The sequence below is a fragment of the Frigoribacterium sp. VKM Ac-2530 genome (assembly GCF_015350835.1).
GTDB lineage: Bacteria > Actinomycetota > Actinomycetes > Actinomycetales > Microbacteriaceae > Frigoribacterium.
Window position 1 is genome coordinate 797,057 of sequence record NZ_JADKSE010000002.1, and the last position, 53,969, is coordinate 851,025.

Sequence of the window (53,969 nt, forward strand, 5' to 3'; positions counted from 1 at the left end):
GCGCCGAGGGCGCTGCACCAGGCGCCACGAACGGGTGGTGCGAGGGCTGGGGCGCGGGGGGCTGCGAGGCAGCGCCGGGGAAGGCGGTGGGCGGCAGCGGCGGCGACGAGGCGGGTCGGTCGTGGTCACCGGACGAAGCAGGCGTGTTCTCGCCCGACGGGGCGGGCACGGGAGCCGAGCCGGGGGCCGGCTGCTCGGTGTTCGGGTCGTCGGTGGCCATGAGGAGCCTTTCGCGTGCGGGGCTGCTGCGGACGAGTCGTGCGGTCGGCACGCTCAGGATGCGGGAACGGGGCCCGCGCCGGTGAGCGCGGACCCCGTCATGCTATCCACCGAGTCGATGAGGGGACTCAGGACCCCGGTCGCGGACCCAGAGGCCCGCGGACGTGTCAGTACGTCTCGTAGTCGCCGAGACCTGCCGAGGCGGCGGCCGCGAAGAAGACGACGAAGATGATCACGAGGATGATGCCCAGCGCGATCGCGGCGTAGCCGAGGATGGTGCCCCACAGCGCCATGCTGCGGCCCTCTTCGCCGGTCTTCTTGATCTGGCTCAGCGAGATGTGGCCGACGACGATGGCGCCGATGCTCGCGATGCCCGTGAAGAAGCCGGCGATGCCGAGGATCAGGGCGACGAGGGCGAGCGAGTTGCGCTGGGCCGGGGCGCCGTAGCCGCCGTTCGGCGCCGGGGGCGCCTGGTACGGGTTCTGCTGGTAGGCGTCCTGCTGGTACGGCTGGCCCTGGGGGGCCGGGTTCTGGTCGGTCATGTCCGGGGTCTCCTTGGTCGTGAGGCCCCCACCCTAGCGCGAGGGGCCGAGGACGTCACTGCAGCGCAGGGCGCCTGTGGACGACGGAGGCGCGGTGCGCGTCAGACCTGGACGACCGTCACCGGCAGCGTGGAGTCCGCCCCGAAGTCGAGCGGCGACGGCGCCCGCCCCCGGGAGACGAGCTGTGCGCCGAGGGCCGCGATCATGGCGCCGTTGTCGGTGCAGAGCGACAGGGGCGGCACGCGCAGCTCGACTCCGGCTGCCGCGCAGCGCTCCTCCGCGAGCTGCCGCACCCGGGCGTTGGCGACGACGCCCCCGCCGAGCAGGAGGCGCGGCACGCCGAGCTCCGCGCACGCGTCGAGCGCCTTCGTGAGCAGGACGTCGGCGACCGCCTCGCGGAAGCTGGCGGCCACGTCGGCGACCGGCACCTCCTGCCCCTCGTCGCGGCGGCGCTCGACCCACCGGGCGACGGCGGTCTTGAGGCCCGAGAACGAGAAGTCCCAGCGGTGGGCCGCCCTGTCCTTCGGCAGGGTGAGCCCTCGGGGGAACCGGATCGCGGCCGGGTCTCCCCCGACGGCGACGCGGTCGATGTGCGGTCCGCCGGGGTAGGGCAGGCCGAGCAGACGGGCGACCTTGTCGAAGGCCTCGCCCGCCGCGTCGTCGATCGTCTCGCCGAGCAGCTCGACGTCGTCGACGAGGTCGCGCACGTGCAGCAGCGACGTGTGGCCGCCCGAGACGAGCAGGGCGACGGTCGGCAGCTCGAGGTCGCTGCCGTCGTCGCGCAGCACGTCGGCGCCGACGTGCCCGACGAGGTGGTTCACGGCGTAGAGGGGCTTGCCCGTGGCGAGCGCGAGCGCCTTGGCCGCGCCGACCCCGACCATGAGGGCACCGGCTAGCCCGGGGCCGCTCGTGACGGCGATCGCGTCGACGTCGTCGAGCGTCAGCCCGGCCTCGGCGAGCGCCGCGCGCAGGGCGGGCTCCATCGCGTCGAGGTGGGCGCGGGCGGCGACCTCGGGCACGACGCCGCCGTAGCGGGCGTGCTCGTCCATCGACGACGAGATGACGTTGGCGAGCAGCTCGGTGCCGCGCACGATGCCGACCCCGGTCTCGTCGCAGCTGGTCTCGATGCCGAGCACGACGGGGGCGTGCGTCGGCGCCGAGGAGGTGGTCGTCTCGGTCACGGCAGCTGCTCGCTCTCGCTCGTCTCGATCGTCGGGCCCGCCGGCTCGGTCGTCGTCGCCGGCACCTGCAGCCGCATGACGACCGCGTCGACGGCGTCGGGCATGTAGTACCGGGGGCGCACGGCGATCGCCTCGAAGCCGAGCGACTCGTAGAGGCTCTGCGCCCCGGGGTTGTCGGCGCGCACCTCGAGGAACACCTCGCGGACGCCGCGACGCCGGGCCTCGGCGATCATCTGCCCCATGAGTGCCCGCCCGAGCCCCGAGCGCCGCGCCTCGGGCAGCACGGCGATGGTCTGGACGTCGGCGTCGGGAGCGCCGGGCAGCACCATGAGCCCGCTGTAACCCACGATGCGGGTGTCATCGACGTCGGGCGTGGCGACGAGGTAGAAGCCGTCGCGGGAGGCGAGCTCGTGCGCCATCCCCTCGCTCGACCAGGCGTCGTTGACGAAGACCGACGTCTCGATCGCCATGACGGCGTCGAGGTCGTCGACGGAGGCGCGTCGCAGCCGGAAGCTCACTGGCTGACCGTCTTCGGCCGGCCCGCCGGCGTGACGTCGGGCTCGCGCAGGTAGAGGGGAGCCGCGTCGGCGAACGGACGGCCGTGCTCGAAGAGCCGCTCGGCCAGCATGCCGAGCGCGCCCGCCGAGACGACAGTGTCGTCGGGATCGGTGCGGGGCCAGGCCGAGGAGGCGCCGGTCGCCTCATCGAGGAGCGCCGGCACCACGAGCGCCGGCCCCCCGACGGACACGGGGAGGCCGTCGTCGTCGAGGCCCGACCACGCCGTCCAGGCCACCTCGCGGCGGCGCGCGTCGGTCACGACGACGAGCGGGGAATCGAGGCGGCCGCCGGCGTCGGAGACCGACCTGCCGGCCGCGGCGCTGAGGCGCTCGAAGGCGACCGCGTCGTGGCTGCCGACGGCGAGGCAGGGCACCCCGGCGCCGAACGCGTAGGCCCGGGCGGCGACGATGCCGACCCGGAGACCGGTGAACGGACCGGGCCCGACGCCCGCGACGACCGCGCTGAGGTCGCGCGGGGCGACGCCGGCCTCGGTCGTGACGGCCTCGATCAGCGTGCCGATCACCTCGGCGTGCCGACGGGTGTCGGCGACGGACCGCTCGGCGAGGACCCCGCCGTCGCGGTCGACGACGGCGACGGCCGTGCCGGCGGAGGTGTCGATGGCCAGGATCACGAGGTCAATCGTAGGCGGTGCCGCCGACGCGGCCCGCGCCTCCTCGGCTCGACCGGGACGGCCGGTCAGCGGTGCTGCGAGAGGAGGGCGAGCACGTCGGCGTGGCGCCCCTCGGCCTCGGCGTCGCGGAGGAACCGGACGCGCTGCACGAGCACCTCCTCGACGTCGGGCTGCTGCTCGAGGATCTGCACGGTCTCGTCGAGGAACTCGCCGAGCGGCATGGCCGACTCGTCGTCCTGCTGGCCCATCAGCGTGGTCTGCACCGCCGGCGGCACGAGCTCGACGACCTGGAGGGGCGTGTCGGCCCACTGCACGCGGAGGCTCTGGGTGAACGAGTGCACCGCGGCCTTCGTGGCGGAGTAGGTCGGCGTCACGGGCAGGGGCACGAACGCCAGGCCCGACGACACGGTCATCAGCACGCCGTCGGGCTTGGCCGCGAGCCAGGGGCCGAACGCGGCGGCGGTGCGGATCGTGCCGAGCAGGTTCGTCGTGACGATCGACTCGGCGACGTCGAGGTGCGCCGGGTCACGGAGGTCCTCGGGGAGCATGATGCCCGCCATCGTCACGACGACGTCGAGGTCGGGGTGCTCGCGGGTGACCGCCTCGAGGGCCGAGCGGATCGACTCGGGGTCGGCGACGTCGAGCTCGACGGCGTGCACGCCGGGGTGCGTCGCGACGATCTCGTCGAGCAGCGCACGGCGGCGTCCCGCGACGATCACGGTGTCGCCGCGGGCGCTGAGGCGCTCGGCGAGGCCGAGGCCGATGCCCGACGTGGCGCCGGTGATCAGGACAGTGTTCCCGGTGGTCTTCATGGTGTCTCCTCGGTCGTGCGGCCCGTCGGTGTCGTCCGGCGGCATCGGGGCCCGGGGCCCCGCCGCAGCCCAGCCTGCGCCGCACCTCCCCGCCCGGGAAGGGAGCGCCCATCGGGGGAGCGCCGGTCCCTGGTCCGCGCCGCCGCCAGGGGCGAGGATGGGCCCATGGACCGTCCCGGGCTCGCCGAGTTCCTCCGCGCACGCCGCGAGGCGCTGCAGCCCTCCGACGTCGGCCTGCCCGCCGGCGCGCGTCGTCGCACCGCCGGCCTGCGGCGGGAGGAGATCGCCTCGGTCGTCGGCATGTCGTCCGACTACTGGGCGCGCCTCGAGCAGCGCCGGGGGCCGCAGCCCTCCGACCAGATGCTCACGGCCATCGCCCGCGGGCTGCGCCTCGACCTCGACGAGCGCGACCACCTCTTCCGCCTCGCCGGCCATGAGGCTCCCCGCCGGGCACGCCGCTCGCCGCACGTCAGCCCCGGCCTGATGCGCGTGCTCGACCGCCTCGACGACACCCCGGCCCTCGTCATCACCGAGCTCGGCGAGACCCTGGCGCAGAACCGGCTCGCCGCCGCCGTCTTCGGCGACGGGCTCGGCTGGACGGGCCTGGACCGCAGCGGCATCCACCGCTGGTTCGCCCACCCGGAGGCGCGCGGCCAGTACCCGGAGCACGACCACGAGCACCAGGGCCGGCTCCAGGTCGCGCAGCTGCGCGTCGCCGCGTCGATGCCCGACCCCGACCCGCTGGCGGCGCGCGTCGTGGCGAGCCTCCTCGCCTCGAGCGACGAGTTCCGTCGCTACTGGGACCTGCAGGAGGTGGGCAGCCGCTTCGACGAGCACAAGACCCTGCGGCACCCCGAGGTCGGCGAGATCGAGGTGCACTGCCAGGCGCTCTTCACCGAGGACCAGTCGCAGGTGCTGCTCGTGCTCACCCCCGCGCCCGGGTCGGGCGCCGCCGAGGCGCTCGGGCTGCTCGGCGTCGTGGGAGAGCAGCGCTTCAGCCGGTCGTGAGCGAGACGCCCTCCCAGCGCGGGCCGTGCGCCGTGATCGTGACGCGGCGCGGCTCGTCGGCGACGTCGTCGGGGTCGGGGTCGGGGAGGCCTCCGGGGTCGCTGCCCTCGGGGTCGCTGCCGTCGTCGCCGAGCTCGCCTCCCGCGCCGGTCGGACGCTCGATCACGACGTCGAGCCACGACTCCGCCACCCCGTCGAGCAGCCCGGCGCCCCACTCGACCACGACGACCGACCCCTCGTAGTCGAGGTCGAGGTCGTCGAGCTCGTCGGCGCCGCCCAGCCGGTACGCGTCGACGTGCACGAGCGGCACGCCCGACGCCGTCGGGTGCGTGCGCGCGAGGACGAACGTGGGGCTGGCCACCTGGCCGCGGACCTGCAGCCCGGCGCCGAGGCCGCGGGTCAGCGTGGTCTTGCCGGCGCCCAGCGGCCCCGTCAGCACCAGCAGGTCGCCGGCCCGCAGGAGCCCGGCGAGCCGGTGTCCGAGCGCCTCCGTCGCCTCGGTGTCGACGAGGTCGCCGGCGAACAGCACCCTGCCTGCAGGAGGCGGCGGCGGCACGGTCACGAGGACGCCCCGACAGCCGTCCCGTCGGGCGCGGTCCCGGTCGCACCAGAGTCGGCTCCCCCGCCGGTCCTGCCGAGGTAGTGCCGCGGCACGCGCGCGCCGATGCGGCACGAGACCTCCTCGGGGATGCTGTCGGTCAGGTCGGCCCACTCGCCGATGGTCAGCTCGCCGTCGTCGCCGGGGCCGAAGAGCAGCACCTCGTCGCCGACCTCGACCGCGTCGTCGCCGACGTCGACGAGGAACTGGTCCATGGCGACGCGGCCCACGATCGGGTAGCGACGGCCCCCGATCGTGACCGGGGCCGTCCCCTGCGCGCGACGGCTCACGCCGTCCGCGTAGCCCAAGGGAACCAGGGCCAGCGTGGTGTCGCGCTCGGCCCGCCAGGTGTAGTCGTACGAGACGCCGGTGCCGGCCGCCACGCGCTTGACGCGCACCACGCGGGCGCCGAGGGTCAGCACGGGGCGCAGCCCGCGGTCGGCGGCGGTCACGCCCTCCGTGACGGGGTTGCCGTAGCCGTTCGAGCCCATGCGGACCATGTCGAAGCGCCGCTCGGGGTGCTCCATGCCCGCCGAGCTGGACGACATGTGGCGCTTCTCGAACGTCGCGCCCAGCGCCTCCGCGTCCTCGAGCGCCCTGCGGAACACGAGGGAGGCGGCGTGGTCGTCGGCCTCGCTCGTCTCGGACACGTGCGAGAACGCGCCGCGCAGCCGCACCGTGCCCTCGTCGCGCAGCTCGACGGCGCGCGCGACGAAGGCGGGCCAGTCGGCGGGCAGGCAGCCCTCGCGGTGCAGCCCGGTGTCGATCGTGAGGTGGACGTGCGCCTCGTGACCCGGGCCCGCCGCCCGGGCGGCGGCGGCGAACGACTCGAGCTGCTCGAGGGTCGAGACCCCGAGGTCGACCCGGAGCCGCACGGCGGCGTCCCAGTCCTCGTCGGGGCCGAGCTGCCAGGCGAAGAACGACGCCTCGTCGCCGACGCCCGCACGGCGCATCTCGTACGCGGGCTGCGGCTCGACCGTGCCGAACCAGCGGATCCCGGCGGCGAGCGCCTCGGGCACGATCACGTCGGCGCCCAGCGAGTAGGCGTCGGCCTTGACGATCGCGAGCACCTCGACCGGCGCCATGCGCTCGATCAGCGAGGTCAGGTTCGCCCGGTAGGCGGCCAGGTCGATCGTCGCGCGGCGCATCCAGGCCGTCATGCGGTGCTCCTCGGGAGTCGTGCGGACAGCGAGGCGACGACGTCCCAGGTGATGCTGCCGGAGGCGCGGGCCCAGTCGTCGGCACCCTGTCGCCCGAGCGCCGGGTCGCCGAACACGACGACCTCGTCGCCGACCTCGACCGGGTCGTCGCCGACGTCGATCACGAGGGCGTTCATGGCGATGCGGCCGCGCACGCGGTAGGTCCGCTGGCCGATGGTCACCGACGCGCGGTCGCTCGCGGCGCGGTCGATCCCGTCCGAGTAGCCGACCGGGACGACGGCGATGGTGGTGTCGCGCTCGGGCCGGAACAGGTACCCGTACGAGACGCCCTCGCCGGCGGGGACGCGCTTGGTCGACGTCACGGGCGCCGTCAGCGTCAGGGCCGGCCGGAGACCCAGGTCTGCCGAGGTGCGGTCGGGGAACGGGCTCAGTCCGTAGGCCGCGAGCCCGAGACGCACCATGGTGGTGTGGGAGCCCTCGTAGTGCAGGGCCGCCGCCGACGCCGCGAGGTGCCGGAGCGGCGGCTCGACGCCCCGCTCGCCGAGGGCGGCGGAGGCACGGAGGAAGGAGGCGAGCTGCAGCCCGTCCTCCTCGGGCGACGTGTTCGAGAGGTGGCTCATCAGCCCCTCGACGGGCAGCACGTCGCGCAGCTCGGCGGCCCGGTCGAACAGGGCGGGCCACTCGGACTCGACGGCCCCGTTGCGGCTGAGCCCGGTGTCGACGCAGAGGTGCACGGCGCGGACACCCGCGGCGGCGGCCGCCTCAAGCTGCGCGAGGTCGGAGACCGCGGGCGTCACGTCGTGCCTGGCCGCCTGCTCGAACGTCTCGCCGGGCGCGTGCAACCAGGCGAGCACCGGCGTCGTGATGCCCGCGCGGCGGAGCTCGAGGGCTTCGTCGAGGTCGGCGACGCCGAGCCAGTCGACGCCGGCGGCGGCGAAGGCCCGAGCGCTCTCGACCGCGCCGTGCCCGTAGGCGTTCGCCTTGACGACCACCATGACGAGGGCGGAGCCCGCCCTCTCGCGGAGCACTCCGACGTTGTGGGCGAGGGCCGCCGTGTCGACGGTGAGCCGGACGTCCTGCGTCACGCGACCACCGCCTCCTCGTCCGACGGGCGCGCCGAGTGCGCCGGCGACTCCTGGCCGGGCTCGGGCCCCTCGGCGACGACGTACGCGACCGCGACCCCGCCGTCGTGGCTGAGCGACAGGTGGAGGCGCGTCACGCCCCGCGAGTCGGCCAGCGACCGCGCTCCCCCGGCGAGCACGAGGCTCGGCGCCCCGTCGGGGTCCGACTCGACGACGACGTCGTGCCAGCGCACCCCGGCCGAGCCGCCCAGGGCCTTGATCAGCGCCTCCTTGGCGGCGAAGCGGGCCGCCAGCGACTCGACGCGACGGGGCGAGCCGTCGCGCAGCACCAGCTCGGCCTCGCCGAACAGGCGGGAGCGCAGGGCCGGCGTGCGGTCGAGCGAGCCCTCGAAGCGGTCCAGGTCGACCACGTCGACCCCGATGCCCACGATCACGATCTGCGGGGGTGCGTCATCGGCGGCCCGCTACTCGACGGTGACCGACTTGGCGAGGTTGCGCGGCTGGTCGACGTCCAGGCCCTTGGCCGCGGCGAGCTCCATCCCGAAGATGTGCAACGGCACGACGGCGAGCAACGACTCGAAGAGCGGCGCGGCGAGCGGGATGTGCAGCACCTCGTCGGCGAAGGGCAGCACCGCGGCGTCGCCCTCCTCGGCGATCGCGATGACGCGGGCACCTCGCGCGCGGATCTCCTGGATGTTCGAGACGACCTTCGGGTGCAGCGAGCGCGGGTCGCGGGGCGACGGCACGATCACGAAGACGATCTGGCCGGGCTCGATCAGCGCGATCGGGCCGTGCTTCAGCTCGCCGGCGGCGAAGCCCTCGGCGTGGATGTACGCGAGCTCTTTGAGCTTGAGTGCGCCCTCGAGGGCGATCGGGTAGCCCACGTGGCGGCCGAGGAACAGCACCGACCGCGTGTCGGCCATCCAGCCCGCCAGGGTGCGGATGCGCTCGGACGACTCGAGCACGCGCTCGATCTTCTCCGGGATGGCCTGGAGGTCGGTGACCTGCGCGGCGATCTCGTCGGTGCTGAGCGTGCCGCGCAGCTTCGCGAGGTGCAGCCCGAGCAGGAACAGGGCGGTGCCCTGGGCGACGAACGCCTTGGTCGACGCGACGGCGACCTCGGGGCCGGCGTGCGTGTAGATGACCGCGTCGGACTCGCGCGGGATGGTCGAGCCCTGCGTGTTGCAGATCGACAGGACCTGCGCGCCCTGCTCACGGGCGTACTTGACGGCCATGAGCGTGTCCATGGTCTCGCCGGACTGGCTGATCGAGACGACCAGCGTCTTCCCGTCGAGCACGGGGTCGCGGTAGCGGAACTCGTGGGCGAGCTCGACCTCGACGGGCACGCGGGCCCACTGCTCGATGGCGTACTTGCCGAGGATGCCGGCGTAGGCGGCGGTGCCGCAGGCGATGACGATGACGCGGTCGACCGTCGCGAGGCGGTCGGCGACGCCGTCCAGCTCGCGGAGCGAGACGACGCCGCCCGACACGCGGCCGAGCAGGGTCTTCGCGACGGCCTCGGGCTCCTCGCTGATCTCCTTCGCCATGAAGCTGGACCAGCCGCCCTTGTCGGCGGCCGAGGCGTCCCAGTCGATCTCGAACTCGCTCGTCTCGACGGGGGCGCCGTCGAAGTCGACGACCTCGACCGAGTCGGGACGGATGGTGACCAGCTGGTCCTGGCCGATCGACATGGCACGACGGGTGTGCGCGACGAACGCCGCGACGTCGCTGCCGAGGAAGTTCTCGCCGTCGCCGAGCCCGATCACGAGCGGCGAGTTGCGGCGGGCGCCGACGACGACGCCGGGCTGGTCCGCGTGCACGACGAGGAGGGTGAAGGCGCCGTCGAGGGTGGCGACGACGGTGCGCAGCGCCTCGGCGAGGTCGCCGGTGGCGCGGTAGGCACGGGCCACGAGGTGCGCCGCGACCTCGGAGTCGGTCTCGCTGAGGAACTCGACGCCCTCGGCGAGCAGCTCGGCCTTGAGCTCGGAGAAGTTCTCGATGATGCCGTTGTGGATGAGGGCGAGCTTGCCGTCGTCGGCGAGGTGCGGGTGCGCGTTCTCGTCGGTCGGGCCGCCGTGGGTCGCCCAGCGGGTGTGGCCGATGCCGGTCTGGCCGTCGCGCAGGGGGTCGGCCTCGAGGTCGTCGACCAGCACCTGGAGCTTGCCGGCCTTCTTGCGGCTGTCGAGCGCGCCGTCCGCGCCGATGACCGCGACCCCGGCCGAGTCGTAGCCGCGGTACTCGAGCCGCTTCAGGCCGCCGAGCAGCACCTCGACGCTCTTCTCACCGGCTCCGGCAGAGCCCACGTATCCCACGATTCCACACATGCAGACGATCCTAGGGCGTCGGCGCCGGTCGGTCGGCGAGGCCCCCGGGCGTGGCCCGGCGGGGCCCGGGGAGACGACCGACGAGCCCTCGGGAGACGGCCCGGCCGGCCCCGCGGCACGCCCGGGTGCGCCGAGCGGCCGACCGGGTAGCCTCGGGCCCATGGCCGACGCGAGCTCCCCGACGACCCACGCGACGCCGTTCGTCGAGATCCACCGCGACGCGTGGGCCGACCTCGCCCCGGCGACGCGCCTCCCGCTGACCGAGACGGAGATCGTGCAGCTCCGCGGCCTCGGCGACCGGCTGGACATGCGCGAGGTGCAGGACGTCTACGTGCCCCTCAGCCGCCTCCTCAACCTCTACGCCGCCGGCGCGCGGAACCTGCACCGGGCCACCAGCGACTTCCTGGGCGAGCGGGCGCAGCGCACCCCGTTCGTGATCGGCGTCGCGGGCTCGGTGGCCGTCGGCAAGTCGACCGTCGCGCGCCTCCTGCGCGAGCTCCTGAGCCGGTGGGACGACACGCCCCGCGTCGAGCTCGTCACCACCGACGGGTTCCTCTACCCGAACGCCGAGCTCGAGCGCCGCGGCATCATGGACCGCAAGGGGTTCCCCGAGTCGTACGACCGCCGGCACCTGCTGCGCTTCGTCTCGCAGGTGAAGAGCGGCGCAGAAGAGGTGCGGGCGCCCTTCTACTCGCACACGAGCTACGACATCATGCCGGGGGCCGAGGTGGTCGTGCGGCGGCCCGACATCCTGATCGTCGAGGGCCTCAACGTGCTCCAGCCCCCCGTAGCGGGGCGGCTCGCGCTGAGCGACCTGTTCGACTTCACCGTCTACGTCGACGCCCGCACGAGCGACATCGAGAGCTGGTTCGTCGACCGGTTCCTCGCCCTGCAGAAGAGCGCGTTCACGCAGGAGCGCTCGTTCTTCCACCGGTTCGCCGACATGGACGAGACGGAGGCGAGGGCCTTCGCCTCGACGGTGTGGCGCTCGGTCAACGAGCCCAACCTGATCGAGAACGTCCTCCCCACGCGGTCGCGCGCCACCCTGGTGCTCCGCAAGGCGGCGGACCACAAGGTCAGCTCGGTCCTGCTCCGCAAGATCTAGGCCCGAGGAGGCGTGGGCCGGCACCCTGGCCCGCCGCGGTCGTCACACCGGCAGGAACGACACCACGGTCAGCAGCGCGACGAAGGCGACGACGGCGCCGATCGCGACCGCGTTGAGGCGCGCGTGCTCGACCATGATGGCGACGTACTCGCGGAGGAAGGCGCTCGGCACGTAGTACGCGGCCGTCGGCGACCCGACCACCTGCGCGTCGCTGCCGACCGCCCGGGCCAGCAGGGCGGCGCGGAGCACGTGGTAGTCGTTGGTGACGACCAGCGTGGCGCCCTCCCGACCCGCCGCCCGCAGCACCTCCCGGGAGAGCACGAGGTTCTCACGGGTGCTGGTGGACGCGGTCTCGGGGTGCACGTCGGCCGGGTCGGCGCCCTGCGCGAGCAGGTACTCGGCCATGGCCTCCCCCTCGGGCCGCGGCTCGTCGGCGCCCTGCCCGCCGGAGGGCACCAGGATCGGTCGGGCCGTCCCCTCGGGGACCGCGCGGTAGATCGCGAGGGCCTTGTCGAGCCTGCTGCGGAGGAGCGGCGGCACCTCTCCCCGGATCAGCCCCGAGCCGAGCACGACCAGCGCGGCGGGCCGGGCCCGGTGCCGGTAGCGGCTGTAGACGAGCGAGTAGAGCCCGAAGGCCGCGAAGGTGGCCGCGGCGTAGAGGCAGGCGAGGAAGACGAGGACCCCGAGCGACACCAGCACCGTGACGGCGCTCGACGGCAGTGCCGTCCTCGCGGGCAGGAAGACGAGCAGCACGGCGGCTGTGGGCAGGGCGACCAGTGCCACGCCGGCCAGCAGCGACAGCAGGTTGCCGAGGCTGCGCCCCTCGAGGCGCAGCATCGTGACCCCGTTGGCCACCAGGAACACGGCCAGCACGAGGATCAGGGCGCCGGCGAGCCCGAAGCCGAGGAAGACGACCAGCTGGAGCACCGCGCTGGCGGCCGCGAGCTCGAGCACCCCCGCGAGCAGCAGCGACCCGAGCGCCCCGACGAGGAAGACCCCGTTGCGCAGCCGCCGGGCGTCGCGCCGCCGGCTCACGACGTAGAGGACCGCGAAGACGGCAGCCGGCACGAGGAACGTCATGCGCCCATCGTGCCCGACGAGCGCTGCGGCGGCACGCTCGCCGCGGCGGCCGGGACGGCCGCCGGAGGGCGAGTCGCCGGAGGACGGGTCGCTACAGGGCGAGCCGCTCGCGGACGACGTCGGCGAGCGCGTGCGCGACGCGGTCGGCGGTCGCCTGGTCGGCGGCCTCGACCATGACCCGGACGACGGGCTCCGTGCCCGACGGGCGGAGCAGCACGCGGCCCGAGTCGCCGAGCTCGCGCTCGAAGGCGGCGACGGCCTCGGCGACGCCTTCGTCGCCCGCCAGGCGCTCGCGGTCGACGCCCTTCACGTTGATCAGGATCTGGGGGAACACGGTCATGACCTGCGCCAGCTCGGCGAGGGTCTTGCCGGTCTCGGCCATGCGCGCCACGAGCGACAAGCCGGTGAGGATGCCGTCGCCGGTCGTCGCGTAGTCGCTGAAGACGATGTGGCCGGACTGCTCGCCGCCGAGCGTGAAGCCGTGCTCGTTCATGTCCTCGAGCACGTAGCGGTCGCCGACGCGCGTCTGGCGGACGGTGATGCCGTGGTCGGCCATGGCCCGGATGAGGCCGAGGTTGCTCATGACCGTGGCGACGAGCGTGTCCTTCGCCAGCTTGCCGTGCTCTTTCTGGGCGACGGCGATGATCGCCATGATCTGGTCGCCGTCGACGACCGCGCCGGTGGCGTCGACCGCGAGGCAGCGGTCCGAGTCGCCGTCGTGGGCGATGCCGACGTCGGCGCCGTGCTCGAGCACGGCGGCGGCCAGGTTGTCGAGGTGGGTCGAGCCCACGCCGTCGTTGATGTTCATGCCGTCGGGGTCGGCCCCGATCAGGGTGATCCTGGCGCCGGCGTCGGTGAAGACCTCGGGCGACACGGCGGACGCGGCGCCGTGGGCGCAGTCGAGCACGACGTGGATGCCGTCGAGCCGGTTCGGCAGGGCGCCGAGGAGGTGGAGGACGTACCTGTCCTCGGCGTCGGCGAACCGCCGGATGCGACCGACGTCGCCGCCGACCGGCATCAGCTGCGGCTCGCTCATGGCGGCCTCGATGCGGTCCTCGACCTCGTCGGGCAGCTTCGTGCCGCCGAACGCGAAGAACTTGATCCCGTTGTCGGGCGCGGGGTTGTGCGAGGCGCTGATCATCACGCCGAAGTCGGCGCCGATGTCGTCGACGAGGAACGCCGCCGCGGGGGTCGGGATGACCCCGGCGTCGAGCACGTCGACGCCGGAGCTGGCCAGGCCCGCCGAGACGGCGGCGGTGATGAACTCCCCCGAGATGCGGGGGTCACGAGCGACGACGGCCACCGGCCGTCGACCCTCGGCACGACGCGCCTCCGCGTGGTGCCCCTTGGTGAGCACCACCGCGCTCGCCTGGGCGAGGCCCAGGGCGAGCGCGGCGGTCAGCTCACGGTTGGCAAGTCCCCGAACGCCGTCGGTACCGAAGAGTCGCGACATCGCGGACCTGCCCCTCGTGGTTCTTAGCGCTTCGAGAACTGCGAGGCCTTGCGGGCCTTCTTGAGACCGGCCTTCTTGCGCTCGATGACGCGGGCGTCGCGGGTGAGGAAGCCGGCCTTCTTGAGCGTGGCGCGGTTGTTCTCGCGGTCGATCTCGTTCAGCGTGCGGGCGATGGCGAGACGCAGGGCGCCCGCCTGGCCCGAGGGGCCGCCGCCGGTGACCTTGACGGTGACGTCGTAGGCGCCGAGCAGGTCGAGCACCTTGAACGGGTCGTTGATCAGCTGCTGGTGCAGCTTGTTCGGGAAGTACTCCTCGAGGGTGCGTCCGTTGACCACGAAGGTGCCGGTGCCGGGCACGAGACGCGCACGGGCGATGGCCTCCTTGCGGCGGCCGACGGCCGAGCCGGAGACGTTCAGGACGGCGCGGGGCGTCGCCTGGGCCTCGGGAGCCGAGCTCTCGGTGGTGAAGCTCTCGGGAGCCTGGTCGATGGAATCTGCGATCTGAGCCACTGTGTGGGGGTCCTTAAGTCTGAAGGCGGACGCTACTGGGCGACCTGGTCGAGGGTGTAAACCGTGGGCTGCTGAGCAGCGTGGGGGTGCTCGGCACCCGCGTACACCTTCAGCTTCTTGATCTGGGCACGGCCCAGCGAGTTCTTCGGCAGCATGCCGCGGATGGCCTTCTCGACGGCACGCGTCGGGTGCTTCTCGACCATCTCGGAGTAGGTCGTCGCCGTCAGGCCGCCCGGGTAGCCCGAGTGGCGGTAGTAGAGCTTCTCGGCCAGCTTGGAGCCGGTGAGGGCCACCTTGTCGGCGTTGATGACGATGACGAAGTCGCCCATGTCCATGTGGGGGGCGAAGGTCGCCTTGTGCTTGCCGCGCAGCAGGGCTGCCACGTGCGAGGCCAGACGGCCGAGGACGACGTCGTTCGCGTCGATGATCAGCCACTGCGGCTGGACGTCAGCCGGCTTGGGGGAGAAAGTGCGCGTCACAGTAGTGCTGCTTCCTGGTCGAGGTGAGGTGTCCGTGAATCCCGCTCCGTTGCCGTTGTCGCGACGATGTCGCGAGAACGAGTCAGGTGGAGGGCTCAACTTCGGGCGCCGCGCGCAGTTGCGCAGGCACCAAGGGTCGACGATACCCGACACGCCCGGAGGCGTCAAACGGTCGCGAGGAGACGGTCGGCCGCGCCTCGTCGGTCGTCGGTCGTCGGTCAGGAGGCGCCGAGGGCGGTGAGCGCGCCGCCGTCGAGCCGGAAGGTGGTCCACTCGTCCATCGACGAGGCGCCGAGCGACCGGTAGAAGCCGATCGAGGGCTCGTTCCAGTCGAGGACCGCCCACTCGACCCTGGCGAGCCCCCTGGCCACCGCCTCCTGCGCCAGCCTCGCCAGCAGGGCCCGGCCGTGGCCGGCGCCCCGGTGCTGCGGCGCGACGTACAGGTCTTCGAGGTGGATGCCGTGGACGCCCTCCCAGGTCGAGAAGGTGAGGAACCAGATCGCGAGGCCCGCCAGCTCGCCCGGCTCGTCGCCGTCGACCACGAAGGCGAAGACGGCGGGCGCCTCGCCGAAGAGCGCGCGGGCGAGGTCGGCCTCGGTCGTCTTCACGGCGTCCGGCTCCTTCTCGTAGACCGCCAGCTCGACGATCAGGCGCAGCAGCTCGGGGACGTCGGACGGGACTGCGGGGCGGGGAGCGCTCATCCGTCGAGGCTAGCGGCCGACCTCTTCACCTGCGTGAGCACGACGCGTGCCGCGACCTCGTCGTCGGGCGGGTAGCCGACCTCGACCATGGTGAGGCCCGTCGCCGGGACCACGCGGAACTCGCCGTTGCGCGCCGCCTCGCGGCGCACGCCGACGGCCCGGTGCTCGGGCATCGCGCCCTCCCCCACCGCGACGCAGGCGCCGACGAGGTTGCGCACGAGGTTGTGGCAGAAGGCGTCGGCCTGCACGGTCGCGACGAGCACGCCGTCGGCGTCGCGCCTCCAGGCGAAGTGCTGGAGCTCGCGGATGGTGGTCGCGTAGTCGCGGTGGCGGCAGTAGGCGGCCCAGTCGTGCAGTCCGACCAGCCCCGCCGCCGTCGCGCTCATCAGGTCGAGGTCGAGCAGGTGGTCGTACCAGAGCGTGTGGCTGCGCCGCGTCGGGTCGCGCTCGGCCCCGCGGTCGGCGATGCGGTACTCGTAGCGCCGCCAGAGCGCGCCGAAGCGCGCGTGGAACCCGGGAGGCGCCAGTCGCGCCCCCGAGACGACGATCTCGTCCGAGGAGCCGGCCAGCCCGTTCAGGCGCCGGGCCAGGACGGTCGGCGCGTCGAGCGGCGAGCGGTCGACCATGCCGCGGTGCGGCCGCTGCAGCTGGGCGATCTGCTCGTCCGTCAGGTCGAGGTGCACCACCTGCCCGCGCGCGTGCACGCCCGCGTCGGTGCGGCCGGCGACCGTGACGGTCGGGACGTGCTCGTGACGGCCGAACAGCGTGCGGAGCGCCGCCTCCATCTCGCCCTGCACCGTGCGCCGGCCGGGCTGCTCGCTCCAGCCCGAGAACGCGGTGCCGTCGTAGGCCACGGTCAGCCGCACCCGGGTCAGGCCCGCCTGCACGAAGGCCGGGTCGTCGAGGGCCGGGGCGTTCGTCACGGGGTCGATCCTACGGGGACCGGGGCGCGCCTCCTCGTCGCCCTCCCCCGCACACCACGACGGCCGCGGCACGGTCTCCCGTGTCGCGGCCGTCGATCGGCGAGGGGCGTCAGGCCCCCGAGGAGGCGCGGCGCCGGCGGACGAGGAGGGCCCCGCCCGCGGTCAGCAGCCCGAGCGCCAGCGCTACCCACGCCGCGACGGAGTCCGAGCCGGTGAAGGCGAGGCCGTCGGCGGTCGTCGAGCCCTGGCCCGCCGGGACGGCGCCGCCGGGGGCTGCGGGCGCCGCCGGGTCGGCCGGCTGGCCAGGCTGGGTCGGCGCACCGGGGTCGACCGGCTGCGTCGGGTCGGTCGGCTCGATCACGTCGGCGAGCAGGTCGAGGCCCACGACGACGGGGTCGTGGTCGCTCGCCCGGAACTGGTCCGGCTGCCAGAGCTGCACCGCGTTGTAGTTGAAGCGGCTGTACTCGAGGCCGACGGACTCGCCCGAGTTGATGTTCCAGATGTCGACGCCCGTCACCGTCTCCAGCGCGGCGGGCGAGGCGAGCACGTGGTCGAGCGAGCCGCTGAGGCCGCTGAACACGTAGCTGTACTCGTCCGTCTCGGTCGAGCCGAGGTCGGTGTAGCCCGCGTCGCGGAGCACCTGGATCGGGTCCTCCTCGCTGTAGGCGTTGAAGTCGCCCAGCAGGAACACCTTGTCGGTCCCCGCCGCCGCCTCCTGCTCGGCCGCGAAGGCGGCCAGCGCCGTCGCCTGGTTCACGCGCGAGGCGTTCGAGCCGCCCTGCCCGTCGCCGAGGTCGGCGTCCGGGCCGCTGCCGCTCCCCTTCGACTTGAAGTGGTTCGCGATCGCGAGGAAGGTCGAGTCGGCGTCGCCGCCGACCGGGCGGAACGCCTGCGACAGGGGCTGCCGGGCGTTGCTGAACGCCGCGGAGCCCAACAGGATGGTCGACTGGCCGACGGGCTCGACGACGGCCTTCTTGTAGATGAAGGCGAGCCGGATCACGTCGGGGTTGGCCGGCTGGATCGCAGGCGAGCGCGGGTAGTCCCAGACTGCTCCGCCGGCAGCGTCGTTCAGGGCTGCCACCAGGATGCGGAGGGCCTCGTCACGGTCCTTCCCGAAGCGGGCCGAGTTCTCGATCTCCTCGAGCGAGACGACGTCGGCGCCCAGGGCGTTGATCGCCGTGACGATCTTGACCTGCTGACGGGCGAGGCTCTCGGCGTTCGCGGCGCCGCGGGCGTCGCAGCCGCCGTCGACGGTGAGGGGCGCGCCCGCTCGGTCGCGGTAGAACGTGCAGGTCGGGATGGAATCGCCCGTCGTCGTGAAGTAGTTCAGCACGTTGAAGCTCGCGAGCGAGACGTCGCCCCCGACGTCGCGCGGCCGATCGGTGCGCACGTTCTCGAAGGTCACGGGGAGGTCCGCGTACACGGTGTCGCCGGTGATCCGCGCGGTCGGCTGGTACTTCCACGCCGAGTTGCGGAAGTCGAGCACGACGGGGTCGGTGAACGCGACGGACGCGCCCACGCTGACGGGGTGCACGTTCGACAGCCACGGCACGGGGATCGACTGGTTCGCCGGCGTGAGGAAGTTCGTCGTGGCTCCGTCGTCGAGCGTGACGGCGCGGGCCGCGTTGTCGGCCGCGACCGCAGCCGCCTCGGCGCTCCGCGGGGCGGCGACCTCGGTCGGCTGGATCAGGGGACGATCGCCGACGGCCAGCTTCACCTCGCCGTACTGGTTCGTCGTGTACGTGTCGGCCACGGTGAACTCGCCCTGGGGCAGCACGAGCATGCTCTCGAGCGACTCGCGCTGCGCGTCGCTCGCCGGGAACCCGACGTTCGCCGGCAGCGGAGCGACGACGGGCTCATCGAGCGCCGTCAGCGACGAGGCGCCGGTGACGGTGATCTGCGTCAGCCCGAAGTACTCGGAGACGGCGCCGACGACCTCGACGTGGTCGCCCAGCTCGACCGAGCCGACGGTGGACGCCGAGTAGACGAAGACCGCGTCGGACGCGACGTGCGCGCCGAGGTCGAGCGCGCCGCCGGTGCCCGGCGTCTGGATGACGTAGCCGTTCAGCCCGCCGGTCGGGTACGCCGCGGTGACGACCCCGGTCGTGGTGACGGTGCGGCCGGCCCACGGGCTGACGTCGGTCGTGCCCTGCAGCTCGGCGATCGTGACGTCCGCCTCGCTGACCGGGTCGGGGACGGGCACCGGGTCGGTGGGCGTCGTGCCGCCTCCCCCGGAGTTCTGCGGCGTGACCTGCGACTGCTGTGTGAAGTCGGCCGAGTTGACGTCGGTGTCGGCGCCGTCGGCGCGCACGTAGGAGGTGGGGGTGCCGTTGGCCGAGCCGAGCTCGGCCGCGCTCGTCTCGAACACCGAGGCGACGCCCCAGCCGAGGGCGTCCACGACGCCCGGCGTGGCGGACGACACCGAGCCGGCAGGGAGCGTCAGCGGCGTGGCCGCGTCGGAGAGGACGAGGACCCCGCTCGCGCCGGCCGGGTTGAGGGTCGTCACCGCATCGGGCGTCGGGAGCGCTGCACCGGTGGACCCGTTCGAGGACATCTGCACGAGGTAGTGGCCGCCGGGAGCGATCACGCCCGAGAGCCCGGCTGCCGTGAAGGGACCGGCGCCGGCCGCGGAGCGGTACTGGAGCGACCAGCCCGCCAGCGACACGGAAGAGGTGGTCGGGTTGTAGAGCTCGGCGAACTTGTTCGTGAACGGGGCGTTCGCGCTGCCGCCCTTGGCGTACACCTCCGCGATGACGACGCCGGCGTCGCCGGGAGCCGCGGAGGCGACGGCGGGGACGAGAGGACCGAGCAGGACGGCGAGACCGGCCACCAGGGCGACCGCCCTCGGGGTGGTGTGTCGGGGTCGGGGTGACATGAGTTCCTTCGGCAGGGAGAACGGGACCCTGCGACCCTAGGCGCGCCGCTGGCCCGGCTGGTTTCCGTCACGTGTCGCCTAGGTGAACGACACCTGTTCGGGGGACGCCGACTGTCGGCACGACGCCCCACCGGCGGAGCGGCCCCGGCCGGAGAACGACAGAGGGCCCGTCACCTCGCGGTGACGGGCCCTCTGACGTGGTGCGTCCGACTACTTGTCGTCCGACTTCGCGGCGGCGTCGGTCTCGACCTCGTCGGCGGCAGCCGTCTCGGTCTCGGCCTCGACGGGCTCGCTCTGCTCGACCGTCTCGGTCTCGTCGACGGGGGCCTCGGCGGGCTCCTCGACGGGCGCGGCAGCCGGGGCGGCCTTCGAGCTCGACGACGACTTGACCTTGGGGGTGACGGGCTCGAGCACGAGCTCGATCGACACCATCGAGGCGTTGTCGCCCTTGCGGAAGCCGAGCTTCGTGATGCGGGTGTAGCCGCCCTCACGGTTCTCGACGAGCGGCGCGATCTCGGTGAAGAGGATGTGCGCGGCGTCCTTGTTGTTGCGCAGCGTCTGCATCGCGCGACGACGCGACGCGAGGTCGCCCCGCTTCGCGAAGGTGACGAGGCGCTCGGCGACGGGACGGAGGCGCTTGGCCTTCGTCTCGGTCGTCTTGATGCTCTTGTGCTCGAAGAGCGATGCGGCGAGGTTCGCGAGCATCAGACGCTCGTGAGCCGGGCCGCCTCCGAGGCGGGGACCCTTGGTGGGCTTGGGCATGATCGTTGGTTCCTAGCTGTCGAAGATGGAGGGCGTCGGGAGACGAGACCTAGTTGGTCTCTTCCTCGTCGTAGCCGCTGTAGAAGTGGGCTCCGTCGAACCCGGGGACCGTGTCCTTGAGCGAGAGACCCAGCTCGACGAGCTTGTCCTTCACCTCGTCGACCGACTTCTGACCGAAGTTGCGGATGTTCATGAGCTGCGTCTCCGAGAGGGCGACGAGCTCGGACACCGTGTTGATGCCCTCGCGCTTCAGGCAGTTGTAGCTGCGCACCGACAGGTCGAGGTCCTCGATCGGCGTCTGCAGCTCGCTGGAGAGGACGGCGTCGACCGGCGCGGGGCCGATCTCGATGCCCTCGGCGGCGGTGTTGAGCTCGCGCGCCAGGCCGAACAGCTCGGTCAGCGTGCGACCGGCCGACGCGATGGCGTCGCGCGGCGTGATCGCCGGCTTCGTCTCGACGTCGACGACCAGGCGGTCGAAGTCGGTGCGCTCACCGGCACGAGTCGCCTCGACGCGGTAGGTGACCTTGAGCACGGGCGAGTAGATCGAGTCGATCGGGATCTGCCCGGCCTCGCTGAACTCGGCGCGGTTCTGCACGGCCGAGACGTAGCCGCGGCCACGCTCGATCGTCAGCTCGAGCTCGAACTTCGCCTTGTCGTTGAGCGTGGCGATGACGAGCTCGGGGTTGTGGATCTCGACGCCGGCCGGCGCCGAGATGTCGGCGGCCGTGACCTGGCCGGCACCCTGCTTGCGCAGGTAGGCCGTGATGGGCTCGTCGTGCTCGCTCGAGACGACGAGCTGCTTGATGTTGAGGATGACCTCGGTCACGTCCTCCTTCACGCCGGGGACGGTCGTGAACTCGTGCAGCACGCCGTCGATCCGGATGCTGGTGACGGCCGCGCCGGGGATCGACGACAGGAGCGTGCGACGCAGCGAGTTGCCGAGGGTGTAGCCGAAGCCGGGCTCGAGGGGCTCGATCGCGAAACGCGAACGGAACTCCGAGATGTTCTCCTCGGTGAGGGTGGGGCGCTGTGCAATGAGCACTGTGGGTTCCTTTCGGCGGAGAGTCCGCTATATGACTCTCGGCGGTACGACAGGGTGGCTGGCCCGTCGGTCTCTTGAGTTGTGGGCGCCCCGTGCGAGGGACGCAGGAGGCGGTGGTGACGCGGTCGAGCCCGCCGCGCCTCCTCTGCCCACGAGGGGAGGAGGAGGCACGACGGGCGGCAACTCAGTTAGACGCGACGACGCTTCGGCGGGCGGCAGCCGTTGTGCGCCTGCGGGGTGACGTCGTTGATCGAGCCGACCTCGAGGCCAGCGGCCTGGAGGGAGCGGATCGCGGTCTCGCGACCCGAGCCCGGGCCCTTGACGAAGACGTCGACCTTCTTGACGCCGTGCTCCTGCGCCTGACGCGCAGCCGACTCGGCCGCGAGCTGCGCGGCGAACGGGGTCGACTTGCGCGAGCCCTTGAAGCCGACGGCGCCGGACGAAGCCCAGCTCAGCACGGCACCCGAGGGATCGGTGATCGACACGATGGTGTTGTTGAACGTGCTCTTGATGTGGGCCTGGCCCACGGCGACGTTCTTCTTCTCTTTGCGGCGGGGCTTGCGCGCGGCCGACTTCGGTGCTGCCATTTTGATCTCCTACGAACCTAGAGGCGTACGGCGGGAGCCGGGGCCTAGCGAGCCTTCTTCTTGCCGGCGACGGTGCGCTTCGGGCCCTTGCGGGTACGCGCGTTCGTCTTGGTGCGCTGGCCGCGCACAGGCAGGCCGCGGCGGTGGCGGATGCCCTCGTAGCTGCCGATCTCGACCTTGCGGCGGATGTCGGCGGCGACCTCGCGGCGGAGGTCGCCCTCGACCTTGAAGTTGCCCTCGATGTGGTCGCGGAGCAGGACGAGCTGGTCGTCCGTGAGGTCCTTGACGCGGATGTTGCCGTCGATCTCGGTCTCGGCGAGAGTCTTGAGCGCGCGGGTGCGGCCGACTCCGTAGATGTAGGTCAGTGCGACTTCGACGCGCTTGTCGCGCGGGATGTCAACGCCTGCTAGACGTGCCATGGTGGCTTCTCCTCAGAGAGTGGTGGAGGTGTGACGCAGCACCGGTGCCCGGGCCTCCGCCCGGGGTGTCCCCCGCCGGCCGCCGCCCTGGGCGACGTGATCGACGAGTTCTGGTGCTGCTCGTGGGGTGGTGCTGTGGGGCTCGAGAGCCCCGGCTGCTGCAGACCGCTGTCGCGGTCGGAGCGTCGCCGCCTACTAGCCCTGACGCTGCTTGTGACGCGGGTTGCTCTTGCAGATGACCATGACGTTGCCCTTGCGGCGGATCACCTTGCAGTGCTCGCAGATGGGCTTGACGCTGGGGTTGACCTTCATCGTTGTTTCCTTGATCTCGCTGGCTTCGTGCCCCGCGGGTGCGCGGGGCCGTTCCTTTCCAGCACGCCCTACTTGTAGCGGTAGACGATCCGGCCGCGGGTCAGGTCGTAGGGGCTCAGCTCGACGATCACACGGTCTTCGGGGAGGATGCGGATGTAGTGCTGACGCATCTTTCCCGAGATGTGGGCGAGAACCTTGTGACCGTTGGTCAGCTCGACGCGGAACATCGCGTTGGGCAGAGCTTCGATCACAGCTCCTTCGATTTCGATGACACCGTCTTTTTTGGCCATGGACTCACAGTCGCTCAGAGTTGGGGGTGTTGGTCGTGCGGGCAGTCGGCGCCCCGGGCACACAGATGTGGCCTGGGAACACCAAAGATCGATCCTAGGTGATGCCGCTACACTTCAGCAACCCGCCCGTCGACCCGACACGCCGAGTCGACGACGATGACGCCGACCAGGAGCTCCACATGTCTCAGCAGACACGCACGCCCGGCCGCCGAGGCGCCGCCCGTCACGGTCGTCTCCGACGTCGAGGGCCGTTCCGGGCCCTGGTGACCCTCGTGGCCGGCGCTCTGGCTGTGCTGCTCGTGAGCGGCGCCTCCTTGGCCGCCATCACCGCCCAGCAGCTCACCTCGTCGGTGACGTCGGTCGCCCTGGACAACGAGACGGCCGCGCCGAAGGAGATCTCGGCGATCCCCGGCGGCGCGAACATCCTCCTGATCGGCAGCGACCAGCGTGACCCCGGCAGCGCGGTGGACGCCGGCGTGGTCGACGGGGTGCGGAACGACGTCAACATCCTCCTGCACCTGTCCGAGGACCAGACCCAGCTCACGGCAGTGAGCTTCCCGCGCGACCTGATGATCGACCGCCCCGCGTGCACCGGCGACGACGGGGCGGCGCATCCGGCCGCCTCCTACCAGCAGTTCAACACCCTCTACGGCGACGGAGGCATCAGCTGCACGGTCGCCGCCGTCGAGAGCATGACGGGGCTCAGCGTCTACTACGCGGGCATGATCACCTTCGACGGCGTCATCGAGATGTCGAACGCCCTGGGCGGGGTCGACGTCTGCGTGACGCAGCGGATCCGCGACACCGACACCGGGCTCGACCTCTCGGCCGGCACCCACTCGCTGCAGGGCAAGGACGCCCTCGAGTTCCTCCGGACGCGCCACGGCGTCGGCGACGGGAGCGACCTCGCCCGCATCAGCTCGCAGCAGGTGTTCCTGTCGTCGATGATGCGCACCATCATCTCCGGCGGCACGCTCGGCAGCCCGACGACGCTCTACAAGCTGGCCTCGGCGGCACTCGGCAACATGACCCTCTCGTCGTCCCTGAGCTCGCCCGACACGCTGGTGTCGCTCGCGCTGGCACTGAGGAACTTGACCCCGGCCGACATCGTGTTCGTGCAGTACCCGGTGGTCGACGACCCCGACCAGGCCGGCAGGGTCATCCCCGCCGAGTCGGATGCCGCCGTGCTCGAGGCGGCGCTGCAGGCCGACCAGAAGTTCACGCTCGGCGACGAGGCGGTGGGCCGAGGCTCCACCGTGGACGAGTCGGCCGCGCCCGCACCTGCGCCCGAGCCGTCTGCGCCTGCGGCCACCGGGACGACCGGCGCCGACGATGCGGGGACCGCCGCACCGGCCGAGCCGGAACCGGTCACGACGACCCTCCCGTCGACGATCACGGGCCAGACGGCCGCCGAGGCGACCTGCTCGGTCGGGTCCTCACGGGGCTGAGCCTGCCAGGCCGTCACTGCGTCCCGCGGACGACGACCCGAGTCTCCTCGCCTCGCTGACCGAGGCGGACTGACGACTCCTCTGGCGACGAGCCTTCTCGCCTCGTCGACTGAGGCGGACTGACGACCCCTCAGGCGACGGGGACGGGCCGCACGCCGAGCGCGGCGAGGCCGGCCGCTCCCCCGTCGTGGGCCGTCGTGACCCAGATGCCGCCTTCGTGGACAGCCACCGAGTGCTCCCAGTGCGCCGCGTCCGAGCCGTCGACCGTGGACACGGTCCAGTCGTCGTCCTGGGTGACCGTGTCGCCGCCTCCGCCCGTGACCATGGGCTCGATGGCGACGACGAGGCCGGGCCGCACCGCCGGGCCGCGGCCCTTGATCCGGTAGTTGAAGACGGGCGGCTCCTCGTGCATCGACCGACCGATGCCGTGGCCCGTGTAGTCCTCGACGATGCCGAAGTCGCCGCGGGACTCCACGTGGTCCTCGACGGCGTCGCCGACCTCGTTGAGGTGGCGCGCCGCGGCCAGCGCCGCGATGCCGCGCCAGAGCGCCTCCTCGGTGACCTCGGCGAGGAGCCGCCGCTCGGCCACGAGCTCGGGGCGCGACGGATCGTCGAGGACGAACGTGCGGGCACTGTCGCCGTTCCAGCCGTCGACCTCGGCGCCGCAGTCGACGGAGACGATGTCACCTGCCTGGAGGACGCGGTCGCCGGGGATGCCGTGGACGACCTCGTCGTTCACGGAGGCGCAGATCGTGTGCCGGTAGCCCGGCACGAGCATGAAGTTGGGCACGCCGCCGCCCCCGCGGATCGCGCGCTCTGCCACGGCGTCGAGCTCACCGGTGGTGACCCCGGGTCGGATGACGGCAGCGACGGCGTCCAGCGCTTCCGCAGTCAGGACGCCAGGGCGCACCATGAGCCGGAGCTCGTCGGGGGTCTTGTAGATCCCGGGCTTGCGGAACGCCACGTCGGTCAGGACGCGGAGGCGGTGGGCCGGAAGCCGGCGCCCACGAGAGCGTCGTCGATGCGCGAGGCTACTTCGTCGATGGTGCCGAGGCCGTCGACCTCGACGAGCAGGCCGCGGTCGCGGTACGTCTCGATCAGGGGAGCGGTCTCGCGGAGGTAGACGTCCTGCCGGTGGCGGATCGCCTCCTCCGTGTCGTCGGAGCGCCCCTGGTCGAGGGCGCGTCGGCGCAGGCGCTCGACGATCTCGTCGCGGTCGGCGACGAGCTGCACGACGGCCGCGAGGGCCTCGCCGCGACCGGCGAGGAACTCGTCGAGGAACTCGACCTGCTGCACGGTGCGCGGGTAGCCATCGAGCAGGAACCCCTGCTCGGCGTCCGCCTCCGTCAGGCGGTCGCTGATGAGCTCGTTGGTCAGGCTGTCCGGGACGTAGTCGCCGGCGTCGAGGATCGCCTTGACCTTGAGGCCGAGGTCGGTCTCGCCTGCGACGTTGGCCCGGAAGATGTCGCCCGTCGAGATCGCGGGGATGCCGAACGACTCGGCGATGCGCACCGCCTGCGTGCCCTTGCCCGCGCCGGGCGGACCGACGATCAGGAGGCGGGGTGCCGGAACGGACTGTGCACCGGTCATCGGAGGAGCCCCTCGTAGTGCCGCTGCTGGAGCTGCGAGTCGATCTGCTTGACCGTCTCGAGGCCGACGCCGACGATGATCAGGATGCTCGCGCCGCCGAAGGGGAAGTTCTGGTTCGCGCCGACGGTGGCGAGGGCGATCAGCGGGATGAGCGCCACGATGCCGAGGTACAGCGAGCCGGGCAGGGTGACCCGCGTCAGGACGTAGTCGAGGTACTCGGCCGTCGGACGACCCGCCCGGATGCCGGGGATGAAGCCGCCGTACTTCTTCATGTTGTCGGCGACCTCTTCGGGGTTGAAGGTGATCGCGACGTAGAAGTAGGTGAACCCGACGATGAGCGCGAAGTACACGGCCATGTAGAGCGGGTTGTCGCCCGAGGTGAGGTTCGCCTCGACCCACGAGACCCACGCCGCCGGAGCGGTGCCGTCGGTGGGCCGGTTGAACTGGGCGACGAGGGCAGGCAGGTACAGCAGCGACGAGGCGAAGATGACGGGCACGACGCCGGCCATGTTGACCTTGATCGGGATGTACGTGTTGTTGCCCCCGTACGTCCGCCTGCCGACCATGCGCTTGGCGTACTGGACGGGCACTCGCCGCTGCGACTGCTCGACGAACACGACGGCGGCCATGATGACCAGTCCGACCGCGATGACCATGAGGAAGATCTCGAAGCCGCGGGCCTGGGCGATGCTCCAGAGGGCCGTGGGGAAGCGGGCCGCGATCGACGTGAAGATGAGGAGCGACATGCCGTTGCCGATGCCGCGCTCGGTGATGAGCTCGCCCATCCACATGATGAGGCCGGTGCCGGCGGTCATGGTGATGACCATGAGGAGCACGGCGTACCAGGCGTCGTTCGTGATGAGCTGCTGGCACTCCGCGGCGCCGGAGCCCGCGAAGAGCGTGCCGGAGCGGGCGACGGTGATGAGGGTGGTCGACTGCAGGATGCCCAGAGCGATGGTGAGGTACCGCGTGTACTGGGTCAGCTTGGCCTGGCCGGACTGGCCCTCCTTGTAGAGGGTGTCGAAGTGCGGGATGACCACGCGCAGCAGCTGCACGATGATCGACGACGTGATGTAGGGCATGATGCCCAGCGCGAACACGGACAGCTGCAGCAGTGCGCCGCCGCTGAAGAGGTTCACGAGCTCGTAGAGGCCCGACGTGCCCTGGCTGCCGGCGAGGCAGAGCTGCACGTTCTGGTAGTCCACGAACGGAGCAGGGATGAAGGACCCCAGCCGGAAGAGCGCGATGATGCCGAGCGTGAACCCGATCTTGCGGCGAAGGTCGGGCGTGCGCATGATGCGCGCGACAGCTCTGAACATGGTGGGCCTCCCGGTGTGAAGGATAGACGACTGAAGGGGGTGGCCCTGACGGACCACCCCCTCAGGGCATTACTTGGTGACGGATCCGCCTGCGGCGACGATCTTCTCTTCGGCAGAGCCGGAGACCTTGTCGACCGCGACGGTCAGCGCGACGCTGAGGTCGCCCTGACCCAGGACCTTGACCTTCTCGTTCTTGCGGACGGCGCCCTTGGCGACCAGGTCGACGATGGTGACGTCGCCTCCCTGGGGGTAGAGCTCGCCGAGCTTCTCGAGGTTCACGACCTGGTACTCGACGCGGAACGGGTTCTTGAACCCGCGCAGCTTCGGAGTACGCATGTGCAGCGGCATCTGGCCACCCTCGAAGCCGACCTTGACCTGGTACCGGGCCTTCTGGCCCTTGGTGCCACGTCCGGCCGTCTTGCCCTTCGAGCCCTCACCACGTCCGACGCGGGTCTTCGCCTTCTTGGCACCGGGAGCCGGGCGGAGGTGGTGCACCTTGAGCACCTGCGGACGCGCGACGTCCGACGAGCCGGCCGGGGCCGACGTCGTGCTGGACGCCGTCGACGCGGCGGCCTTGTCGGCAGCCGGCTTCTTGGCGGCGGCCTTGGGGGCAGCAGCCTTGGTGGTCGTCGCCTTGGGGGCGGCGGCCTTCTTGGGAGCGGCCTTCGCGGCCGGCTCCTTCTTCTCGTCAGCCATTAGTCAATCTCCTCGACCTTCACGAGGTGAGCGACCACGTTGACGTAGCCACGGTTCTGCTTGGTGTCCTCGCGAACGACCGAGTGGCCGATCCGCTTGAGGCCCAGGCTCCGCAGCGTGTCACGCTGGTTCTGCTTCTCGCTGATTACGGACTTGATCTGGGTCACCTTGAGGTTGGCGGCCATCAGGCACCTGCCTTCTCGGTCGCGGCGGTGCGCGCTGCGTCCTCTGCACGCTGCAGGAACGCCGGCATCACCTGGTCGATGTCGAGGCCACGACGGGCCGCGACGGCACGAGGCTCCTCGAGGAGCTTCAGCGCCGTGACGGTCGCGTGCACGATGTTGATCGTGTTGGACGACCCGAGCGACTTGCTGAGCACGTCGTGGATGCCGGCGCACTCGAGCACGGCGCGGACGGGACCACCGGCGATGACACCGGTACCGGCCGAGGCCGGACGCAGCATCACGACGCCGGCAGCAGCCTCGCCCTGCACGGGGTGCGGGATGGTGTTGCCGATGCGGGGGACGCGGAAGAAGTTCTTCTTCGCCTCCTCGACGCCCTTGCTGATGGCGGTCGGGACCTCGCGGGCCTTGCCGTAGCCGACGCCGACGAGTCCGTTGCCGTCACCGACGACGACGAGCGCCGTGAAGCTGAAGCGACGACCGCCCTTGACGACCTTGGACACGCGGTTGATGGTGACGACGCGCTCCAGGAACTGGCTCTTGTCGTCACGGTCGCCGCGGCCACGGCCACCGGCGTTGCGGTCTCCGCGGCCCTGACCGCCGCGACGGTCGGTGCGACCGCCTTCGCGGTTGTTGGACTCCGAGCCGGCAGCCGTCTCGACGGGGCGCTCGACGACGGCCTCGGCGGGAGCCTTGGCGGCCTCCGTCGTCGCCTCGGCCGGGGCCTCGGGGGGAGTGGTGTTCGTAGCGTCGCTCACAGGTTCAAACCAGCCTCTCGGGCGCCTTCGGCGATGGCCGCGACGCGTCCGGCGTACTTGTTGCCGCCGCGATCGAACACGACGGCCTCGATGCCCGCGGCCTTCGCACGCTCGGCGACGAGCGCGCCGACCTTGCGGGACTTCGCGGTCTTGTCACCGTCGAACGTGCGCATGTCGGCCTCGAGGGTCGAGGCGCTGGCGACGGTGAAGCCCTTGCTGTCGTCGACGACCTGCACGAAGACGTGACGGGCCGAGCGGGTGACGACGAGACGGGGGCGCTCTTCGGTGCCCACGACCTTCTTGCGCAGGCGGGTGTGACGGCGCTTGGTGGCTGCCGACTTGGACTTTCCTCGTGTACCGAGACCCATGATTACTTACCTGACTTTCCGGCCTTGCGGCGGACGACCTCGCCGGCGTAGCGGACACCCTTGCCCTTGTAGGGCTCGGGCTTGCGCAGCTTGCGGATGTTGGCGGCGACTTCGCCGACGGCCTGCTTGTCGATGCCGACGACCGTGAGCTTGTTGTTGCCCTCGACCGTGAAGCTGATGCCCGCGGGCGGCTCGACGGTGATGGGGTGCGAGTAGCCGAGCGCGAACTCGACGTTCGAGCCCTTCGCCTGCACGCGGTAACCGGTGCCGACGACCTCGAGGCCCTTGGTGTAGCCCTGGGTCACGCCGATGATCTGGTTGGCGATGAGGGTACGGGTCAGGCCGTGCAGGGCACGCGACTCACGCTCGTCGTCGGGACGCGTCACGACGACGGTGCCCTCTTCGAGCTTGGCTTCGATGGGGCTCTTGACGACGAGCGCGAGCTCGCCCTTCGGGCCCTTGACCGAGACGGCCTGGCCGTCGATCTTCACGTCGACCCCGGCAGGGATCGAGATGGGGAGTCTTCCGATTCGAGACATGGCGGGTTACCACACGTAGGCGAGGACTTCTCCGCCTACGCCCTTCTTCTCGGCCTCACGGTCGGTCAGCAGACCGGAGGAGGTGGACAGGATCGCCACGCCGAGGCCACCGAAGACCTGGGGGATCTCGGTCGACTTCGCGTACACCCGGAGACCGGGCTTCGAGACGCGCTTGATGCCCACGATGGAGCGCTGGCGGTCGGGGCCGTACTTGAGGTCGATGGTGAGGGTCTGGCCCACGCGGGCGTCCTCGACCTTCCACGACTCGATGAAGCCCTCACGCTTGAGGATCTCAGCGATGTGGGACTTGAGCTTGCTGCTGGGGAGCGAGACGGTCTCGTGGTGAGCCGAGTTCGCGTTGCGCAGTCTGGTCAGCAGGTCTGCGACCGGATCTGTCATCGTCATGCGGTTGATCTCTTCCTCATCCGGTTTCGACATCCGGTACACCGGGTGCCGACCTCGATGATCGGGCGGTCACGGAGCGATTCTCCGTGACCTCAGGGGAACGGTCGGCAACTCCGGTGAGGAGTTGCCGACCGGACGATCTTAGTTGGCCTGGTCGGCCGTGCGGAACGGGAAGCCGAGAGCCTTGAGCAGAGCCCGGCCCTCGTCGTCGTTCCGGGCCGTGGTGACGACGGTGATGTCGAAGCCACGGACACGGTCGATGCGGTCCTGGTCGATCTCGTGGAACATGCTCTGCTCGTTGAGGCCGAAGGTGTAGTTGCCGTTGCCGTCGAACTGGCGGTCGCTGAGACCACGGAAGTCGCGGATGCGGGGCAGCGCCAGCGACAGCAGACGGTCCAGGAACTCCCACGCACGGTCGCCGCGCAGCGTGACGTGCGCGCCGATGGCCTGGCCCTCACGCAGCTTGAACTGCGCGATCGACTTGCGTGCCTTGGTGACCTGCGGCTTCTGACCCGTGATGGCGGTCAGGTCCTTGATGGCGCCGTCCATGATCTTGCTGTCGCGAGCTGCCTCGCCGACACCGGTGTTCACGACGATCTTGACCAGGCCGGGGACCTGGTGGACGTTCGTGAACCCGAAGTCGCTCTTCAGCTGCGGGAGGATCTCGGCGCGGTACTTCGCCTTGAGGCGGGGCAGCGCGGCCGGCGTGCTCGTGGTGGTGTCAGTCATCAGAGGTTCTCTCCCGACGCCTTGGCGTAGCGGACGCGGACGGTCTTGGTGACGCCGTTCTTCGTGACCGTCTCTTCGCGGAAGCCGACGCGGGTCGGCTTCTTGGTCTTGGGGTCGACGATGGCGACGTTCGACACGTGGAGGGGAGCCTCGTGCGTCTCGATGCCACCGGTCTTGGTGCCGCGCTGCGTCTGGCCGACACGCACGTGCTTCGTGACGAGGTTGATGCCCTCGACCACGACGCGGTTGCGCTCGACCAGGACCTCGAGGACCTTGCCCTGCTTGCCGCGGTCGCCGCCGCGCGCCTGGGTCGCCCCGGTGATGACCTGCACGAGGTCACCCTTCTTGATGTTTGCCATGACTTAGATAACCTCCGGCGCCAGCGAGATGATCTTCATGAACTTCTTGTCGCGAAGCTCGCGACCGACCGGTCCGAAGATGCGCGTGCCACGGGGGTCGCCATCGGCCTTCAGGATCACTGCGGCGTTCTCGTCGAACTTGATGTAGGAGCCGTCCGGACGACGGACCTCCTTCTTGGTGCGAACGATGACGGCCTTGACGACGTCACCCTTCTTGACGTTGCCGCCGGGGATCGCGTCCTTGACGGTCGCCACGATCACGTCACCGAGTCCGGCGTAACGACGGCCGGAGCCACCGAGCACGCGGATGGTGAGGATCTCCTTGGCGCCGGTGTTGTCGGCGATCTTGAGGCGGGATTCCTGCTGAATCACTTCTGTCTCCTTCTACGCGAGCAGACCGCGAGGCCTACTTCGCCCTCTCGAGGATCTCGACCAGGCGCCAGCGCTTGGTGGCGCTGAGCGGACGGGTCTCGCTGATCACGACGAGGTCGCCGACGCCGGCCGAGTTGGCCTCGTCGTGGACCTTCACCTTGGAGGTGCGGCGGATGACCTTGCCGTACAGGGGGTGCTTCACGCGGTCCTCGACCTCGACGATGATGGTCTTGTCCATCTTGTCGCTGGTCACGTAGCCGCGACGGGTCTTGCGGTAGCCGCGGACCTCGACGGCTGCCGAGTCGACCTCGGTCTTGTTCTCGGTGGCCATTACTTCTCCTCGGCAGTCTCGACGGTGTCGGCGGCAGGCGCCTCGTCGGCGGCGGCAGCCTTCTTGGTCGACTTCTTGGTCGCCTTGGGGGCGGCCTCGACCGGGGCGGGGGTGGCACGGATGCCGAGCTCGCGCTCACGCAGGACCGTGTAGATGCGAGCGATGTCGCGCTTCACGGCACGCACGCGGCCGTGGTTCTCGAGCTGGCCGGTGGCCGACTGGAAGCGCAGGTTGAACAGCTCTTCCTTGGCCTTCTTCAGCTCGTCGACGAGACGCTCGTCTTCGAAAGTGTCGAGCTCGACAGGACGGAGCTCCTTGGAACCGATCGCCATTATGCGTCGCCCTCCTCGCGCTTGATGATGCGTGCCTTGAGGGGCAGCTTGTGGATTGCACGAGTGAGCGCCTCCTTGGCGATCTCCTCGCTGACGCCGCTGAGCTCGAAGAGCACGCGACCCGGCTTGACGTTGGCGACCCACCACTCGGGCGAGCCCTTGCCGGAACCCATGCGGGTCTCGGCGGGCTTCTTCGTGAGGGGACGGTCGGGGTAGATGTTGATCCAGACCTTGCCGCCACGCTTGATGTGACGCGTCATGGCGATACGAGCGGACTCGATCTGACGGTTGGTCACGTAGGCGGGCGTGAGTGCCTGGATGCCGTACTCACCGAAGCTGACCTTGGTTCCACCAGTGGCCTGGCCGCTACGGCCGGGGTGGTGCTGCTTGCGGTGCTTGACACGACGGGGGATAAGCATGGTTACGCCTCAGCTCCTGTGGTGGCGGGTGCCTTCTGCTCGCGGGGGGCGCGGTCGCTGCCCCCGCGACGTGCACCGTCACGGTCGTTGCGGCGCTCGGGGCGAGACGACTTCTGGTTCGCCTGCTCGCGCGCGAGCTCCTTGTTGGTGATGTCGCCCTTGTAGATCCAGACCTTGACACCGATGCGACCGAAGGTGGTCTTGGCCTCGTAGAAGCCGTAGTCGATGTTGGCGCGGAGGGTGTGCAGGGGCACGCGGCCCTCGCGGTAGAACTCCGAGCGGCTCATCTCGGCGCCGCCGAGGCGACCCGAGACCTGGATCCGGACGCCCTTGGCGCCGGCGCGCTGGGCGCCCTGGAGGCCCTTGCGCATCGCACGACGGAACGCCACGCGAGCAGCGAGCTGCTCGGCGATGCCCTGCGCGACGAGCTGAGCCTCGGCCTCGGGGTTCTTGACCTCGAGGATGTTCAGCTGGATCTGCTTGCTCGTGAGCTTCTCGAGGTCGCCGCGGATGCGCTCGGCCTCGGCGCCGCGACGCCCGATCACGATGCCCGGACGGGCCGTGTGGATGTCGACGCGGACGCGGTCACGGGTGCGCTCGATCTCGATCTTGGCCACGCCGGCGCGGTCGAGCGAGGTCTTGAGCAGCGTGCGGATCTTGATGTCCTCGGCGACGTAGTCGCTGTAGCGCTGACCGGCCTTGGTGCTGTCGGTGAACCACCGCGACACGTGGTCGGTGGTGATGCCCAGACGGAAGCCGTACGGGTTGACTTTCTGGCCCATTACTTGCTCGCCTTCTTCGTAGCAGCGGCAGCCTCGACCTCATCCGGCGTCGCGAGGACGATCGTGATGTGGCTGGTGCGCTTCAGGATCTGGAAGGCACGCCCCTGGGCACGCGGCTGGAACCGCTTGAGGGTCGCGCCCTGGTCGACGAATGCACGGCTCACGTAGAGGTCCTGCTCGTCCAGGTAGCTGTTGTCCTTGTCCGCCTTGACGCGTGCGTTGGCCATGGCCGACGCGACGAGCTTGTAGACGGGCTCGCTGGCGCCCTGGGGCGCGAACTTCAGGATGGCCAGGGCCTCGAGGGCCTGCTTGCCGCGGATCAGGTTGACGACGCGACGGGCCTTCATGGGGGTGACGCGGATGTGACGCACGCGTGCGATCGACTCCACCATTTCTCTCCTCCTTACGTCGCCGCGTTAGCGGCGACGACCCTTCTTGTCGTCCTTCACGTGGCCGCGGAAGGTGCGGGTGGGCGCGAACTCGCCGAGCTTGTGGCCGATCATGCTCTCGGTCACGAACACGGGGATGTGCTTGCGCCCGTCGTGCACGGCGATGGTGTGTCCCAGCATGTTGGGGACGATCATCGAACGGCGCGACCAGGTCTTGATGACGTTCTTGGTGTTGGCCTCGTTCTGCGTGACGACCTTGCGAAGCAGGTGGTCATCGACGAAGGGGCCCTTCTTAAGACTGCGTGGCATCTTCTACAACTCCTACTTACGCTTCTTGCCAGCGTTACGACGGCGGACGATGAGCTTGTCGCTCTCCTTGTTGGGGTGGCGCGTGCGGCCCTCTTTCTGGCCCCACGGGCTGACCGGGTGGCGTCCACCGGAGGTCTTGCCCTCACCACCACCGTGCGGGTGGTCGACGGGGTTCATGGCGACACCACGGACGGTCGGGCGGACGCCCTTCCAGCGCATGCGGCCGGCCTTGCCCCAGTTGATGTTCGACTGCTCGGCGTTGCCGACCTCGCCGATGGTGGCGCGGCAGCGTGCGTCGACGTTGCGGACCTCGCCCGACGGCAGGCGGAGCTGCGCGTAGGGGCCGTCCTTGGCGACGAGGCGCACCGAGGCACCAGCCGAGCGGGCCATCTTCGCGCCGCCGCCGGGCTTGAGCTCGATCGCGTGGATGATGGTTCCGACCGGGATGTTCTTGAGCGGCAGGTTGTTGCCGGGCTTGATGTCGGCGCCGGGACCCGACTCGACGATGTCGCCCTGCGACAGCTTGTTCGGAGCGATGATGTAGCGCTTCGAGCCGTCGACGAAGTGCAGGAGCGCGATGCGCGCCGTGCGGTTGGGGTCGTACTCGATGTGAGCGACCTTGGCGTTGACGCCGTCCTTGTCGTTGCGACGGAAGTCGATCACGCGGTACTGGCGCTTGTGGCCACCACCGATGTGACGCGTCGTGATCCGACCGGCGTTGTTGCGCCCACCGCTCTTGGAGAGCGGACGGAGCAGCGACTTCTCGGGGGTGGAACGCGTGATCTCCGCGAAGTCGGCGACCGACGAACCGCGACGACCAGGAGTCGTGGGCTTGTACTTACGAATAGCCATTTTGTTTTCCCTCCGGGCCCTAGCCGACAGCCGTGAAGATGTCGATGGAGCCCGACTTGAGCGTCACGATGGCGCGCTTGGTGTCCTTGCGCTTGCCGGTGCCGAAGCGGGTGCGACGGGTCTTGCCGACGCGGTTCAACGTGTTGATGCTGTCGACCTTGACGTCGAAGATCTTCTCGATCGCGAGCTTGATCTCGGTCTTGTTCGACCGCGGGTCGACGATGAAGGTGTACTTGCCCTGGTCGATCAGGGAGTAGCTCTTCTCGGAGACGACGGGCGCGATGATGACGTCGCGGGGGTCCTTGCCGTAGCCGCTCATGCGGTGGCCTCCTTCTTGCTCTTCGAGGCGACGAAGCCGTCGAAGGCGCTCTTCGTGAAGACGATGTCGTCGCTGACGAGGACGTCGTAGGCGTTGAGCTGGTCGAACGTGATCACGTGGACCGTGGGCACGTTGTTGACGCTCTTGCGGGTGAGCGCGTCGTCGCGGTCGATGACGACCAGGACGTGCTTGCTCGACGAGATCGTCGACAGCAGCTCGAGTGCGACCTTGGTCGACACCGTGTCGGCGACGAAGCTCTCGACGACGTGCACGCGAGCACCGCGGGCACGGTCGGACAGAGCGCCGAGCAGAGCGGCGGCGATCATCTTCTTGGGGGTGCGCTGCGAGTAGTCACGCGGCTGCGGACCGTGGACGATGCCACCGCCGGTCATCTGGGGAGCACGGATCGAGCCCTGACGAGCGCGGCCGGTGCCCTTCTGCTTGAACGGCTTGCGGCCGGCGCCGGAGACCTCGCCGCGACGCTTGGTCTTGTGCGTGCCCTGGCGAGCGGCGGCCTGCTGGGCGACGACGACCTGGTGGATGAGCGGCACGTTCGTGACGACGTCGAAGATCTCGCCGGGCAGCTCGACCGTGCTGGTCTTCACGCCCTTGGCGTCGAGGACGTCCACCGAGGTGGCCGTTGCGTTGATGGTGGCCATGAGCTACTTCCCCTTCACGGCGGTGCGGACGAAGACGATGCGGCCACGAGCGCCGGGGACGGCGCCCTTGACGAGCAGCAGACCCTTCTCGGCGTCGACGGCGTGCACCGTGAGGTTGAGGATGGTGACGCGGTCCCCGCCCATGCGACCGGCCATGCGCATGCCCTTGAAGACACGGCTGGGGGTCGACGAAGCACCGATCGAGCCGGGCTTGCGGTGGTTGCGGTGCGCACCGTGCGAGGCGCCGACGCCCTTGAAGTTGTGACGCTTCATGACACCGGCGAAGCCCTTGCCCTTGGAGGTGCCGACGACGTCGACCTTCTGGCCGGCCTCGAAGGTCGCGGCCGTGAGCTCCTGGCCGAGTGCGTACTCGGCGGCGTCGGCGGTGCGGACCTCGGTGAGGTGGCGGCGGGGCGTGACGCCCGCGGCGTCGAAGTGGCCCGTGGCGGGCTTGTTCGACTTGCGGGGGTCGATGGGGCCGGCGGCGATCTGGACGGCGCTGTAGCCGTCCTTCTCGAGCGAGCGGATCTGGGTCACGACGTTGGGAGCGATCTCCACGACGGTGACGGGGACGAGCTTGTTGTTCTCGTCCCAGACCTGGGTCATGCCGAGCTTCTTGCCCAGGAGGCCCTTGACGTTCTTGGTGCTGCTGATGGTCATGGTCGCCTCCCCTAGAGCTTGATCTCGATGTTGACGTCGGCCGGGAGGTCGAGGCGCATGAGCGAGTCGACTGCCTTCGGCGTCGGGTCGACGATGTCGATGAGGCGCTTGTGCGTGCGCTTCTCGAAGTGCTCGCGCGAGTCCTTGTACTTGTGGGGCGAACGGATCACGACGACCACGTTCTTCTCGGTCGGCAGCGGCACGGGGCCGACCACCGTGGCGCCCGCGCGGGTGACCGTGTCGACGATCTTTCGCGCGGAGGTGTCGATGACCTCGTGGTCGTACGACTTCAGCCGGATGCGGATCTTCTGTCCCGCCATGTGTGACTCTCTCTCGTTCGGACGTCGCGCACCTCGGGGGCCGCCTGACGCTGTTCGCTGGGCGAACATCTGGCTCTACACGATCTCCGAGGGCTGTCGCCCTCGCGTACCGCTGTTCTGGTGTCAAGCCATCTCGGGAACGATGCGGGCGGCCGCCCGACGGGTTCCGCGCGAGAGGACCTCGGGGAGGTCATCATCGTGTCCACCGTCGCGCAGAGCTCGGCCCTGGCGGTGTTCCTGTGTGAGATGTGTCCTGCTACCCGCGGCCCAGACGTCTCGCGTCTGTGCACTGCCTGGCAGTGATCCGGCACTCGCACACGGCGAGCTCGGAATGTTGAACTAGACGATTTTGCCACACCTGGGCACAAGCTGCAACCCGGGCGTGTCGCGGATGTCGGCCGCGCCGTCGAGGGGGCCGGACGGGCCCCCTCGGGCCTTCCTCAGGCCGTCGTCAGGCCGTCTCGGCGGGGCGGAACCACGGCGGGTAGACCGCCACGCGAGGGGCCGCGCCCCCGGCCTCGAGCAGCAGCTGCTTGACCCGGTCGCGCATCTTGTCGTTCGGCACGCCGATCAGCATCACGGAGTCGAGCGGGACGGCGTGCGGGACGAGCACCTCGGGCTCGAGCAGGTCGGGGTCGGCGAGCGAGAAGCGGCGCACCATCGAGGAGGCGGCGTCGACGCCGGCAGCCGAGCGGACCCCCTGCACGGCGGCGTCGCGCTCGGTGACGACGAAGTCGTCCTCCAGCGCGGTCACGGGCACGACGAGCATGACGAAGTCGGTCGCCTTCGCGCTGCGGGCGGCGTCGGACCACTCGTAGCCCTCGGCGCCCGAGCGGAGGACCTCCCACGCGGAGGCGTGCGGCGAGAGGGAGAAGGGCACGTGCGCGGCGACGGCGGCGCCGGAGGCGGTCGTCACGCCGGCGCGGAGGGCGCGTGTCGCCTCGGAGCTCACGTCGAGGACGGGGGCCGCCTCGGCGGCGGGGACGAGCTCGCCCGCGGCGAACACGGCCAGCAGGTTGCTCACGTGGGTCCAGTGGTAGACGCGTTGCGCCTCGAACGCGGGCGCGACGCGAGCGGCGGACTGCGCAGCGACCGCCACGGCGGCGGAGTCCCGGGCGAGGGCCGGCGTGCTGCGCAGCGACTCGGGCTTGCGCGACGGCGCGCGGCGCTTGGTGACCAGCGTCCGTGCCTGCCCGTCAGCGTCGAGCAGGGGCTCCCGCTTGCGCGGTGCGCAGATGTCGCACAGCTCTCGCTCGAAACCGTGGATGCACTCGTCAGTCACTGCAGTTGGTCCTCTCGAGCGCCCGACTCGAACGGACGCAACCCTCTACGGTACGTCATGGGGCCACCCGCTCGCGACCGTCCGTGGGACGGCCGAGCACCTCCTCGTCCCCGCGTCAGCGGAAGAGCAGCGACCGCACCTCGGTCTCCGCCGACCCCAGGCGGCCGGGGTCGATGGTCTCGCCGTGCAGGTAAGCGTCGACGAGGCGGGGGTCGACGTACGAGGAACGCGCCACGGACGGGGTGTTGCCGAGCACGTCGGCCGCGTCGCGCATGGCCTGCGCCACCGCCGACTTCCGCTTGCCGGCCCCAGCCTGTGGGCCCGTCCTCGCGAGGCTGACCGCGGCGGCCACGGTGCCGTGCAGGGTGCGGAAGTCCTTGGCCGTGAAGTCGTCCCCCGCGCGGAGCTTCACGTACTCGTTGATCTCGGAGGCGTGCAGCGGTCGCCAGGGAGAGCCTGCCTCGGGACGCCAGGCGAGCAGGCGAGCCCGTCCGCCGCGCTGCTTGCAGCTGCGCACGACCATCGCGAGGTCGGGGTCTCGGATCTCGGAGTCCCAGTCCTGGCCGCTCTTGCCGGGGAAGGCGAGCGAGACGACGTCGCCCGACACCTTCGCGTGCGCGCACAGCAAGGTGCTGAGGCCGTGGCTGCCGTGCTGCTCCGCGTACCGCTCTGACCCGACCCGCAGGGAGCCGGTGTCGAGCATGCGGAAGGCCGCCGCGAGGGCGCGGTCGCGCACCGGCTCGTCGAGGCGCAGGTCACGGGTCACGAGACGTCGCGCCGCGGGGAGCGACTCGGCCAGGGCGAGGGCGCGGTCGAACTTGAGGCGGTCCTTCTGCTCCCGCCAGGTCGGGTGGTAGATGTACTGGCGCCGCCCGGCACCGTCGACGCCCGTCGCCTGGATGTGCCCGTTCGCGTAGGGGGCGATCCAGACGTCCGTCCACGCCGGCGGGATGCCCAGGTGCTCGCACCGCTCACGGAGCTCGGGGTCGGTGACGGTGGCGCCGTCCGCGTCGCGGTAGGTGAAGCCCGCCCCGCTCCGGACGCGCGTGAGGCCCGGGGAGCTCGAGTTCGTCCTGCGGAGGCGCGGCATCAGTCGATCGAACCACCGAGGCAGGCCGCGTGGTCGGCCGCGACACAGGAGACGCCCCGCCCTGGGGAGGACGGGGCGTCGGGAGGACCGGGACTACTGGTCGCCGATCTTCTTGTCGGCCTGCTCCTTGGCCTGGGCGATCTTGTCGCTGTACTTGCCCCCGGTGGCCTTGTCGGCGGCGCCGGCGACGGCGTCGAGGATGGTGTCGCTGACGCCCTCGGCCTTCTCGCTCTTCAGGGCGTCCTGGACCTTGCCGTCCTTCAGGAACTCCTGGGCCTTCTTGGTGATGTCGTCGAAGCCTGCCATGGTGCGCCTCCTCTGGGCCGGCATCTCCGGCTCGCGACCACTCTGCCGCGAAAGAGCCATCGGCGCACCCCCTTCGTGCCCCCGCTCCGTGCCCCGGTGCACGACGAGAGGGGCCGGACCCTCTCGGGCCCGACCCCTCTCGGGTGTTCAGGTGGTGCTGGTGCGGCTGGTGCTACTTGACGATCTTGACGACCGTGCCGGCGCCGACCGTGCGGCCACCCTCGCGGATGGCGAAGCGCAGGCCCTCTTCCATGGCGATGGGCTGGATCAGCTGGACGGTGATCTCAGTCGTGTCGCCGGGCATGACCATCTCGGTGCCCTCGGGCAGCGTGATGACACCCGTGACGTCGGTGGTGCGGAAGTAGAACTGCGGGCGGTAGTTCGCGTAGAACGGGTTGTGACGGCCGCCCTCGTCCTTCGAGAGGATGTAGACGTTCGCCTCGAACTCGGTGTGGGGCGTGATCGAGCCGGGCTTGACCACGACCTGGCCGCGCTCGACGTCCTCGCGCTTGGTGCCGCGGAGGAGGAGTCCGACGTTCTCACCGGCGCGCGCGTCGTCGAGGGTCTTGCGGAACATCTCGATGGCGGTGACGGTCGTCTTGGACGACTTCTCCTTGATGCCGACGATCTCGACCTCGTCGTTCGGCTTCAGGATGCCGCGCTCGACACGACCGGTGATGACGGTTCCACGACCGGTGATCGTGAAGACGTCCTCGACGGGCATGAGGAAGGGCTGGTCCGTGGCACGGACGGGCTCGGGGACGTTCTCGTCGACCTGGTCCATCAGGTCGGCGACCGTGGCGGCCCACTTCTCGTCGCCCTCGAGGGCCTTGAGAGCGGAGACCTGCACGACGGGGGCGTTGTCGCCGTCGAAGTCCTGGCTGGAGAGGAGCTCGCGCACCTCGATCTCGACGAGCTCGAGGATCTCCTCGTCGTCGACCATGTCGGACTTGTTGAGGGCCACGACGATGTAGGGCACGCCGACCTGGCGGGCGAGCAGGACGTGCTCACGCGTCTGGGGCATCGGGCCGTCGGTGGCGGCGACCACGAGGATCGCACCGTCCATCTGAGCCGCGCCGGTGATCATGTTCTTGATGTAGTCGGCGTGACCGGGAGCGTCGACGTGAGCGTAGTGACGCTTCTCCGTCTGGTACTCGACGTGCGAGATGTTGATCGTGATGCCGCGCTGCTTCTCTTCGGGCGCGTTGTCGATCTGGTCGAAGGCCGACGCCTCGTTGAGGGTCGGGTACTTGTCGTGCAGGACCTTGGTGATCGCCGCGGTGAGCGTGGTCTTGCCGTGGTCGACGTGACCGATGGTTCCGATGTTGACGTGCGGCTTGGTCCGCTCGAACTTGGCCTTAGCCACTGTGGGTCCTCCTCAGGACTCGGTTGCAGTGGGGCCGGGGGCCGGGTCGATGACCCGGCCTACCGGACACTGCGGATTGGTGTGTGTACATGTTACGCGGTCGAGGAACGGCCGCGAGATTCGGGACTATTCGCCCTTGTTCTTCTGGATGATCTCCTCGGCGACGGCCGAGGGGACTTCCTGGTACGACTCGAACGTCATCGAGTAGACGGCACGACCCGAGGTCTTCGACCGCAGGTCTCCGACGTAGCCGAACATCTCCGACAGCGGCACGCTGGCCCGAACGACCTTCACACCACTGGCGTCTTCCATCGACGAGATCTGCCCGCGTCGCGAGCTGAGGTCGCCGATGACGTCGCCCATGTACTCCTCGGGCGTACGCACCTCGACCGCCATGAGCGGCTCGAGGAGAACGGGCTGGGCCTTGCGAGCCGCCTCTTTGTAGGCGATCGACCCAGCGATCTTGAAGGCCATCTCCGACGAGTCGACGTCGTGCGCCGCGCCGTCGAGGAGCAGCGCCCGGACGCCCACGGTCGGGTAGCCCGCGAGGACTCCGACCTGCATCGCGTCCTGGATGCCGGCGTCGACCGAGGGGATGTACTCCCGCGGGACGCGGCCGCCGGTGACCTTGTTGACGAACTCGTAGGTCGACTCGGCCGTGACCTCGTAGGGCTCCAGGGCGATCTGGATCTTGGCGAACTGACCCGACCCACCGGTCTGCTTCTTGTGGGTGTAGTCGTAGCGCTCGATGCCCTTCTTGAGCGTCTCGCGGTAGGCCACCTGGGGCTTGCCGACGTTGGCCTCGACGTTGAACTCGCGCTTCATGCGGTCGACGAGGATGTCGAGGTGGAGCTCGCCCATGCCCTTGATGACCGTCTGGCCGGTCTCGACGTTGAGCTCGACGCGGAACGTCGGGTCCTCCTCGGCGAGCTTCTGGATGGCCAGCGAGAGCTTCTCCTGGTCGGCCTTCGTCTTGGGCTCGATGGCGACCTCGATGACGGGCTCGGGGAACGTCATCGACTCGAGCACGATCTGCTCGGACGGGTCGCACAGCGTGTCGCCGGTGGTGGTGAACTTCAGGCCGATGACCGCGTAGATGTGGCCGGCGGTGACGCTGTCGACCGGGTTCTCCTTGTTGGAGTGCATCTGGAAGATCTTGCCGATGCGCTCCTTCTTGTCCTTGGTCGAGTTGATGACCTGGGCACCCGACTCGATGGAGCCGGAGTACACGCGGACGTAGGTGAGGCGACCGAAGAAGGGGTGCACCGCGACCTTGAAGGCGAGAGCCGAGAACGGCTCCGTCGACTCGGGCTTGCGGATGATGACCTTCTCGGCGTCGCGGACGTCGTGGCCCTCCATCGGAGGCACGTCGAGCGGCGAGGGGAGGTAGTCGATGACCGCGTCGAGCATCGGCTGGACGCCGCGGTTCTTGAAGGCGGAGCCACAGAAGATCGGGTACAGCTCGCTGTTGACCGTCATCTTGCGGACGGCGCCCTTGATCTCGGCGATCGTCAGCTCTTCGCCGCCGAAGTACTTCTCGAGCAGCGCGTCGTCCGACTCGGCGACCGTCTCGAGGAGCTTGGCGCGGTACTCTGCGGCCTTCTCCTTGAGGTCGTCCGGGATCTCCTCGATCTCGTACTTCGCACCCAGCTCGACGTCGCCCTTGGCGTCGCCGCGCCACGTCAGCGCACGCATCTCGACCAGGTCGACGACGCCCTCGAAGGAGGACTCCGCACCGATCGGGAGCTGCATGACGAGGGGCTTGGCGCCCAGGCGGTTGATGATCGTGTCGACCGTGAAGTAGAAGTCGGCGCCGAGCTTGTCCATCTTGTTGACGAAGCAGATGCGGGGCACGTCGTACTTGTCGGCCTGACGCCAGACGGTCTCGGACTGGGGCTCGACGCCCTCCTTGCCGTCGAACACGGCGACCGCGCCGTCGAGCACGCGGAGCGAGCGCTCGACCTCGACCGTGAAGTCGACGTGGCCGGGGGTGTCGATGATGTTGATCTGGTTCTTGTTCCAGAAGCACGTCGTTGCGGCGGACGTGATGGTGATGCCGCGCTCCTGCTCCTGCGCCATCCAGTCCATCGTGGCCGCACCGTCGTGGACCTCACCGATCTTGTGGGTGATGCCGGTGTAGTACAGGATGCGCTCGGTCGTCGTCGTCTTGCCAGCATCGATGTGCGCCATGATGCCGATGTTGCGGACCTTGTTCAGGTCGGTGAGCACGTCCTGTGCCACAGGTTCCTCCGAAGGGGTAGGTGGGGAAAGCGGGAGCCGAGGAGGCGCGGTGCACGTCGTGCGAACACCGCGCCTCCGTGGCTGTTACCAGCGGTAGTGCGCGAAGGCCTTGTTCGCCTCGGCCATCTTGTGAGTGTCCTCACGGCGCTTGACAGCAGCGCCGAGGCCGTTGGAGGCGTCGAGGATCTCGTTCATGAGGCGCTCGGTCATCGTCTTCTCGCGACGAGCCTTGGCGTAGGTGGTGAGCCAGCGGAGCGCGAGCGTGTTCGCGCGGTGCGGCTTGACCTCGACGGGGACCTGGTAGGTCGAGCCGCCGACGCGGCGCGAACGCACCTCGAGGGTCGGGCGCACGTTGTCGAGCGCCTTCTTCAGCGTGACGACGGCATCCTGGTCGTTCTTGGCGGAGACGCCGGCGAGAGCACCGTAGACGATGCGCTCGGCGAGGCCCTTCTTGCCGTCGAGGAGGATCTTGTTGACGAGCTGGCTGACGATCGGCGCACCGTAGACCGGGTCGGCGACGACGGGGCGCTTGGGCGCGGGTCCTTTACGAGGCATTACTTCTTGTCCTTCTTCGCACCGTAGAGGCTACGAGCCTGCTTGCGGTTCTTCACGGCCTGGGTGTCGAGGGCTCCACGGACGATCTTGTAGCGCACGCCGGGGAGGTCCTTCACACGACCGCCGCGCACGAGCACCATCGAGTGCTCCTGCAGGTTGTGGCCCTCGCCGGGGATGTAGGCGGTGACCTCGGTGCCGTTGGAGAGCTTCACACGGGCGACCTTGCGGAGCGCGGAGTTCGGCTTCTTGGGGGTGGTGGTGTACACGCGGGTGCACACGCCACGCTGCTGGGGGTTGGACCGCAGGGCGGGGGCCTTGGTCTTGACGACCTTCGGCGTGCGTCCCTTGCGGACCAGCTGCTGGATGGTTGGCACTGGTTCTCCTTGGTTGCGCTCTGCTCTCGGCCGGTGCTGCGCCGTGCAGTGCTCTGCTCTGTCCGACCGGATGGTCGGCGTCCTCGTCTCGTCGGGACCGGGCCGGATGAGGCCCTGCCCCGCCCGGCGACCGCCGCGTGACGAGCACGCGGAGCAGCTGGGGGACGGTGTGACCCTGCTCGTGCCGGGTCGTCGACCGTGGTACGAGCGGGATTTTCGGGCGCGCGATGAAGCGCACACCCGATAGAGCATAGCTTCGGCCAGGGGGTTAATCAAATGTCTCCGGGCTGCGACGGGACGCCCGGGGCGAACGGCCAGGCGCCTCCCTGCCCGGTCAGCGGGCGGGCTCGGCCCTCGAGACCAGCAGCGTGCCGAGCACGACGAGGGCGGCGCAGACGACCGCGCCGAGCACGAACGGCGACAACGCGTAGCGCGCGGCGAAGAGCACCAGCCAGACGGCCTCGCCGCGCACCACGGCGTACCCGACGCTCCCGACGAGGAGCATGACCGCCCAGACGGCGGCGGCTGCGGACACGACGGCGGGCCAGGGGCTCGGAGGCGCGGGCCGGGGACCGGGGACGCCGCCGCCCTCGTCTCCGGGGCGCGGGCCCCGGCGGGCCGGGCGGGCGTCGCGCAGGGGCTGGGCGGGGAAGGTGCCCCGCACCTCCGGCGCTCCCCCGTCACGGGCGTCGGCCAGCGCGGCCGAGCGCATCAGGGCGAGCAGGACGACGAGGAGGGCGGCGCCGCCCATGGCCGGACCGAGGAACGGGCCCGCGTCGGGCTCGGTGATCACGTCACGGTCGAGCAGCAGGCTCTCGAAGCCGGCCGTCGCCACGAGCAGGGCGCCGAAGAGGACGCTCGCCATCAGGGCGTAGACGGCACGGGTCATGAGGCGAGGGTACGCCGCGGGGCGTGCCGAGGCGGCCGGCCAGGACGGGTGCGGGCAGCGGACGGGCCCGGCTCCTCCCTGGGGAGGGAGGAGCCGGGCCCTGGTGGCGGAACCGAGCGAAGGAGGCGCGAGCCGGCTGGTCAGCGACCGCTGGCGGTCGTGTCCGTGCCCTCGTCGGTGCCCTCGGCCTGCGTCGGCGCCGTCGTCGTGGCGTCGCCGTCGGCGGGTGCGGTCTCGCCGTCCTGCATGACGAAGACGAGGCCGCCGACCGTCCAGGTCTGGGCGTCGGCCGCGACGGGCTCGCCCTCGGAATCGGTGCCCTCGCCGGCCTCGCTGCTCGTGATGGTGGTCACGAGGAACAGACGGGAGCCCTTCTGGAGGCGGTCGACGAAGTCGAGGGCTTGGTCGTAAGACCCCTCGATGTCGACCGTGACCGCGATGGTGGAGAAGTTCGCCGCGGTGACGGCAGGGTCGGTGAAGGTGGTGGGCGCCGTCGGACCGGCCGCCTCCGTCGGGGCGGCAGCCGACGCGTCGGCGCCCTCGGCGGGCGCGGTGCCCTCCGTCGTCGCGGCGTCCGCGACGGGAGCGGCCGCCGACGCGGGCATCTCGTACGAGACGGCGTCGGCCGTGGTGAACGAGGTGACGGGCACGCCGGCGGCGTCGGCCATCTCGTCGAGCTGACGGATCAGCTCGGGCATGTCGGCGGCGTCCGGCACGGAGGCACGGCGCGTGTCGCGGTCGGCCGCCAGGGTCGAGAGCTGGTCGTTCTCGGTGACGAGCTGCGCGAGCGTGGCCCGGAGGCCCTCGTTCTGCGTCTCCACCGTGCTGCGCTGCTCGGCCGCGGCGGACGCCGAGGCGAGCTGGGGCTGCACGCCGAGCAGGAAGCCCAGCGCGAGCACGGCCACGCCGCTGAGCGCGGCGACGATCATCTTGATGCGGTTGCGGTCCACGAGGTCACTGACCTTCCGTCGGGGCGAAGCGGTTCGAGAACGCCCGCTGGTCGATGTGCATGACGACGGTCGCGGCGTAGACGTCCTCCTCGAGGGCCACCGTCCCCGGCGTCGCGTCGGTGTAGCCGGGCAGCGCCGTCAGGCCGTCCAGCCAGTCCGGGACGCTCGGGAGGGTGTCGCTCTGCGCCGTGAAGGTGACCGTGCCGATGCGGGCCCCCTGGAGGGGCGTCTGCGACTGCGCGTAGTCCGCGATCGGCGACGCCTGATCGATGGTGATGGTCGAGATGGTCACGCCGTCGGGCAGGGTCGCCTGGATCTGCTCGAGGTACGAGGGCCAGGCGATCTCGGTGGCGCCCGCCACGGCCTGGGCCGCGCTGAGCAGCGTGATCTCCGTCTTCGTGTCGCGCACCTCGGTGTACTTGCCCTGCTCGAGCAGCAGCTGCTGCGTGTCGGCCTGGACGGCCAGCAGCTCGTCCTGCGCCTCCATCGAGCGCAGGGTGGCGCCTCCCACGGCGATGCCGACGACGGCGGCGACCCCGATCACGCCCATCCAGGCCCGTCGGACCGTGACGCCGCTGCGGCGCTCGGCCCGGACCTCGGGGGGCAGCAGGTCGACGCGGGGCAGTCCCCCGACGACCGCCGTGGCGGTCTTCTTCGTGCGGCTCATGCGGCGCTCCCCAGTGCGAGCCCGAGGGCCACGGTCATGTCGGAGGCGCGTCCGCGGAGGGCGGCCTCGTCGACGTTCTTGCCGAACGCGACGGTGGCGAACGGGTCGGCGACGACCACGGGCAAGCGCGTCACCTCGGACAGAGCGTCCGGGAGGCCCGGCAGCAGGGCGCCGCCTCCGGCCAGGACGATCTGCGAGATCGTCTCGGTCGAGCGCGTGTTGACGAAGTACTGGACGGTGTTGCGGAAGCTGCCGAGCAGCTCGTTCACCGACTCGAAGATCGCGGCCGACGAGGCCTGCTCCTCGGCGTTGGTGATCACGGTGCTGAGTCCGCGCTGGCGCTTGACGGCCACCGCCTCCTCGACCGAGACGCCGCGCTTGGCCATGATCGCCTGCGTGACGTCGTCGCCGCCCGAGGGGATGATGCGGACGAACTGCGGCACTCCGTCGGTCGCGACGATCACGGACGAGGTGCTGTGGCCGATCTCGATCAGGGCGACGGTGCCGGTGAGGCCGGGGCGGTTGATCAGGAGGCGCGTGTTCGCGAACGGGATGAGGTCGACGCCCATGGTCGACAGCCCGGCGAGCTTGCTGGCACGGACGTTGCCGAGGACGGCGTCCTTGACGGCGGCGATGAGCAGGCCGTTGAGCACCGGGCCGTTCTCGCCCTCGCTCTCCTTGTAGGGGTAGAAGTCGAGCAGCGCGTCGGCGACGGGCACCGGCAGCATGTCCTGCACCTGGAACGGCAGCGACTCGCGGATCCGCTCGCGCGACGCCTTCGCTACGGTCAGGTCGCGGGCGAGCACGCGCTGGTTGCCCATGCCGAGCACGACGTTCTTGCTCTTGAAGCCGCCGGCGCTCCAGAGCTGCTTGAGGGCGCTGGCGACGGTCTGGGGCTCGAGCACTTCTCCGCGGCTGGCAGCGCCGTCGCTGAGGGCCATCTCGGAGAAGCGGACGACGGTGGGGCGCGGCTTGTCGACGTCGGCGACCTCGACCGCACGGAGCGATCGGCTGCCGATGTCGACTCCGACGATGTTCTTCGTCATGGGGTGGTCTCTTTTCTGCGTGAGTTCGGGCTCACGCGAGGGTGAGGAGCTGGAGGTAGGAGGCGGCGACGATGCCGCCGACGAGCACGCCGGCCCAGGCGCCCGCGAGCATCCAGGGGCCGAAGGGGATGCCGCCGGTGCGCTGGGCACGACGGGTGGCGAGCAGGACGATCGAGAAGAGGCCGCCGAGCAGGAACGCGGCGAACGCGCCGACGACGAGCTCGCCCCAGCCCAGCCAGCCGAGCCAGAGGCCCAGCACGCCGGCGAGCTTGACGTCGCCGAGGCCCATGGCCCCGGGCTTGACGAGGGCGAGTGCCAGGTAGAAGACGAACAGGGCGGCCATGCCGACGACGCCGCGGAGCAGCGCGTCCCACTCCCCCGTCAGGACCGAGGAGGCGCCCAGCAGCACGAGGCCGACCGCGTACGTCGGCAGCACGATCGCGTCGGGCAGCCGGTGGTGCTCGACGTCGATGATGGCGAGCGCGACGCTGGCACCGGCCAGCCAGAGGAACGCGACGAGCTCGAGCAGCGCGGCGACGAGCGGGGCGGCCTCGGTGGGCACGTCGCCGAGCGGCCAGATGCGGGCGGCCACGACCACGAAGAACAGGCCCGTGGCGAGCTCGACGATCGGGTAACGGGCGGAGATGGCCGTCCGGCAGCTGCGGCAGCGACCCCGGAGGGCGAGCCAGCTGAGCACGGGCACGTTGTCCCGGGCCTTGATCGGCGTGTGGCAGCCGGGGCAGGCGCTCGGGGGCGTCGAGATCGACATGCCAGCAGGGACGCGGTACACCACGACGTTGAGGAACGAGCCGATCAGGACCCCACCGAGGCCCGCGGCGAGCGCCGCGACCGACCACGCGACGAAGGAGGCGGGCATCAGGTGGTCCTCCCCGCGGACGTGAACGCCGCCTTGACCTCGGTCGTCGTGGTGACGCCGTACTGGGTCGTGACGGGGCTGATGAACTTGGGCGGCGAGAGGTACTTGAGGCGCGCGTCGTACACGTAGTTCTTGACGTAGCCGTTGCTGCCGCTGCTCACGACGCCACGGAACCGCTGGGCGAGGGCACCGTTGAGGTTCAGCGTGCCCCGACGGCCACCGCGGTCGTAGTTCTGCACGAGGAGGCTGTGGTCGACGGAGATGATGGCGGCGTCGACCCGACGGACGCTCGTCGCGGAGCCCGGCAGCAGTGCCGTGTAGGTCGTGGTGCGCCCCGACACCGTCGCCTTCATCGGGTTGTAGATCCAGGCCGTGCCGGCCGGCGAGAAGCCGAGGATGTCGGTGCTCGCGTTGTCGTACTTCACGTCGCCCGTGATGTACAGGTAGTTCTTCGAGGCGACGGTCATCTTGCCCGAGAACGTGCCCTCGACGAAGACGTCGCCGCCGCGGGCGTCGTAGGCACAGGCGCCGTCACCGGTGACGTCGTCCGCCGGGGCCGTCTCGCCGGAGCGCGGGTAGCCGACGCCGTTGGCGTCGCACTTGCCCGCGGGCACGACGGCCGTCGAGGTGTAGTTCTTGTTGCTCGTGGCGCCGGGGACGTCCTGGACGTAGATCAGGTTGTTGTCGAGCACGGGGACGGTCGCGCCGCCCGCCGACTTGAGGTCGGAGATCTTGCCGCACATGTCCGGGGTCTTGCCCTCGGTGTCGTTGTCGCCGCCGGTCTGGGTGACCTTGGTGAGGGGCGACTTGATGGTCATGAACCCCGGCGTCGGCCCGAAGACGATCGACGTGGGCCCGGTGTAGAGGCAGCCAGGCGAGAGGATCTCCGACGGCAGGTCGAAACGCGTCTCGCGCTTCTGGGTCAAGTTCGTGGCGGGCATGCCGATGGACGACCGGAAGGTCGGCTGAGTGTCGCTGCCGGGGAAGTCCTGACCGGAGCAGGTCGAGTCGTTGGAGTCCTTCTTGATGTAGTTGACGCCGCCCCGGAGCGTGGTGTTCGAGGTCGTGACCGTCTTGAGGAACTTCGCGTCGCAGACGCGGATCGTGTCGTTCGAGTGCACGTCGCCGTCGAGCACGTCGCCGCCGCCGAAGGCGATCTCGCCGCAGTTGTCCGTCTTGACGCGTCCCTGCGCCACGTACTTGCGGCAGGTGGCCGAGCTCGTGCCGGCCTGTTCCGGGTCCCTGTCCTCGTAGTCGGTGAAGTACAGGTAGTCGATGAAGCCCTTCTGACGGACGTCGGCTACGACGGAGCGGGTGACGGCGCCGACCTTGCCGGTCGCGCGGATGCGCATGGTGCCCGATGCGAGGTAGGCGCTGCTGTCGACCTCGTAGCGGTACGAGGCCGTGCCGCCGCTGCTCGGCACCTCGGCCCACGACCCGGCGGCCGTGCCGAGCTGGAAGGCCGGGTTCGCCGTCGTCGGCGCCACGAGCGTGGGGCTGCTCACGCTGAAGGGCGCGTCCTTGTTGCCGTAGCGGTAGTAGTTCGTGTCGTTCGAGAGCCGCGCCTGGTAGTCCTCGACGCCGGCGTAGGCGGCGGACAGGGCGCCGGCCCAGTCCTGGTCGGTGTCCGCCTTCTTCAGCCCGCCGACCGCGACCGTCAACGCGGTCGCCGCCAGGGTCATGATGAGCATGCCGAAGATCAGCACGACGGCCATGGCCATGCCACGGTCGGCGTCGGCACGGCCGAGGCCGAGTCGTCTGCGGATGATCTTCACGGTGCGTCCTGTCTAGCGGGGGAGGTTGGGGGTGCCGATGGTGTTGACCAGGGTGACGCCGTTGTCGGCCTGCTGGGTCGTGCTCTTGATCGGCAGGGTGATCTGCACGAACGCGATGCGTCGGAGCTGCGCGTCGTCGAGGCGACCCGTCGAGCCCGGGTCGAGGATCGTCCTGTTCTTGTCGAGGTAGACGAAGAGCGGGGTGCCGGCGGGAGCGGCCACCGGTGCGGTCAGCAGGCGGGAGACGCTCGTCCCCGTGAACTGCCAGTAGGAGGAGCCGAGGCGGACGGACTGGGTCCGCACCTCGCGCAGTTTGCGGTTCGCATCGAGGTCGTAGGTGACGAGCACGGGCTTGGACTGGGTGTCGACGAAGTTGACGGAGGTGGAGACCGTGAGCTTCTCGGCGGAGGCCAGCTGGAACGCGGGCCTGTCCGCGGCGCTCGGCTGCTGCAGGTCGACGGCCGACCGGACGCTCTGGGCCAGGGCGTTCATCCCGTTCGACGACTCGCGCACGTTCACGTCGACGATGCGTGCTGTGCTGGTGGCCCGCGTGAGCGACAAGACCGTGCCCGAGGTGACGGCGAGCACGATTCCGAGGATCATCATCGCGACGATCAGCTCGACCAGCGTGATGCCCTGGTCGCGCCCCGCTGCCGCGAGCCGGCGTCGCAGGGCGGTCACGGCGCGGTCCGAGGATCGACCGTGACCACGGTGCCGCCGCCGCCGCCGAACAGGCCGACGATCGCTCCGACGAGAGTGGCCGCGGTGTAGGTGCCGTTCTCCGTGGAACTGCTCGCGAGGGTCCACGTGCCCGGGGGCAAGGCGATCGGGACGGTGTCGCTCTTCGGCGGCACGCGGAAGGTCAGGGTGGTGCCGAGAGCACAGCCGGGGTCACCCGTCGACTGGGCGGTCGTCGCCGCAGTCGCCCGGACGAACTGGTCGGTGGCTTTCACCTTGACCGGGACGGAGGTGAGGTTGACGCTGACGTCCCGAGCGATGTTGTCGACCGTGTAGTCGGGCGCCACAGCAGGACGCGCCTTGCCGGTGCGCTGGTCGGAGGCCGTGGGCCACTCCACCGGGTTCGGCGACTTGCAGGTGCCGCCGGCCGTCCCGGCCTTCGCGTAGCTGCCGCCGAAGACCTGGTAGCCGGACGACTGGGGGTAGAGGTACTGGGTGTCGGCCGGCGCCGTGACCACGGAGCGCGTGGCGGCGCTGACGAAGGTGACGGCCTGGTTCGTGGCCCGGATGGCCGGGCCCGACGCATAGGTGAGCTGGTACTGGTCGGCCCGCGCGTAGTCGAACTTCGCGTTGGTCGAGCTGCCGGAGCCGAGGGTGACCTGCTGGGACGGCGCCCGGTTCTGGTCGGGGGAGACCCAGACCTCGCCGTCGGCTCGCGACAGCGTGATGGTGTACGTGCCGGGCGCGACCTTGATGGCGAAGGCGCAGCCGTTGCGGTCGGTCGGCGCCGGGACGGACACGGCCTCGAGGGTTTTCGCGGTGTTCGGAGAGACGTCGGTCGCCGGGGCGACCGTGGCCGTGACGCCCTTGACGCCGGCCCCGGTCTGGTCGGTGACCGAGACGAGGATCGTGCCCGTCGTCGCGTCGTAGATCTTGCCGTCGGGCGAGAGCACGGTGTCCGCCCGAACGGGCGGCGTCGTCGTGCGCATCCCCGACCAGGTGACGGTGACGTTGACCCGCTTGTAGAAGAGGGAGCCCGCACCGGTCGCCCCGGTGAGGCACTGGCTGTCGACGCCGCCGGAGGTGACCCAGTTGACCTCGCGGGCGACCGTGAAGTCCGTGCCGTTGATGCCGGGGTAGCTGGTGGTGCCGCTCTCGAGCAGAGTGGCGTTCCCTGCACGGGCGAGGTCGATCTCCTGCGCGGCCAGGTTGGCGGCGGTCTCACGACCGCGGTTGTCGCTCGCCAAGGACAACGACAGGCCGATCGCGAGGATCGACCCGGTCGTGATTAGCGCGAAGACCAGGAGGGCGATCACCACCTCGATGATGCCGAGGCCGGAGTCGTCCCGGAGTCGGGCGGAACGCAGGCGCTGCTCGAGGCGCAGGAACATGGTGGGTCACCTCCCGGTCGGGTTCGAGGGTGCGGACTGGTGCGGAGGAGGAGCACTGTGGCGGGCGGCTTGAGCCGCCCACCACGGTGGCACGTGCTACTTGGTGGGGGTCACCAGGGCGGCAGCGGCCGGAGCGGTGCAGCCCGCCGGGACGGTTCCGGTGTACTCGTCAGTTCCCTTGGCATCCGTCGTGAAGAAGGTCTTGCCCGAGGTGCTGATCGCCGTGATGCAGAACGTCTCGTCCTTGGTGGTGGCGTTCGTGGTCTTGGTGAACTTGATCGGGCCGGCGAGGCTCGAGCCCTGGGTGAAGCCCGCGCGGGTGATCCCGTCGACCTGTCCGAGATCGGCATTCGTAGCCGGAAGTGCGTTCGTGGTCTGCAGCGAGATGACGGCGGTCTTAGCGTTCGTGAGGTCGCTCTTGACGCCGGAGTCCTTGGCGTTGCTCTGCACGCCGAGGTACACGGGGATGGCGATCGCGGCGAGGATGCCGATGATGATGACGACGACGAGGAGCTCGATGAGCGTGAAGCCCTTGTCCTTGTCCTGGGCGAGGTTCTGGCGGCGGGCGGAGAGCTTGCCCATGAGTGCGAAGTACATGACTGGTCCGTTCGGTCGGTGCGATGCGGGAGAGGTGATCGGAGGCGGTCACGTCGTTCCCGCCGGAGATGACTCTCCCAGCCCTCGAGACCCACGAGAATCCCGCAGACGGGGGGTTTCTGCCGGCGACACGGCCCCAGTCCGGGTCACCCCCGAACGGGCAGAACCCCTGTTCAGGGGTCGCCTGGTAACCGACACCCGTCGCGCACGACGAAGGGCCCGACCAGTGGCCGGGCCCTTCGGGCGGAACTGTGTCGCGACTACTTGATCAGCGACGTGATCTGGAAGATCGGCAGGTACAGCGCGACGATCATGCCGCCCACGACGACGCCGAGGAACGCGATCAGCAGCGGCTCGATCAGGGCCGTCAGCGACTCCGTGGTCGACTTGACCTCTTGATCGTAGAAGTCGGCCACCTTCTCGAGCATCGTCTCGAGCGAGCCCGCGTCCTCGCCGACCGAGATCATCTGCGTGACCATCGGCGGGAAGACCCCGGAGGCCGTCAGGGGGGCTGCGATGGACTCGCCCTGCCGCACCGACTCCGCGACGTCGACCAGCGCCTCCTCGAGCACGTAGTTGCCCGAGACCTCGCCGACGATGCGCAGGGCCGTGAGGATGGGGACGCCGGCGCCGATCATGTTCGAGAAGTTGCGGGAGAAGCGCGCGATCGCGATCTTGCGGAGCAGCTCGCCGAAGACCGGCAGCTTGAGCTTCAGCGGGTCGAGCTTCGAGCGCACCTTGACGGAGTTCTTGTTCGTCTTCCACCAGATCGAGCCGGCGATGCCGCCGACGATCAGGATCGGCAGGACGATCGGCATGGCCCGCGACGCGTAGACGAGCATCATCGTCGGCAGGGGCAGCTGGCCGCCGAGGTTGGTGAACATGTCCTGGAAGATCGGCACGATGAAGGTCAGCATGATGATCACCGCGAGCAGCGACATCACGAGCACGACGACCGGGTAGGTCATCGCCGACTTGATCGTGGACCGCAGCGCCACCTCCTTCTCGAAGTTGTCCGCGGTCGACTCGAGCGCCTTGTCGAGGAACCCGCCGACCTCGCCGGCCCGGATCATGTTGATCATCAGGGGCGGGAAGT

At 70.4% G+C, this 53,969-nt stretch carries 66 protein-coding genes and 1 pseudogene (1 of these 67 cut by a window edge); 3 read left to right on the forward strand and 64 right to left on the reverse strand.

Annotated features, from left to right (window positions below; all coding sequences use genetic code 11):
- From ITJ48_RS16270 to ITJ48_RS12655, 6 genes and pseudogenes are all read right to left on the reverse strand, one after another.
- A pseudogene (locus ITJ48_RS16270) lies at positions 1-220 on the reverse strand (hypothetical protein); the annotation flags it as partial.
- A 166-nt stretch (positions 221-386) separates the two neighbouring features.
- Complete coding sequence (locus ITJ48_RS12635) at positions 387-761, reverse strand: DUF4190 domain-containing protein (RefSeq protein WP_192040746.1); 375 nt, start codon at positions 759-761, stop codon at positions 387-389.
- 101 nt (positions 762-862) lie between these two features.
- Complete coding sequence (gene tsaD, locus ITJ48_RS12640) at positions 863-1,942, reverse strand: tRNA (adenosine(37)-N6)-threonylcarbamoyltransferase complex transferase subunit TsaD (RefSeq protein WP_370544913.1); 1,080 nt, start codon at positions 1,940-1,942, stop codon at positions 863-865.
- Entirely contained in the window at positions 1,939-2,460 is a 522-nt protein-coding gene (gene rimI / locus ITJ48_RS12645; RefSeq protein ID WP_370544914.1) for a ribosomal protein S18-alanine N-acetyltransferase, read from the reverse strand. The genes tsaD and rimI overlap by 4 nt, the downstream gene beginning before the upstream one ends.
- Positions 2,457-3,131: a tRNA (adenosine(37)-N6)-threonylcarbamoyltransferase complex dimerization subunit type 1 TsaB gene (gene tsaB / locus ITJ48_RS12650; RefSeq protein WP_194613935.1), complete on the reverse strand. Its 675-nt coding sequence runs from the start codon at positions 3,129-3,131 to the stop codon at positions 2,457-2,459. The genes rimI and tsaB overlap by 4 nt, the downstream gene beginning before the upstream one ends.
- Positions 3,132-3,196: 65 nt before the next feature.
- Complete coding sequence (locus tag ITJ48_RS12655; RefSeq protein WP_194613936.1) at positions 3,197-3,943, reverse strand: SDR family oxidoreductase; 747 nt, start codon at positions 3,941-3,943, stop codon at positions 3,197-3,199.
- A gap of 165 nt (positions 3,944-4,108) precedes the next feature.
- Here ITJ48_RS12655 and ITJ48_RS12660 point away from each other — a divergent pair, with 165 nt between their 5' ends.
- On the forward strand, positions 4,109-4,951 hold the full coding sequence (locus ITJ48_RS12660) for a helix-turn-helix transcriptional regulator (protein ID WP_194613937.1): 843 nt from the start codon (positions 4,109-4,111) through the stop codon (positions 4,949-4,951).
- Here ITJ48_RS12660 and tsaE read toward each other — a convergent pair.
- From tsaE to glmS, 5 genes are read right to left on the reverse strand one after another with little or no spacing between them, the layout of a single operon-like run.
- Positions 4,938-5,480 (reverse strand): tRNA (adenosine(37)-N6)-threonylcarbamoyltransferase complex ATPase subunit type 1 TsaE, encoded by a 543-nt coding sequence (tsaE, locus tag ITJ48_RS12665; protein ID WP_194614471.1) that lies wholly within the window; start codon positions 5,478-5,480, stop codon positions 4,938-4,940. The two genes, ITJ48_RS12660 and tsaE, sit on opposite strands and share 14 nt — an antisense overlap.
- A gap of 29 nt (positions 5,481-5,509) precedes the next feature.
- Entirely contained in the window at positions 5,510-6,709 is a 1,200-nt protein-coding gene (gene alr, locus ITJ48_RS12670; protein ID WP_194613938.1) for an alanine racemase, read from the reverse strand.
- Complete coding sequence (alr, locus tag ITJ48_RS12675; RefSeq protein ID WP_194613939.1) at positions 6,706-7,794, reverse strand: alanine racemase; 1,089 nt, start codon at positions 7,792-7,794, stop codon at positions 6,706-6,708. Before alr (ITJ48_RS12675) ends, alr (ITJ48_RS12670) begins: the two co-directional genes overlap by 4 nt.
- Positions 7,791-8,225: a holo-ACP synthase gene (locus ITJ48_RS12680; protein ID WP_194613940.1), complete on the reverse strand. Its 435-nt coding sequence runs from the start codon at positions 8,223-8,225 to the stop codon at positions 7,791-7,793. The genes alr (ITJ48_RS12675) and ITJ48_RS12680 overlap by 4 nt, the downstream gene beginning before the upstream one ends.
- A gap of 30 nt (positions 8,226-8,255) precedes the next feature.
- Positions 8,256-10,115 (reverse strand): glutamine--fructose-6-phosphate transaminase (isomerizing), encoded by a 1,860-nt coding sequence (gene glmS, locus ITJ48_RS12685; protein ID WP_194613941.1) that lies wholly within the window; start codon positions 10,113-10,115, stop codon positions 8,256-8,258.
- Positions 10,116-10,275: 160 nt separating this feature from the next.
- On the opposite strand from glmS, the gene coaA reads away from it, so the two are divergent.
- On the forward strand, positions 10,276-11,220 hold the full coding sequence (coaA, locus tag ITJ48_RS12690; protein WP_194613942.1) for a type I pantothenate kinase: 945 nt from the start codon (positions 10,276-10,278) through the stop codon (positions 11,218-11,220).
- A gap of 42 nt (positions 11,221-11,262) precedes the next feature.
- On the opposite strand, the gene ITJ48_RS12695 is transcribed toward coaA, so the two are convergent.
- From ITJ48_RS12695 to infA, 13 genes are all read right to left on the reverse strand, one after another.
- On the reverse strand, positions 11,263-12,300 hold the full coding sequence (locus ITJ48_RS12695) for a YdcF family protein (protein ID WP_194613943.1): 1,038 nt from the start codon (positions 12,298-12,300) through the stop codon (positions 11,263-11,265).
- Positions 12,301-12,391: 91 nt separating this feature from the next.
- The gene (glmM, locus tag ITJ48_RS12700; RefSeq protein WP_194613944.1) at positions 12,392-13,753 is read right to left on the reverse strand and encodes a phosphoglucosamine mutase; all 1,362 of its coding nucleotides are present in this window, start codon (positions 13,751-13,753) and stop codon (positions 12,392-12,394) included.
- Positions 13,754-13,776: 23 nt separating this feature from the next.
- Positions 13,777-14,262 carry a 30S ribosomal protein S9 gene (rpsI, locus tag ITJ48_RS12705; RefSeq protein ID WP_123547710.1) on the reverse strand — a complete coding sequence of 162 codons (486 nt, stop codon included), beginning with the start codon at positions 14,260-14,262 and terminating at the stop codon, positions 13,777-13,779.
- Between the two features lie 32 nt (positions 14,263-14,294).
- A complete protein-coding gene (gene rplM / locus ITJ48_RS12710) occupies positions 14,295-14,741 on the reverse strand; it encodes a 50S ribosomal protein L13 (protein ID WP_146902850.1) in 447 nt (148 codons plus the stop codon).
- A 218-nt stretch (positions 14,742-14,959) separates the two neighbouring features.
- Entirely contained in the window at positions 14,960-15,442 is a 483-nt protein-coding gene (locus tag ITJ48_RS12715; RefSeq protein WP_194613945.1) for a GNAT family N-acetyltransferase, read from the reverse strand.
- Positions 15,439-16,365 carry a tRNA pseudouridine(38-40) synthase TruA gene (locus ITJ48_RS12720; protein WP_370544915.1) on the reverse strand — a complete coding sequence of 309 codons (927 nt, stop codon included), beginning with the start codon at positions 16,363-16,365 and terminating at the stop codon, positions 15,439-15,441. Before ITJ48_RS12720 ends, ITJ48_RS12715 begins: the two co-directional genes overlap by 4 nt.
- Before the next feature lie 109 nt (positions 16,366-16,474).
- Entirely contained in the window at positions 16,475-19,240 is a 2,766-nt protein-coding gene (locus ITJ48_RS12725) for an ExeM/NucH family extracellular endonuclease (RefSeq protein WP_228506893.1), read from the reverse strand.
- Positions 19,241-19,450: 210 nt separating this feature from the next.
- Positions 19,451-20,002 carry a 50S ribosomal protein L17 gene (rplQ, locus tag ITJ48_RS12730; protein ID WP_194613946.1) on the reverse strand — a complete coding sequence of 184 codons (552 nt, stop codon included), beginning with the start codon at positions 20,000-20,002 and terminating at the stop codon, positions 19,451-19,453.
- A gap of 49 nt (positions 20,003-20,051) precedes the next feature.
- Positions 20,052-21,044: a DNA-directed RNA polymerase subunit alpha gene (locus ITJ48_RS12735; protein WP_123547705.1), complete on the reverse strand. Its 993-nt coding sequence runs from the start codon at positions 21,042-21,044 to the stop codon at positions 20,052-20,054.
- Between the two features lie 188 nt (positions 21,045-21,232).
- The gene (gene rpsK / locus ITJ48_RS12740) at positions 21,233-21,631 is read right to left on the reverse strand and encodes a 30S ribosomal protein S11 (protein ID WP_055799944.1); all 399 of its coding nucleotides are present in this window, start codon (positions 21,629-21,631) and stop codon (positions 21,233-21,235) included.
- Between the two features lie 44 nt (positions 21,632-21,675).
- Entirely contained in the window at positions 21,676-22,050 is a 375-nt protein-coding gene (gene rpsM, locus ITJ48_RS12745) for a 30S ribosomal protein S13 (protein WP_056057338.1), read from the reverse strand.
- Between the two features lie 195 nt (positions 22,051-22,245).
- On the reverse strand, positions 22,246-22,362 hold the full coding sequence (gene rpmJ, locus ITJ48_RS12750) for a 50S ribosomal protein L36 (protein ID WP_043593327.1): 117 nt from the start codon (positions 22,360-22,362) through the stop codon (positions 22,246-22,248).
- Positions 22,363-22,430: 68 nt separating this feature from the next.
- Complete coding sequence (gene infA, locus ITJ48_RS12755) at positions 22,431-22,652, reverse strand: translation initiation factor IF-1 (RefSeq protein WP_055857193.1); 222 nt, start codon at positions 22,650-22,652, stop codon at positions 22,431-22,433.
- Positions 22,653-22,831: 179 nt separating this feature from the next.
- Between infA and ITJ48_RS12760 the strand changes: the two genes are divergently transcribed.
- Positions 22,832-24,100: an LCP family protein gene (locus ITJ48_RS12760; RefSeq protein ID WP_194613947.1), complete on the forward strand. Its 1,269-nt coding sequence runs from the start codon at positions 22,832-22,834 to the stop codon at positions 24,098-24,100.
- A 130-nt stretch (positions 24,101-24,230) separates the two neighbouring features.
- On the opposite strand, the gene map is transcribed toward ITJ48_RS12760, so the two are convergent.
- The 40 genes from map to ITJ48_RS12960 form a co-directional block, all read right to left on the reverse strand.
- Complete coding sequence (gene map / locus ITJ48_RS12765) at positions 24,231-25,064, reverse strand: type I methionyl aminopeptidase (protein WP_194613948.1); 834 nt, start codon at positions 25,062-25,064, stop codon at positions 24,231-24,233.
- A gap of 5 nt (positions 25,065-25,069) precedes the next feature.
- Positions 25,070-25,690, reverse strand: coding sequence for an adenylate kinase (locus ITJ48_RS12770; protein ID WP_192040731.1), 621 nt, complete (start codon positions 25,688-25,690; stop codon positions 25,070-25,072).
- A complete protein-coding gene (secY, locus tag ITJ48_RS12775) occupies positions 25,687-27,009 on the reverse strand; it encodes a preprotein translocase subunit SecY (RefSeq protein ID WP_123547701.1) in 1,323 nt (440 codons plus the stop codon). The genes ITJ48_RS12770 and secY overlap by 4 nt, the downstream gene beginning before the upstream one ends.
- A 69-nt stretch (positions 27,010-27,078) precedes the next feature.
- The gene (gene rplO, locus ITJ48_RS12780; RefSeq protein WP_123547700.1) at positions 27,079-27,705 is read right to left on the reverse strand and encodes a 50S ribosomal protein L15; all 627 of its coding nucleotides are present in this window, start codon (positions 27,703-27,705) and stop codon (positions 27,079-27,081) included.
- The gene (gene rpmD / locus ITJ48_RS12785; RefSeq protein WP_123547699.1) at positions 27,705-27,890 is read right to left on the reverse strand and encodes a 50S ribosomal protein L30; all 186 of its coding nucleotides are present in this window, start codon (positions 27,888-27,890) and stop codon (positions 27,705-27,707) included. The genes rplO and rpmD overlap by 1 nt, the downstream gene beginning before the upstream one ends.
- Positions 27,890-28,645: a 30S ribosomal protein S5 gene (gene rpsE / locus ITJ48_RS12790; protein WP_123547698.1), complete on the reverse strand. Its 756-nt coding sequence runs from the start codon at positions 28,643-28,645 to the stop codon at positions 27,890-27,892. The genes rpmD and rpsE overlap by 1 nt, the downstream gene beginning before the upstream one ends.
- Complete coding sequence (rplR, locus tag ITJ48_RS12795; protein ID WP_123355181.1) at positions 28,642-29,013, reverse strand: 50S ribosomal protein L18; 372 nt, start codon at positions 29,011-29,013, stop codon at positions 28,642-28,644. Before rplR ends, rpsE begins: the two co-directional genes overlap by 4 nt.
- 2 nt (positions 29,014-29,015) lie before the next feature.
- Positions 29,016-29,552 carry a 50S ribosomal protein L6 gene (gene rplF, locus ITJ48_RS12800; RefSeq protein ID WP_123547697.1) on the reverse strand — a complete coding sequence of 179 codons (537 nt, stop codon included), beginning with the start codon at positions 29,550-29,552 and terminating at the stop codon, positions 29,016-29,018.
- A gap of 6 nt (positions 29,553-29,558) precedes the next feature.
- The gene (gene rpsH / locus ITJ48_RS12805) at positions 29,559-29,957 is read right to left on the reverse strand and encodes a 30S ribosomal protein S8 (RefSeq protein WP_123547696.1); all 399 of its coding nucleotides are present in this window, start codon (positions 29,955-29,957) and stop codon (positions 29,559-29,561) included.
- A gap of 141 nt (positions 29,958-30,098) precedes the next feature.
- Positions 30,099-30,686, reverse strand: a complete 588-nt coding sequence (rplE, locus tag ITJ48_RS12810) for a 50S ribosomal protein L5 (RefSeq protein ID WP_123547695.1) — start codon at positions 30,684-30,686, stop codon at positions 30,099-30,101.
- Complete coding sequence (gene rplX / locus ITJ48_RS12815; protein ID WP_123547694.1) at positions 30,686-31,045, reverse strand: 50S ribosomal protein L24; 360 nt, start codon at positions 31,043-31,045, stop codon at positions 30,686-30,688. The genes rplE and rplX overlap by 1 nt, the downstream gene beginning before the upstream one ends.
- A gap of 3 nt (positions 31,046-31,048) precedes the next feature.
- On the reverse strand, positions 31,049-31,417 hold the full coding sequence (rplN, locus tag ITJ48_RS12820; protein WP_043593350.1) for a 50S ribosomal protein L14: 369 nt from the start codon (positions 31,415-31,417) through the stop codon (positions 31,049-31,051).
- Between the two features lie 34 nt (positions 31,418-31,451).
- Positions 31,452-31,748: a 30S ribosomal protein S17 gene (rpsQ, locus tag ITJ48_RS12825; protein WP_194613949.1), complete on the reverse strand. Its 297-nt coding sequence runs from the start codon at positions 31,746-31,748 to the stop codon at positions 31,452-31,454.
- On the reverse strand, positions 31,748-32,080 hold the full coding sequence (rpmC, locus tag ITJ48_RS12830) for a 50S ribosomal protein L29 (protein ID WP_123547692.1): 333 nt from the start codon (positions 32,078-32,080) through the stop codon (positions 31,748-31,750). The genes rpsQ and rpmC overlap by 1 nt, the downstream gene beginning before the upstream one ends.
- Positions 32,080-32,499, reverse strand: a complete 420-nt coding sequence (rplP, locus tag ITJ48_RS12835) for a 50S ribosomal protein L16 (protein WP_043593355.1) — start codon at positions 32,497-32,499, stop codon at positions 32,080-32,082. The genes rpmC and rplP overlap by 1 nt, the downstream gene beginning before the upstream one ends.
- 2 nt (positions 32,500-32,501) lie before the next feature.
- Positions 32,502-33,281, reverse strand: coding sequence for a 30S ribosomal protein S3 (gene rpsC / locus ITJ48_RS12840; protein ID WP_123547691.1), 780 nt, complete (start codon positions 33,279-33,281; stop codon positions 32,502-32,504).
- Complete coding sequence (gene rplV, locus ITJ48_RS12845; protein WP_123547690.1) at positions 33,281-33,673, reverse strand: 50S ribosomal protein L22; 393 nt, start codon at positions 33,671-33,673, stop codon at positions 33,281-33,283. Before rplV ends, rpsC begins: the two co-directional genes overlap by 1 nt.
- 24 nt (positions 33,674-33,697) lie before the next feature.
- Positions 33,698-33,979, reverse strand: coding sequence for a 30S ribosomal protein S19 (gene rpsS, locus ITJ48_RS12850; RefSeq protein WP_123547689.1), 282 nt, complete (start codon positions 33,977-33,979; stop codon positions 33,698-33,700).
- 12 nt (positions 33,980-33,991) lie between these two features.
- Positions 33,992-34,831: a 50S ribosomal protein L2 gene (rplB, locus tag ITJ48_RS12855; RefSeq protein ID WP_123547688.1), complete on the reverse strand. Its 840-nt coding sequence runs from the start codon at positions 34,829-34,831 to the stop codon at positions 33,992-33,994.
- Positions 34,832-34,850: 19 nt separating this feature from the next.
- Positions 34,851-35,150: a 50S ribosomal protein L23 gene (gene rplW, locus ITJ48_RS12860; RefSeq protein ID WP_123547687.1), complete on the reverse strand. Its 300-nt coding sequence runs from the start codon at positions 35,148-35,150 to the stop codon at positions 34,851-34,853.
- Positions 35,147-35,809 carry a 50S ribosomal protein L4 gene (gene rplD, locus ITJ48_RS12865; protein WP_123547686.1) on the reverse strand — a complete coding sequence of 221 codons (663 nt, stop codon included), beginning with the start codon at positions 35,807-35,809 and terminating at the stop codon, positions 35,147-35,149. Before rplD ends, rplW begins: the two co-directional genes overlap by 4 nt.
- A 3-nt stretch (positions 35,810-35,812) precedes the next feature.
- On the reverse strand, positions 35,813-36,463 hold the full coding sequence (gene rplC / locus ITJ48_RS12870) for a 50S ribosomal protein L3 (RefSeq protein WP_194614473.1): 651 nt from the start codon (positions 36,461-36,463) through the stop codon (positions 35,813-35,815).
- Positions 36,464-36,480: 17 nt separating this feature from the next.
- On the reverse strand, positions 36,481-36,789 hold the full coding sequence (gene rpsJ, locus ITJ48_RS12875; RefSeq protein ID WP_043593369.1) for a 30S ribosomal protein S10: 309 nt from the start codon (positions 36,787-36,789) through the stop codon (positions 36,481-36,483).
- Between the two features lie 451 nt (positions 36,790-37,240).
- The gene (locus ITJ48_RS12880) at positions 37,241-38,071 is read right to left on the reverse strand and encodes a DarT ssDNA thymidine ADP-ribosyltransferase family protein (protein ID WP_194613950.1); all 831 of its coding nucleotides are present in this window, start codon (positions 38,069-38,071) and stop codon (positions 37,241-37,243) included.
- A 115-nt stretch (positions 38,072-38,186) separates the two neighbouring features.
- Positions 38,187-39,161: a DNA topoisomerase IB gene (locus ITJ48_RS12885; RefSeq protein ID WP_194613951.1), complete on the reverse strand. Its 975-nt coding sequence runs from the start codon at positions 39,159-39,161 to the stop codon at positions 38,187-38,189.
- A gap of 93 nt (positions 39,162-39,254) precedes the next feature.
- Entirely contained in the window at positions 39,255-39,467 is a 213-nt protein-coding gene (locus tag ITJ48_RS12890) for an Rv0909 family putative TA system antitoxin (RefSeq protein ID WP_192040728.1), read from the reverse strand.
- A 172-nt stretch (positions 39,468-39,639) separates the two neighbouring features.
- The gene (gene tuf / locus ITJ48_RS12895) at positions 39,640-40,833 is read right to left on the reverse strand and encodes an elongation factor Tu (RefSeq protein ID WP_123355166.1); all 1,194 of its coding nucleotides are present in this window, start codon (positions 40,831-40,833) and stop codon (positions 39,640-39,642) included.
- Positions 40,834-40,959: 126 nt separating this feature from the next.
- Positions 40,960-43,074 carry an elongation factor G gene (gene fusA, locus ITJ48_RS12900; RefSeq protein WP_194613952.1) on the reverse strand — a complete coding sequence of 705 codons (2,115 nt, stop codon included), beginning with the start codon at positions 43,072-43,074 and terminating at the stop codon, positions 40,960-40,962.
- A gap of 84 nt (positions 43,075-43,158) precedes the next feature.
- On the reverse strand, positions 43,159-43,629 hold the full coding sequence (gene rpsG / locus ITJ48_RS12905; protein ID WP_123547680.1) for a 30S ribosomal protein S7: 471 nt from the start codon (positions 43,627-43,629) through the stop codon (positions 43,159-43,161).
- A complete protein-coding gene (rpsL, locus tag ITJ48_RS12910) occupies positions 43,629-44,003 on the reverse strand; it encodes a 30S ribosomal protein S12 (RefSeq protein ID WP_043593380.1) in 375 nt (124 codons plus the stop codon). The genes rpsG and rpsL overlap by 1 nt, the downstream gene beginning before the upstream one ends.
- Before the next feature lie 334 nt (positions 44,004-44,337).
- Positions 44,338-44,892, reverse strand: coding sequence for a DUF6121 family protein (locus tag ITJ48_RS12915; RefSeq protein ID WP_194613953.1), 555 nt, complete (start codon positions 44,890-44,892; stop codon positions 44,338-44,340).
- 140 nt (positions 44,893-45,032) lie between these two features.
- A complete protein-coding gene (locus ITJ48_RS12920; RefSeq protein WP_194613954.1) occupies positions 45,033-45,842 on the reverse strand; it encodes a hypothetical protein in 810 nt (269 codons plus the stop codon).
- 4 nt (positions 45,843-45,846) lie between these two features.
- A complete protein-coding gene (locus ITJ48_RS12925; protein WP_194613955.1) occupies positions 45,847-46,509 on the reverse strand; it encodes a PilN domain-containing protein in 663 nt (220 codons plus the stop codon).
- Positions 46,506-47,555, reverse strand: a complete 1,050-nt coding sequence (gene pilM / locus ITJ48_RS12930) for a type IV pilus assembly protein PilM (RefSeq protein WP_194613956.1) — start codon at positions 47,553-47,555, stop codon at positions 46,506-46,508. Before pilM ends, ITJ48_RS12925 begins: the two co-directional genes overlap by 4 nt.
- 31 nt (positions 47,556-47,586) lie before the next feature.
- On the reverse strand, positions 47,587-48,432 hold the full coding sequence (locus tag ITJ48_RS12935) for an A24 family peptidase (protein ID WP_194613957.1): 846 nt from the start codon (positions 48,430-48,432) through the stop codon (positions 47,587-47,589).
- Positions 48,432-50,207: a hypothetical protein gene (locus ITJ48_RS12940; protein ID WP_228506897.1), complete on the reverse strand. Its 1,776-nt coding sequence runs from the start codon at positions 50,205-50,207 to the stop codon at positions 48,432-48,434. The genes ITJ48_RS12935 and ITJ48_RS12940 overlap by 1 nt, the downstream gene beginning before the upstream one ends.
- Positions 50,208-50,219: 12 nt before the next feature.
- Positions 50,220-50,888 (reverse strand): prepilin-type N-terminal cleavage/methylation domain-containing protein, encoded by a 669-nt coding sequence (locus tag ITJ48_RS12945; RefSeq protein WP_194613958.1) that lies wholly within the window; start codon positions 50,886-50,888, stop codon positions 50,220-50,222.
- A complete protein-coding gene (locus tag ITJ48_RS12950; protein ID WP_194613959.1) occupies positions 50,885-52,276 on the reverse strand; it encodes a hypothetical protein in 1,392 nt (463 codons plus the stop codon). The genes ITJ48_RS12945 and ITJ48_RS12950 overlap by 4 nt, the downstream gene beginning before the upstream one ends.
- A gap of 96 nt (positions 52,277-52,372) precedes the next feature.
- Positions 52,373-52,873, reverse strand: a complete 501-nt coding sequence (locus tag ITJ48_RS16725) for a prepilin-type N-terminal cleavage/methylation domain-containing protein (protein ID WP_194613960.1) — start codon at positions 52,871-52,873, stop codon at positions 52,373-52,375.
- A 260-nt stretch (positions 52,874-53,133) separates the two neighbouring features.
- Positions 53,134-53,969, reverse strand: partial view of a type II secretion system F family protein gene (locus ITJ48_RS12960; protein ID WP_194613961.1) — the 3' portion only. Its footprint extends 397 nt past the window's final position; only the last 836 of its 1,233 coding nucleotides appear in the window; its start codon lies off the right edge, out of view — the gene reads right to left on this strand; the stop codon is at positions 53,134-53,136.

What these genes read in the sequence shown, in the direction of transcription:
- ITJ48_RS12635 (WP_192040746.1), bottom strand. Translation starts at nt 761, where the DNA reads ATGACCGACCAGAACCCGGCCCCCCAGGGCCAGCCGTACCAGCAGGAC.
- ITJ48_RS12655 (WP_194613936.1), bottom strand. Translation starts at nt 3,943, where the DNA reads ATGAAGACCACCGGGAACACTGTCCTGATCACCGGCGCCACGTCGGGC.
- ITJ48_RS12660 (WP_194613937.1), top strand. Translation starts at nt 4,109, where the DNA reads ATGGACCGTCCCGGGCTCGCCGAGTTCCTCCGCGCACGCCGCGAGGCG.
- alr (WP_194613938.1), bottom strand. Translation starts at nt 6,709, where the DNA reads ATGACGGCCTGGATGCGCCGCGCGACGATCGACCTGGCCGCCTACCGG.
- glmS (WP_194613941.1), bottom strand. Translation starts at nt 10,115, where the DNA reads ATGTGTGGAATCGTGGGATACGTGGGCTCTGCCGGAGCCGGTGAGAAG.
- coaA (WP_194613942.1), top strand. Translation starts at nt 10,276, where the DNA reads ATGGCCGACGCGAGCTCCCCGACGACCCACGCGACGCCGTTCGTCGAG.
- ITJ48_RS12695 (WP_194613943.1), bottom strand. Translation starts at nt 12,300, where the DNA reads ATGACGTTCCTCGTGCCGGCTGCCGTCTTCGCGGTCCTCTACGTCGTG.
- glmM (WP_194613944.1), bottom strand. Translation starts at nt 13,753, where the DNA reads ATGTCGCGACTCTTCGGTACCGACGGCGTTCGGGGACTTGCCAACCGT.
- ITJ48_RS12715 (WP_194613945.1), bottom strand. Translation starts at nt 15,442, where the DNA reads ATGAGCGCTCCCCGCCCCGCAGTCCCGTCCGACGTCCCCGAGCTGCTG.
- ITJ48_RS12725 (WP_228506893.1), bottom strand. Translation starts at nt 19,240, where the DNA reads ATGTCACCCCGACCCCGACACACCACCCCGAGGGCGGTCGCCCTGGTG.
- rplQ (WP_194613946.1), bottom strand. Translation starts at nt 20,002, where the DNA reads ATGCCCAAGCCCACCAAGGGTCCCCGCCTCGGAGGCGGCCCGGCTCAC.
- rpsK (WP_055799944.1), bottom strand. Translation starts at nt 21,631, where the DNA reads ATGGCAGCACCGAAGTCGGCCGCGCGCAAGCCCCGCCGCAAAGAGAAG.
- rpsM (WP_056057338.1), bottom strand. Translation starts at nt 22,050, where the DNA reads ATGGCACGTCTAGCAGGCGTTGACATCCCGCGCGACAAGCGCGTCGAA.
- rpmJ (WP_043593327.1), bottom strand. Translation starts at nt 22,362, where the DNA reads ATGAAGGTCAACCCCAGCGTCAAGCCCATCTGCGAGCACTGCAAGGTG.
- infA (WP_055857193.1), bottom strand. Translation starts at nt 22,652, where the DNA reads ATGGCCAAAAAAGACGGTGTCATCGAAATCGAAGGAGCTGTGATCGAA.
- ITJ48_RS12760 (WP_194613947.1), top strand. Translation starts at nt 22,832, where the DNA reads ATGTCTCAGCAGACACGCACGCCCGGCCGCCGAGGCGCCGCCCGTCAC.
- ITJ48_RS12770 (WP_192040731.1), bottom strand. Translation starts at nt 25,690, where the DNA reads ATGACCGGTGCACAGTCCGTTCCGGCACCCCGCCTCCTGATCGTCGGT.
- secY (WP_123547701.1), bottom strand. Translation starts at nt 27,009, where the DNA reads ATGTTCAGAGCTGTCGCGCGCATCATGCGCACGCCCGACCTTCGCCGC.
- rplO (WP_123547700.1), bottom strand. Translation starts at nt 27,705, where the DNA reads ATGGCTGACGAGAAGAAGGAGCCGGCCGCGAAGGCCGCTCCCAAGAAG.
- rpmD (WP_123547699.1), bottom strand. Translation starts at nt 27,890, where the DNA reads ATGGCCGCCAACCTCAAGGTGACCCAGATCAAGTCCGTAATCAGCGAG.
- rplR (WP_123355181.1), bottom strand. Translation starts at nt 29,013, where the DNA reads ATGGGTCTCGGTACACGAGGAAAGTCCAAGTCGGCAGCCACCAAGCGC.
- rplF (WP_123547697.1), bottom strand. Translation starts at nt 29,552, where the DNA reads ATGTCTCGAATCGGAAGACTCCCCATCTCGATCCCTGCCGGGGTCGAC.
- rpsH (WP_123547696.1), bottom strand. Translation starts at nt 29,957, where the DNA reads ATGACGATGACAGATCCGGTCGCAGACCTGCTGACCAGACTGCGCAAC.
- rplE (WP_123547695.1), bottom strand. Translation starts at nt 30,686, where the DNA reads ATGACTGACACCACCACGAGCACGCCGGCCGCGCTGCCCCGCCTCAAG.
- rplX (WP_123547694.1), bottom strand. Translation starts at nt 31,045, where the DNA reads ATGGCAAACATCAAGAAGGGTGACCTCGTGCAGGTCATCACCGGGGCG.
- rpsQ (WP_194613949.1), bottom strand. Translation starts at nt 31,748, where the DNA reads ATGGCCACCGAGAACAAGACCGAGGTCGACTCGGCAGCCGTCGAGGTC.
- rpmC (WP_123547692.1), bottom strand. Translation starts at nt 32,080, where the DNA reads ATGGCGATCGGTTCCAAGGAGCTCCGTCCTGTCGAGCTCGACACTTTC.
- rplP (WP_043593355.1), bottom strand. Translation starts at nt 32,499, where the DNA reads ATGCTTATCCCCCGTCGTGTCAAGCACCGCAAGCAGCACCACCCCGGC.
- rpsC (WP_123547691.1), bottom strand. Translation starts at nt 33,281, where the DNA reads ATGGGCCAGAAAGTCAACCCGTACGGCTTCCGTCTGGGCATCACCACC.
- rplV (WP_123547690.1), bottom strand. Translation starts at nt 33,673, where the DNA reads ATGGTGGAGTCGATCGCACGCGTGCGTCACATCCGCGTCACCCCCATG.
- rpsS (WP_123547689.1), bottom strand. Translation starts at nt 33,979, where the DNA reads ATGCCACGCAGTCTTAAGAAGGGCCCCTTCGTCGATGACCACCTGCTT.
- rplB (WP_123547688.1), bottom strand. Translation starts at nt 34,831, where the DNA reads ATGGCTATTCGTAAGTACAAGCCCACGACTCCTGGTCGTCGCGGTTCG.
- rplW (WP_123547687.1), bottom strand. Translation starts at nt 35,150, where the DNA reads ATGAGCGGCTACGGCAAGGACCCCCGCGACGTCATCATCGCGCCCGTC.
- rplD (WP_123547686.1), bottom strand. Translation starts at nt 35,809, where the DNA reads ATGGCCACCATCAACGCAACGGCCACCTCGGTGGACGTCCTCGACGCC.
- rpsJ (WP_043593369.1), bottom strand. Translation starts at nt 36,789, where the DNA reads ATGGCGGGACAGAAGATCCGCATCCGGCTGAAGTCGTACGACCACGAG.
- ITJ48_RS12885 (WP_194613951.1), bottom strand. Translation starts at nt 39,161, where the DNA reads ATGCCGCGCCTCCGCAGGACGAACTCGAGCTCCCCGGGCCTCACGCGC.
- ITJ48_RS12890 (WP_192040728.1), bottom strand. Translation starts at nt 39,467, where the DNA reads ATGGCAGGCTTCGACGACATCACCAAGAAGGCCCAGGAGTTCCTGAAG.
- rpsG (WP_123547680.1), bottom strand. Translation starts at nt 43,629, where the DNA reads ATGCCTCGTAAAGGACCCGCGCCCAAGCGCCCCGTCGTCGCCGACCCG.
- ITJ48_RS12915 (WP_194613953.1), bottom strand. Translation starts at nt 44,892, where the DNA reads ATGACCCGTGCCGTCTACGCCCTGATGGCGAGCGTCCTCTTCGGCGCC.
- ITJ48_RS12925 (WP_194613955.1), bottom strand. Translation starts at nt 46,509, where the DNA reads ATGAGCCGCACGAAGAAGACCGCCACGGCGGTCGTCGGGGGACTGCCC.
- pilM (WP_194613956.1), bottom strand. Translation starts at nt 47,555, where the DNA reads ATGACGAAGAACATCGTCGGAGTCGACATCGGCAGCCGATCGCTCCGT.
- ITJ48_RS12935 (WP_194613957.1), bottom strand. Translation starts at nt 48,432, where the DNA reads ATGCCCGCCTCCTTCGTCGCGTGGTCGGTCGCGGCGCTCGCCGCGGGC.
- ITJ48_RS12950 (WP_194613959.1), bottom strand. Translation starts at nt 52,276, where the DNA reads ATGTTCCTGCGCCTCGAGCAGCGCCTGCGTTCCGCCCGACTCCGGGAC.
- ITJ48_RS16725 (WP_194613960.1), bottom strand. Translation starts at nt 52,873, where the DNA reads ATGTACTTCGCACTCATGGGCAAGCTCTCCGCCCGCCGCCAGAACCTC.